Here is a 57,082-nt window from a genome sequence, read left to right on the forward strand (position 1 = left end):
TAATGCAGAGGTACATGGCCAGTGAAACTGAAAAGCTTCGTCAGTTCGTCGTGAAAAACTGGATGGAACTGGATAAAGACGGAAGCAACGGTCTCTCTAAAGACGAGTTAAGCGACTTTGCTGTCAGCCATCCAGAAGGAGCTGAAGCTCTTTCAAAGTTGATCGGGGAAATGTCCACATTCGAACCGATTCAGTTCTCCCACGAATACGACTCACAGTCCGGGGTGACTGTTTACGACCTGCTCAACGAGACATATGCGTATACGCATCCAGCCACTTAAGGTGAGTCCGAAACAGGCGCAGACTAGAGCGATCTGCGCCTGGAGTGATACCGTATGCGATGCATAGCCAGCTTTCTTTTTCTCTGTTCAATAATGATGGAAACGGCAGCAGCCACCGTGACCAGATAAATAAGTACAAACACAACGCCTGCCACCAGGCAAAAATCTTCTAAAGCCATAACCACCTCCATTTACAACGCGAACAAGCGAACGAGTAGATCTCCTAATAAGAACTACGTTCAACCAGGTAATTTGGTTCAATTTCTAGAGGTAAATTTATGAGCTAATCGAGAAGCAAAAGGCCAATTGATTGAAATATCAAGTTGATTTCGGTGCCACTTGTTTGCCACCACGCAGGTGAAAGCTGGCGATTCTGAAATAAGCCAACCCCATCAACCCCAGGTAGGCAGGGGCATCCATATACCAACGCCCATTGCGATAGTGTTTTTTCCAGAAGCGATACAGTCCACGATGCGATGACAAAATCATTTTGGCTTTTACTTGCTTGATTGACTGACCGTAATGGTGCACCACTTTTGCACTCGGTGTGAACCAGATCTGCCAACCCTTTTGCTTGATGCGATAACACCAATCAACTTCTTCAAAGAGCATCCAGAAGCCCTCATCAAGCGTGCCGACATCATCGATGACCTCACGCTTGAGCATCAGGCAGGCGCCCTCGGGCTGGTCCACTTCGCGCTCGTCATCATGATTCCAATCAAGCATTTTGTATTCGCGAAATCGCGGTTGATCTGGAAATATTTTGCTCAATCCCATCAATTCATAGACCATGCCGTTGAAGGTGGGAAAGGCGCGACACGATCTCTGAATCGAGCCATCAGTATTTATCAGTTGAGGCGCAACAATGCCGGCTTTCGGATGACTGTCGAGAAAGTCCATAAGACACTTGAGTGCACCAGGCTTCACCTCCGTATCCGGATTAAGAAGCAAAATCTTTTCACCCTTACAGATATTGATTGCCTGATTGTTCGCTTTAGCAAATCCCAGGTTGTCTGAATTAGCGATGAGATGAACCCATGGAAAATCGCTGGACACCATCTGCGCCGAGCCATCCTTGGAGTCATTATCAACGAGGAAAACTTCGGTTTCGCCGGCTAGCAAATTGGAAGGATCGTCGAGTTCAGCCTTGACCGTCGTCAAAGAAGTGCGCAAGAGTTCTCGCGTGTTCCAGCTGACGATGACGATAGATAGTTTCATTGCTGCATTGCTGCGTTTTCGGAGTCCAAATCAAACATTTTAGGACAATCAGCAACCTGATGGACTGTGCTGTGAACAAGTACACATAGTTTGTCTTGCGAAAAGTGATACCAAATGAAAAGTATTAATCACATAGCTTCGCAGCAATTTATTAGAGCGCTCACATGTTTCAAATAGTGTCACCAAGCGAAATTAAAAGTCAAAAGGACCCGATAAGCACGGCAATCGGCACCGAATAATGCGACCAAACGAAAACAACGCATCGATTAGTTGATAATCACCATACGCCATAAGCTTTTCGTTTAGTCGCACTAAAAGAAATTGCACCATCAAATCGATATTCATAACGATTCGCCATCCAAGTTTCATTTAGTAGCATTAAACAAAACGTAAAACCAGATTTTTCAAATTCGATTCTATGAAAACTGCTAAAAAATTCGCAGTTGGAGTGGTGACGGTAACAGCTGAGTGACGGCCGACTGCTTAGAAAGCTCGCCCGGTGCTTAATTACAAACTCTAAGGAATTACCAGACCGACACCAGATGAAACGCTACTTGCGTTTAGTACACCTACATGCAAGACTCGTCCTTATGAAGAATAGAAGTTTTTGGTTCAGACAAGTCGAGGAAAGGTGGCAACGAGGCAATGCCATCTGGTTTTCCGGACTACCAGGAACCGGAAAGAGCCTGATTGCACAGAACCTGCCCCAGGTCGAATATTTCGACTGCACACTTCCGAGTGTTCGACGAGAACTTGAACACCCCCTGGAATTTTTCGCACGCATAGGCGAGGGGCGTATCGTGCTCGACGAAATTACACGGCTCGTCAATCCTCTGGCAATAATTTCGCTAGCCCGCCAGGTGTATCCACAAATCAGGCTCCTCGCAACCAGCTCATCTTCACTGGCGCTCGCCGCAGTCGGCAAAGATTTGACTGAGGAACGCATTGAAGAACTCTGGCTTACACCCATGGTCAGCAATGATCTTGCGGACTTCCTTCAACACGATCTTCAACAACGTTTTCTTCGTGGAGGACTGCCTCCGTTCTTCCTTGCCGAAGGTTTCCCTGAACATGAGTTTCAGCAATGGATGGACGATTTCTGGTTCAACTCAGTGCAAAACCAATTTCGCCTGGAAAAGAAAACTTCACTGCAAAAATTCGCAGAGATGCTCATGATCAATAGCGGCGACATTTTCGAGGCGACAAGATACGCAGAACCATGCGGTGTCAGCCGCACAACGATAACAAACTATCTGGCAGTGTTGGAGAAAACATACTTCGCCAATTTGCTGCGTCCCTTCAACTCGAGACGATCAACGGAGATCATCGCAGCACCAAAGGTCTATGGCTTCGACACAGGTTTTATCGCATTCCATCGCGGCTGGAATCAACTGCGCCGATCAGATCTTGGACCAATGTGGAAACACTTTGTGCTCAACGAATTGCATGCCAGCCTCCAAACCAGACAGTTCTACTATTGGCGCGATAAACGCAATCACGAAGTTGACTTTATTTTTGCTCGACGAATTCACACGCCTACTGCCATTGACTGCTCATGGTCCTCTTCTGAATATGATCCCACCGGTCTGCAGGCATTTCGCCGCCAGTATCCGAGCGGCGAAAACCTGATCGTCTGTCACGATGTGACGCAACCCTTTACTCGCACTTACAAAAAACTGACCGCGAAATTTGTCCCGCTCAATCAGGTTGTGGATGAATTAGTCTCGTAATGTGTGAAAACAACTGAGTAACTTACTGAGTAACTTACTGATCAAATTTGACTAAGTTTTGGCACGTCTCTTCGCTGCCACAGTACAATCACTCCACACAAACGGAGCCGGTTGTGCTGAAAGCTCTTAAACGAATCACTGACGTCGCAATCTCTACCACTGCCCTGGTAGGTCTCGCGCCCGTTCTGGCAGCGGTAGCTATCGCCATTAAGAGCGATTCAAAGGGTCCGATCATCTTCAAGCAAAAGCGCGTTGGACTGAACGGTGAATTGTTTGAAATTTATAAGTTTCGCACGATGTTTTACGGCACACCTGACGTGCCGACAGACCAGATGCTGAAAATGCCCAGCCCGATAACCAAAGTCGGTGCGTTCTTGCGCAAAACGAGCCTGGATGAACTTCCTCAATTGGTTAACGTCCTTAAAGGCGAGATGAGTTTGGTTGGGCCGCGCCCGGCTCTGTATAATCAGACCGAGCTAACGGCGATGCGGCAAGAGTCAGGCGTTCTCAAGTTTCCGCCCGGAATTACGGGATGGGCACAAGTCAACGGTCGCGACGAACTGCCCGATGATGTCAAAGTCGAGGCAGACAAGTGGTACTGCGACCACTGGAACTACTGGCTCGATTGGCAGATTATTTTTTCCACGTTTGGTGCTGTCGTCAGCAAGCGTGGTGCGTTCTAGGTTCTGACGACTAGAGATACAGGCGGAAAAATGAAGGGACTAATCTTAAGCGGCGGCAAAGGCACTCGCATGCGTCCGATCACGCATACAGCAGCAAAGCAATTGCTGCCGGTAGCGAACAAACCGATTCTATTCTATGGAATCGAAGCGTTGATATCCGCAGGCATACGAGAAATTGCCATCATCATCAGCCCTGAAACCGGCAATGATGTACGCGAATCAGTCGGCAACGGCGATCGCTGGGGCATCAAAATCGAATATGTGCTGCAAGACGAACCGCTCGGGCTCGCTCACGCAGTAAAGACTGCCAGACCATTTCTGAAAGACGATCCGTTTGTTATGTATCTGGGTGACAACCTGATCAAAGATGGCGTAGGTCCTCTGGTTAAGCGCTTTGAAGAGGGAAAAGCCGACGCATTTATCTTGCTCAAAGAAGTCGAAAATCCAAGTTCATTCGGCGTAGCCCAGCTCAACGAAGACGGCAGAATTCTTTGCCTTGAAGAAAAGCCTGCCAAGCCAAAATCCAATCTGGCCCTGGTCGGAGTCTATCTGTTCAACAAGAATATCCACACCGCAATCGACCAGATCAAACCAAGCAAGCGGGGCGAGCTGGAAATCACCGACGCCATTCAACAGCTCATCTCTACCGGACACCACGTTGACAGCCACATTCTCAGGAGCTGGTGGCTGGACACAGGGAAGAAAGACGACATGCTGGAAGCCAACCGCGTTGTGCTCGACGAGATGACAGACGTCTCCATGCTGGGCACCACTGATAGTGCTTCACGAATCTCAGGCAGAGTACACGTCGGAAAAGGCAGTCAGCTGAAAAATTGCATCGTGCGCGGCCCGGCCATGATCGGTGAAGACTGCTTCCTGGAAGACAGCTACGTTGGACCGTTCACCTCAATCGGCGATGGTGCAAGGGTTTCACATGCTGAAATCGAACACTGCATTTTGCGCGAGCACTGCCAGATCGTCGACTTCCATGGACGTATAGAAGATTCTTTGATCGGTGTCAACGTCGAACTTAAACGAAGCAACAGCAAACCAATTGCATTTAGATTAATGATCGGTGATGACAGCAAAGTTGAAGTTGTCTGAGCGCCAGCCATTCAGTCCTGACAACTTCATTAGACAAGATTCACTGCAGATCGGCTGCACATTATTTCTCTCACGTTGACCACGGCGGGGTTGTCACTGGACAATTGCTCCTGACGATTGGAAACCTTTGCGGTTGTCAAGTTTTCAGGATTACCGAGGAGAACTAAATGCAATTACTCATCACCGGCGGACTGGGCTTCATTGGAAGCAATCTGGTGCGCTACTTGTTGAATAATCATCCGGACTACACGATCATCAATCTAGATGCCGTTACCTACGCGGGACATCCAGAGAACTTATCAGACGTATCCGACAACCCACGTTATAAGTTCGTCAAAGGAGAGATCCAGGACGCAACCCTCGTCAACGATATCGTCTCAGGCAAACGTTTCGGAAAGATTGACGGCATTATCAACCTGGCTGCGGAAAGTCACGTAGATCGGTCGATTTCAGACCCCGCTGTGTTCGTCGAAACCAACGTAATGGGCACACAGGTGCTTTTGGAAGCAGCTTTCAAACACGGCAAGTTGCCGACCGGCGGATTCCGCATCAAATATGTACAAGTATCGACCGACGAAGTTTATGGATCGCTTGGGCCAACCGGACTGTTTACCGAAGAGACTCCGCTTCAGCCAAACAGCCCATACTCAGCCAGCAAGACTGCAGCTGATTTGCTCTGCAGAGCTTACTTCCACACTTTCAATTTCCCAGCCGTAATCACACGCTGCTCAAACAACTATGGACCATATCAGCATCCAGAAAAATTGATTCCTCTCTTCATCACGAACTGCTTTGCCAACAAGCAAGTGCCGGTTTATGGAGACGGACTGAATGTGCGCGATTGGTTGCATGTAGAAGACCACTGCGCGGCAATCGATCTGGCATTCCACAAAGGAGTTCCAGGCGAGGTGTACAACATCGGTGGAAACAACGAACGCACCAACATGCAGATCACTCAATTGATCTTGAAGGAATGCGGAAAGGGTCCTGAACTCATCAAGTACGTTGAAGACCGACTTGGACATGACCGCAGATATGCTATCGATTCAAGCAAAATTCAAAGAGAACTGGGCTGGACGCCTAAGCACACCTTTGAAACAGGTATCTACCAGACAATTAACTGGTACAAGACAAACACAGCCTGGTTGAACGCCGTGACGAAACCGGAGTTCGCTCCGCCTGTCGTGCCAGCCCCAACCCCAACGGTTGCGGTTTAGTTCGCCAGCAAGCTGCTGTAATGGAATCTGGAGGTCCGCATCACTAGATGCGGACCTTTGCTTTTGAAGTACCTAGAAACTGCGGGCCTGACTTGCTATCATGGCGTCTGGCTGTGAAGAATCGGTAATGGAGGCGTGGCGCTGCCACGGATCTGAATGGAAACGATGAAACTTTTGGTCACCGGCGCTGGTGGCATGTTAGGTCAAGCATTATCTGCGTGTCTTCAGTCACGCGGACACAACGTCATCAGTGTGCCGAAAGAGAAGCTCGACGTCACCAACTATAATCAATGCCTCGAAACCATCGAAGATCTCGCGCCTGATCTGATCATTCACTGCGGCGCTTACACAAAAGTAGATCAAGCAGAATCAGAGCCCAATCTCGCCTATCACATCAACGGATACGGCACAGAGAACTTAGCAGTTGCCTGCAATATTTTCGAAACACCAATGCTCTACTTCAGCTCAGATTACGTATTCGACGGCGAGCAAAATCAGCCTTACACTCCCTGGGATGCTACCCGCCCGCTCTCCATCTATGGAAAGAGCAAACTGGCTGGAGAAAAAGCCGTACAGCGTCACCTTCAGCGCTTCTACATCGTGCGCACCAGCTGGCTCTACGGTCCAAACGGCAAAAACTTCGTCGACACGATTTCTTCCATGGCAAATGACCGCAAAACCCTGCGCGTCGTCTCTGACCAGATTGGCTCTCCAACATGCACTTTGAGTCTTTCTGAAACAGTTGCCGATCTGATCACGACAGGCAGATGGGGCGTCTACCACGGCACCGATGATGGCGTGACGAGCTGGTACGAATTTGCCAAAGAAATTTTGCGCGATCGCGATAACGAAGTAATTCCGATAGCGACAAGCGAAATGCCGCGCCCTGCAACACGCCCGAAATATTCAGTGCTCGACAAAACCACCCTGATCAATACAATCGGTCGGGAGTTGCCGCCCTGGCAAGAATCGCTGAAAACTTACCTGCAGCTGCATTCCGGACAAAAAGCGGCAGCGACTAGCGGCTAGTCGACCGGAATGAAAACCTTTTGAAAGGTCGTAGCGTTAGAGTAACTACACCTTCGCAAAGCGGCACAAGTCTGGACTTAAGCGGGTCTTGGCTGGTATTCTTTAGTCTTGTCATATGCTCGATTAGCACAACTTTTCTGAAAAGGCGCTTAACTTCTCATGCTCAAACCGTTGACTAAAGACGCTATTGGTGGCGACTACTGCAGTGCACTCTCAGTGCAGGATTACTCGAAGAAGGTCACTATCGAAGGTGTCCAGCTGATCAACCTCAACATGTTCGTTGATGATGGCGGGGCTTTAGCCGAAATTGTTCGTCTCGACGAACAAGGAAATCTGCTGATTTTGCCCGAATTCAAAGTACGTCAAAGCACCTACTCACAAATGCTTCCGGGCACAATCAAAGCTTTCCACCTGCACTACAACCAGGAAGATGTGTGGTTTATCATTCCGCAAGATCGTCTTCTGATCGGCTTGTTTGACGCGAGAAAAGACTCACCGACTTACAACAAGACTATGCGTTTTGTTCTGGGAGCCGGTCGAGCGCAGGCTCTCTACATTCCCAGAGGGGTAGCCCACGGTCTGGCGAATGTCGGAACCCAGCCTGCGAACATGATTTACTTCGTCAACCAATGCTTTGACGCCACTAACCCTGACGAGCATCGCTTGCCATGGGATATCCTCGGCGAAGATTTCTGGGAAGTCAAAAAAGGCTAAATTCTGTCTCACAAGACAAACCGCATCGTTCAACTTGGAATCCCTTTAGATCCCCTGCGAAGTAAACGCCATGCGAATTTGTCTTATCTCACGCGAATACCCGCCTGAGACCGGCTGGGGAGGCATCGGAGCCTACACTTATCAACATGCGAACGCACTGGCTGCGCTCGGGCACGACGTTGAAGTAATTGCACTGGCTCGAAAAGAAGATGTCGTCGAACCACCAATCGCAAACGGCGCGGAAGATCCATCCCGCCATGTGATTCCTTTGCACAGAGCAGTCTGGGGTCGACTGCTGGATGAACTGGCAACGATCTGGATTTCGCTTCCCTACAGTCATTACCTGTTCAAATCGACAATTGCACTGTGGAATAAATTCATCGAGCTCCATGCCAAAGAGCCATTTGATGTCGTGGAAGCGCCCGAGCATCTGGCAGAAGGTCTGGCAATCGCAATGACGAAGTCGTGTCCGCTTGTAGTGCGACTGCACACACCACACTTCAAATTTGTCGCGGAACGCTACCACAACCTGGTTCCTTCCTTCGATCACAATCTCTTCGGCATGCTGGAAAGACTGACTATCCTCAATGCAGATGCGGTTTCATCGCCAAGCAAGGAATTAGCTCAATATGTCTCTTTCAACTGCGGCTACGATGCTGAATCTATTCACATCGTCAGAAACGGCGTCGACCTGAACAAATTTACGCCAGAAGGCAAGCGCTCACTCACCCCAACAGATCGAGTGACAGTAATGTTTGCCGGAAGACTCGAGGAAAGAAAAGGAATTCACCAGTTAATCGATGCCATTCCGCAGGTGCTCGAGCAAACCAGGAATGTGCGATTTATCATCGTCGGTCGTGACATGAAAGTGGGAAAACGCTCCGTCGCGCGAACCGTTAAAAGCAGACTGGCAGCAAGCGGAGCCCAAGATTACGTTCAATTCGTGGACCATGTGCAGCTTTCAGAAATGCCGTCATTTTATCGCTCGGCTGATATATGCGTGGTTCCATCGCTCTATGAAAATGCACCATATACAGTGCTGGAAGCAATGGCTTGCGGCAAACCAGTGATCGCTACCAATTCAGGCGGAACGCCTGAATACATCGACGAAGGCGCAACTGGTTACATCGTGCCGCCGGGCCGTTCCACCGAACTTGCGGCAGCAATTGTCAAATTGGCCATCTCTCCTGAACGTCGCACCACTTTTGGAGAAGCCGCTCGCAGGAAAGCTGAGGCGACGCTGGAGTGCCGCACTGTAGCGCAGCAGCAGATTCAAGTTTATGAGGAAGCGATTGTTGAATATCGCCAGTCAAAGCAATACGCACAATACCGCAAGTCGCCTGAAGAAGCATTTGCAGATGTTCGCGATCTGATCTATTCATACCATCAAAATCTTTATCAGCTCATCTACGTACACTCACTTTCCTTCCGAATCAAACACTGGTTGAATCTGGTGCTGAAGAGACCGAAACTATGCGCCGCCAAGGCACTACTTTCACCTCTCAACATGGCTCACGGATTGTTCGGCAACAAGTCATCTATGCTTGAAACCTGGACACAAAAGCTAGATGGCGATATCAGATCGAAGGAAGCCGAGCGAGAGGAACTATTCAAATCATTTATTGGCTATAGCGTGCAAACTTCAGCCCGGAGACGACCCGATAACTGAATCATCTTAGCCACTCAGCCGCAAGCCGACTAACCGAAAACCGCGCCCACTAAATGCTACGCGGGCGGTGTCAAAGCAACGACCCACTATTAATGCTATTAAGTTCAAATCCCGGGCATAAATAGAATTAGGCTGCTAATAGAGTTGAGCGAATGCAAAAGCGTCGCATACTACTGCTTCTTCTAACGATTCCTGTGATTCAGCCCATGCCTGTTTCAGCGCAGAGCACTATGGAATTTGGCGCTGTTCATGCCGGAGCTATTGGATTGGGCGCAGGATTGGCAGCCAGTCGAAGTCACGGTCAGGTTGTGCGCCGCTCCTATGAAGCAATGATTGAAGCAGAAAAGGCGACAATTGCGCAGACAAAAGCCATCGAACAATACATGACACTTGGATGTCAGCTCGAATCGAAAAAACGCTGGAGCGACGCAGAGAAGTCCTTCGCCTATGTACTTAAAGTGGTAGCGCTGAGAGATGGTCCCGGCAGTATAAAGGGACTTCCAGCGCTGCAACATCTAGTCAACGTTTCGAAACAACAGGGGAAAATCACAGAAGCTATCGACTTTCAAAAAACTGTGGTTGCATTTGCAAAATCACCGAAGGTTCCGGATCAACAACTGCTCTTACGCTCGCAGATTGATCTTACGGATCTGTTTCTTATAAAAAACGACTATACAAATGCTGAGACGGTGCTGAGAGAAACAATTACCGACAATAAGTCGTACCAGGCGCTGCCGGCAGCGAAGAGACGTAAAACCATTCAGACTTACGCCAATGTTCTGCGCAAATTAAACAGAGATTCTGATGCCGATGCGCTCGAAGCCGAAAATGCTCAACTGCTTTCCGGCTCAGAGAGCCCAACAGCAGTCGCTAAAGAGGCAAGACCGGATGCAACTCCCTCGATCGTAACCGAGGCGCCTGCAACCGCCGGACAAATACCAGCCACGGCGTCAGCACCTGCAGCACTACCGACAACACCGACGACAACAGCATCGTCAATAAGGGCAACCGATCCAACTACAGCACCATCGTCAATAACAGCAGCAACGTCAGCAACGCCAACGGCAGAATCAAAATCAACAGCGACTGCAACGGCAACAACGGCTGCTAATTCGCCGGCGATAACGACTACGTCAAAATCAACTGAGCCGGCAACGGGACACAGGTAATATGGATCTCGAGCGTACTCAAATTGAAGACTCGCGACTCCAGAGTTTTCAATTACGAGCAAAGCAACTAGCCGAAGAACTGCCGACACAATATCAACTGTTCGAAAAAGTCGGCGAAGGCGGCATGGGCTTCATCTTCAAGGCCGGGAATCGGTACACCGGCGCGCAGTATGCGATCAAAGTTCTACGCTCGGAATTTGATTCAGACCAAAGAGCACTCGAAAGGTTCATGTTTGAGGCGAAAGCAGCAAGTTCACTCAAACATCCAAACATCTGTTGTGTTCATGACTTTGGTCTGACTGACAACGGAATCCCCTATCTAGTCATGGACTGGATTGAAGGCATCAGCCTGGGACGCAAAGTTACTCGAGATAAACAATTTTCGGTTCCCGAAGCGCTGGAGATCTTCAAACAAGTTGCGGCTGCGCTCATTCATTCGCATCAAAACAAAGTCGTGCACCGAGACATGAAACCAGAAAACATCATGCTCAGCCGGGACGCGCAAGGTAAAACCACAGTGCATCTGCTGGACTTTGGCATTGCAAAAATGTTGAGTGATGAAGATATGGTGATTTCAGGCGGACTGACACGATCAGGCACCGTGGTTGGAACGCCATTGTATATGAGCCCAGAACAAGCTCGAGGACTGAAAGTAGATCGCCGCTCCGACATTTATTCTCTTGGCTGCGTAATGTATTTCACTCTCACAGGCGCACCACCTTTCGTCGGCAAAACAGTAATCGACACAATCGAGATGCATCTAAACTCTCCGCCTCCTGAGATAGATAGCGCCCTGAAAGTGCCTGCGGACCTGAAGAAAGTAATCTTGAAAGCGCTGGAAAAGAGCCCGGCAGATCGATATCAGTCTGTCGAAGAATTAGCGAATGATCTTGGAAAAGTGACTCGCGGAGTGAGTATCGACAAAAAAATGTTGGCGAGCGAACGCAAGTCGATGCAGAAAAAGATCGCCGTCGTTCTCTCCTTCATTCTCGGATTCATTGTCATGTACGCTGTTTCAATTGGTTTGCAAAACCTTTTGGACAGCCCTACCTCGAAAACGCCGGCCAAAAAAACTCACAATAATCAAAAGCAACCGATTCCCAAGTAGAAATATCAAAGCCTGTAAAAGCGCGCATTTCTACGGACACCGGGCATCGACTCGATTCATAGCAACGGATTTCCACCTGGTCCAGTCGGTCCCCCAGGTGCACCGATGGCAGTCAAATGAACGGGCTCCAGAAGACTCGACTTCGGCTGCAGATCTGCGAATTTCGAATCGTGCGCTGCTGCAGTCGCGAAATAGTGATTGGCTTCATCTTTCTTGCCGCTAATAAACAAAGTTATGGCCAGGTTGAAATAAGCTTCAGTCAATGATTGCTCAGATTCGATGGCTCTCTGAAAAGACTCGACGGCAGCTTCAGTAGCTCGATGCATCAAATAATAAACCCCGAGGTTGTACCACCCCCTGGACATCTCAGGCTTTCGAGTCACGGCGGCATTTAAATAGCTAACAATCCGTGGACGTATTGTAGTGATTTCATCACTCAGTCGAATTTCCATGATTGCCGAATTGTAGGCGGCTTCGGCAAGCCCACCCAACGCATCAGCAGCGGCAAAGTCTTGAGCCGCCTCGCCTAATTGATTCAACAGAGCATGTGCACAGCCGCGATTGTAATAGGCTAGCGCTGTCGGGTTCGTTTGAATGCTGGAATCAAACAGCTTCAAACTGGTGTTGTAGTCTTTCTCCAGATAGGACTTATTCGCCAGGTTATAGAGAACAGCTTCAGGATTATTGCTTTCGGTATCGCCAGCAATACCAGCCAGTCCAGCATACAAGAACACAGGAAGGGCTCGACTCAACGACGGTCCGAAACCGCTCACGCCCTTATCCCATCTGAATATCTCACATTGAGGGATGTGCGATTCTAATTGTTCTCGGACTTTCGGAGGGAATGGCAGATTATGCTTATGCTCGGTCCAGGCTGCAAGAAATTCTTCGCTGCACTCTTTTGCAATTTCTACAATTTGACGACTGGAGAGTTCGGCTTTGCTAGCCAATTTAGCGAAGTTTTCGAATGTAATGGACGTAATCAATTTTGCTCCACCCAAACTCAACCCCAGTTCATTGCTTGGATGAAAAGCCATTGTAGGAACCAGATCATAGGCGGGTGAAAGCGCCGGATTGACCCCATCTCTGTAAATCAAAGACCAATTTTTCAAATGCATATCGGCATTTCCGGTGCCTATCATGAAAACGAGTCTGCGTATGAATTCGGTCACGCCGCTCATGCCTTCGGTGCCTCTCAGCACACGGGCGATGTCGTGATAAGCAACGCCTTTATATTTATCGGCGGGATACCGTCCAAACACCTGGGCAAAGTCTTCCATATGAATTCTTTTCAGCCCATCACGATCAAACCGTTTCACCGACAGCGTCTTGCCGCCCATCCTTTTGATATCAGAAGGCAAATTCGCAACTTCCGAAGTACTAACGAGCGAAACTTCGGCAGTATTAATGCCCAGCAATTTAGAAAGCTTCATCGTTGCATATTCAGCTTCAGGAAGCCCTTCATATGCCAGTTCGGGCACTTTTAAAATGTGGTCGCCATCTTCGCCGTAAGGTCTTAGAGTCAGACGTCCATTGTGTTGCAGGTGCGCTGAAAACTTCATCTGAACACCAGCCAAAGAGAATTTAAGCGGTTCGATGTCGAGTTCTTTCGCAGCTGCGTCTTTTATTGAGTCGGCGGACGCCGCAATCTGACCATCTGGAATTGCTTTTACGGCGCCTGGAAGATCGGCTCCAAGTGCAGCCAGAAGAAAGAACTCACGCTCTTCATTGATGTTCAGCCCTTTCGCGACGTATGTGCGCAATTGCCCCTCTGGCAGCAAATTGGAGAAAAAAGGATGGAGCTTAGTTCGGTATATTTTCGAAGACTCAATGACGCCTCCTGTTTTTGATTGAAAGTTGAGACTCAACACTGGGCGATTTCTATCTTCAACGTAATCCAATTCAAAAGATAAACGGCTACCGTCGTACTGATCCGCGGTCAGTGTTCCGATTCTCTGCTCGCCAAGCCATATCGATAGTCTATTGCCGTATATTTCAGAAGCCTTGCGCTTACTCACCATCGTTGTCGTCCTCATCACCTAAGGGAACAAAAGCTGGTTCTGAGTCGTTTTCGGTAGAGTCGTGCAACAGAAGTCTAACTTCGGGTAAAAGTTGTATCGGCGCCAGAATTATCTCAAGTCCATAAAATCTGGAAAGCTCAATGAGGGTGCTTGCCTTCAGGTCGTACTGACCTTGCTCCAGTCGAGATAGATACCCCTGGGGAAACCCTAGCTGCTTTGAGACGCTCGCGCGTGTTAGACCGAGTTTTTCTCGGGCGTCGACAAGTTGCCTGATGAGCGGTTTGTAGATATGGTCCTTCATGATTGTAATTTACTACACTTTACTAGAAAAAAGTGTAGTAAATTACAACACTGCTCCTTAAAGAGAAAGACCAAAATTGTAGCAAACTACACTTTTTGCGCAAAGATTGTAGTCCAATACACTATTCAAAAAAATGAACCTAACCAGGTTCACCTGTCCGCGCAGCCAGAGCGACAGCATCAGCGACAACCTTATGCACTTCGCGATCCAAAATGCTCGGAACCAGGTTATCCATTTTGGTTTGACCAGCGATTGCCTGAGCTGCGGCAATTTTCATAGCGTCTGTGAATCTCGTCGCCCCTGACATTAGAGCGCCTTTGAACAGACCCGGGAAAGATAGCGCGTTATTTATGGTTCTGCCGTCGGCCGCAAATTTCGCACCACAGGCGATGGCGAGGTCAGGATCTATTTCGGGATCTGGATTTGAAAGCGCGAGGATTACTTGTCCTTCCTTGACCATCTCTGGCTTGATCAATCCTGGAACTCCGGTCGTGGCGACAACTACTTCTGATTCCTTCATAACAGTTTGCAGGTCAACCGGATATCCGCCGCGGGAGGCCAACCTGTCCATAGCAGCTTGTTTCAAGTCTGTTCCGAAAATTTTCTTGGCGCCAAAGCTTTGCAACAACTGGGCAATGCCAGCGCCGGCAGCACCAAGACCGATGATTCCAATGTTGCAGGAGGCGAGATCGATGCCCATTCTCTGAGTAATCGTCAGCAGCGCCCCAAGCACAACAATCGCCGTCGCATGCTGATCGTCGTGGAGAACAGGGATAGATAAAGCGTTTTGCAAACGCTCTTCGATATCGAAACATTCCGGAGCAGCGATATCCTCAAGATGGATAGCACCAAATGTGGGGGCAATGGCTTTTACTGATTCAATAATGTAATCGCTGTCCGTTGACTCAATCAAAATCGGTACCGCACTGATACCAACAAGCTCAGAGAACAATACGGATTTACCTTCCATCACAGGCATACCGGCGACGGGCCCAATGTTGCCCAGACCAAGAATAGCGGTACCGTTTGTGACTACCGCAACAGTATTTGAAATGCTTGTGTACTCTTTGCTGTAATTCTTATCTTTTGCTATCAACTTGCAAATTTGCGCGACACCTGGAGTATAAATCCGGCGCAGTTCCGCTAATGAATTCAATTCAATACGACTGCGCATCTCGATTTTGCCGCCTTGATGCACCAACTGAACGGGGTCGATAACCATCTCGACCTCGACGCCTTCAAGACCAGAAACCGCGTCTTGAACACGCTGCAGATGTTTCTCATCATCAAGCTGCAGACTGATATCGCGAATGATGAAATCAGGACCCTGTCCGTGAATATGGATTTCACCAATATTCGCTTCCTGATCACCAAGCAGGGTAGCGACTTTACCGAGAAATCCGGGCTTGTCCGTTACTCTCAGTCTGAGAATTCGCAATATTTTGGGTTGGGTTTTGCTGGTAGATGTTGTTGGTGCCATGGTTGCTAACTACTATTGGGGGCACTCAGTGTAACCCACTTAATAAGCATTCGGACCTGATGTAACCGAAAGAGAAACGCTGCTTTACGCAATCAAATTTCGGGGTCGAATCTATCCAGAAGACCAGCTCAGGGAGACGGTGTTAGAGCGGACCCTATCAGCTTCGCTGCATGAGTTTAGGCTATTTCACCTGGGTGATGATAACATGCGTGTCTAACTCGCTAGCGCCAGTATACCCAGCATCAACTAAGGAGAAGACGGATGTCCTCAATTGCGTCTTTTTACTTGATGGAGAGCAGCAATTTTCACGAGTACGCAAAATTGGCTGGTCTTCAACAAACTGAGAATCTGCCAAATCTAGCGGACGATGATAAGCAAGTCGCAGTATATGCCGGAGGCTTCAACGCTGCGGAGATTGAGCGCGATCCTCGATTCAAGAACGCCAGGAATGCCTTTGATTTCTTGCGAAGTCACTCAAGCCAGCCTTTTCAATTTCAGTGGTCTGGTTATGTTCTGTATGACTTGTTGGAGTTGCTCAAAGATGACAAGCAAATCGACCTGATTTCTAAAGGCTTCGCAAAAACCCCAAGTGACACGCCCAGCTATCTTCTTGACGCTAGTGTCAAAGAACTTTATTTGACATCGATTGATCCAGTGCATTTTTCAGAGAAGCAGCTGGAAACTGACTATCAAAATAGAAGCGAGCGCCTAAAAGAAAAGTATTTCAAGGAGATGGCAAGCAAACTGCCGCCGCATGAATTGAAAAAATTCATGGACTTGCAAAACGATTATGTTGAGGAACCATTTCCCGAGAGAGGCATAGCGCTGATGGACGGCATAACAATCCTGCACGGTTGCCTCAATCTGGTAAATGATATTGACGTGGTCATAATGCAAATCGGCTAAGGCACAGCCATATACTTGTTACAACTTGCCTGATGTTACGGATGCAATTTGTCAGAAAACGCCACCCAGTTAACGATTTGCCAGGCCCCCTGTTTATTGCGTTTCAACACATCCATGCCGAGTTCATCATTTTTATCAATCAGTTTTCCATTTTCATACGTGGAAAGATGCCACGTAATACGCACCGCTGCAAGGTCTCCGCTGCGCCAGATGTGGAGCACGTCATATGTGTATTTGAAACTTTTGCTTCTATCAGCGAAAAGCTTTTTAAAACCTGCCTCAATTTGATCGTACGTTTTGTGGTTAGCGTCGGGCAGGGCGGCTTCGCACACCGGCGCAAATATCGACATAGTGCCGACCATGTCCTTTTGGTTGAACGACTTTGTCCAATCGGCGTAAAGTTTGTCAAATAATTTGGCGTCACTCGTTAATGATTTAGCGTCGTTCGTCGACGATTTGGCTTCTCTTGTCGTTGAATCTGCTGCGGCCGGCAACGCCAATACGACAGCTACAGATGTGCAAAGCAGAATCGATCCAGCGATACGAACTTTTAGCGACATGATAAGCCCCCACGCAAACGGACCAGATCATAACAAAAAACAACCCGCGAGCACTTGATCAAGCTCGCGGGCTGTTGTCTAGCTCTCACCTGCTGCCGAGCAAGATGAGACTTAGAATCGAAAAGAAATAGTTTAGAGAATTGGAACAGCGGACAAAACGTTCGATTAGATACGGAAGAACGGAGTTTCAACAACTTTGTCGGCAAAGAAGACCTGAATCTGATATTGACCTGGTCCCACTTTTACACTCGGAGCAACAACAGAACCATCTTCATTAGTCTTTCTCGAGAAGACAACGCCGCGCTCTGCTTCGTTGATTCTCATTTCGACATCGGCCAGTGCGTTCTCTTGCATGTCTTTAGCTTGCAACAGGATACGCAGCTGATCAGTGTCTACGTGCCATCCCAGGTTGATTTGAATATTCGCGTCATCGACGGTCTTCTGGAAAGTTCCTAATCCAACCAGTTGTGCGCCAACTCCACGCAGCGCACCAGCAGGCACCATCTGCTGCCACGCCATTGCAGCCAGCATATCTTGCCAGGTGTTGATCGCCGCTTCCTTTGTGCTGCCGACCATATCCCTGAGCTTCACTACAGCTTCCTTAACGACATCGACCTGCTCACCGAGCAACTTATCGGTGACACGCTTGATTATCGCCTCATCGGTCTTTGACAACGTTCTGAATTGAGACGCTGCCCACATCGCACCATCAAATTTCGAATTCTCGCCCGGCAACGGCAGGTCGTTAAAATTCTCAGCGCAGAATTTCTCGAATGACTCGGCGCACTGCTTCTCATCACTGATTGCAAGGACCTTATCCAACTTTTCATTCAGGGTGTTCATTTCCATCTCCTAGATACGCGCCTCGTCTCTGTCCAATTTCTCTTTAAACGCCTTAAGCGTTCGAACTATTTTCTTGTCGATCGTATCTATACTCTTGGGGTCCATTTTTAGACATGAAATCAAATCTTCTCGTTTATATCCTTCGACATACTTCAAAACGAAGCAGGTGCGATGGATTTGCTCAGGTAGCTCAGCCAGAATCTGATCTATAAGATCGTTAATCATCGCTTTCGCGGCCGGGTCATTCCCTTCAGAGTTACCGGACATCGTATATTCCATGCCGAAAACGTCGTCGGCTGTACGCCCGTCCTCAGCATCAAACATTGAATCAAGGGAAGTCGTGCGCCACTGATTCGATGTCGACGATTCCTCGCTAAAGGTTTTGCCCAAACCGTACTGCTTTCGGGTCATCGATTCGCCGTCATAATTGGCATCATGGGCAGCCACACCAATTTCTACGGTTTGTTCAGTCGATTTCTTCTCGTCACGCTTCTTCAGCTGAACCTTATGATAGCGCTCCAGATTCTGCGCGATTGCTTTGTTACAGGCGCCGAGGCAATAGGGAGCCAGCTTCGCTTCCGGATGAGACGGGTCGAAATGCTTGGTGACCAGAACAAGGGCGTTCTGGAGAATGTCTTCCACGTCTTCGTCAGTCGCAAGACGCGCCCGCGAGCGGATGTAACGCATCATCCGCTGAGGGGTAAAGTCCATTTGACCCCGCAAAAAGCTTCGACTTTCCTTGTCGTTCATATCGCCGCTGGCCGTGCCGTCGGCCTGATCTCCGTGCTGTCCAGAAAGAACTATATCTGATTCTTGCGTGAATCTTGCGAATCCGAGACCCATTGGCTTCCCGGACCCCGTATCTATACCCGCCAGAGCTTTTTCAGACACGTTCCCTAAAAGTCTGCATAGATGTTACCAAATTAATGCTTATCTTTCGCCGATACCGTCCTGCTGGCGACAGCTTCACGAATTAGTCACATCGCGAAAAAGTGGTTGCTGTAGAATAAATCGGCTCGCAAAGCGCCTCCTCGCGCTTTTCCTTTCAATTTGCTTGCAAAAAGTACATTAAAGGGCTACCTGGCAGTCGTTTCGAAGCCTCGGATATACTGAACCCGCTCATGAATCGACATTTACTAGCCGCGCTCGGCATCCTGACAATCAGCAATTCTCCGGCATTCAGCAAAGATGCCGATAAGTTTTTGCAGGATGGTACTGATAAATATGTAATCGGGGCCGGAATGCCAGCCTCGCCTGCACCAGTGGCGCCAAGCAGCAGCCAGACCTCGCCCGGGTTCAGCGCGTCACCATCATCTTCCGGTGCGGCACCGTCATCTTCCGGATCGTCATCAACAATGCCGTCGCTGCGCGGACCGGTATCGCCATCAGCACAAGACGTACAGAATCTCCTTGGTAGTCCCAACGGAACGACAATGGCGCCCATAACTGTACCCGGGCAGGTGAAAGGTACGGTGCAATATTCGGCCGGGCAAACTCCCCAACTGCAGCCAGGTCAAAGCGAAGGCGTCACTCTTTCACAAGCTCTGGACGAAACGCTGACTAAAAGTCCTCGTGCCGCCGCCATTCGAGCGCAACTGCCCATTTCAAAGGCCGGCATCGCCCAGGCGGCAATGGCTCCCAATCCGGGCTTCTTTATGGATAGAGGACTAATAGCAGAAAACGTTCGCCGTGTTGGTGAAACTACCGTATACGATCCCCCCTGGAAGCTAGCTTTTCGAGTACTGTCAGCGAAGCGATACTACGATCAAAACAAAATCGATTTATTGACGACTTTATGGGCGCTGAGGGCCACTGCTCGCCGCGCTTTTACAGACGCTGTTGTGGCGCAGGAAACCGCCAAGACACTCAATGATTTGTACGAGCTGACAGAGAGACTGTTGAACGTATCGACGAAGCGGTTTCAAGCGGGCGATGTTCCGGAATTGGACGTGCTGAGAGCCCGGCTGGCTACGTCACAGGCACAAATTGAATTGGGCGTGGGCAACCAAAGGCTGGTGCGCAGCGGGCAAAACTTGAATGTGGTTATGGGTCGCGTAGCGGAGTCACCAATTACGGTGCCTCGCTTGCCTGACTTCACAGGCCCGAAACCCTCAGCATTTCAGCTAAAAGCGGTGAAACCCGGCATTTTGCCAGACTTCAGCAAGCCGGAACATCCGCTCCAGTATTACGTAAGTTTGGCATTGCAGAATCGCCTCGAGCTGAAGAGCTTAAATCAGCAATTGAAGGTAAACAGCGCCAACATGAAAAATGCTGTTGCGAACATAATGCCGAATCCGCAGGTCACCTACGGTCAATCAGTGTCAGGTAACCCGCCGGCAGGTCCGAAATTGAGAGCCAACTTCTTCACACTGAACCTTGAAGCCCCCATATCCAACATGAACCAGGGAGACCTGGCCAAATACAAAGCAATTGGAAAGCAGCTTGGATACGAGATTGGCTCACAGAAAAATATCATTCAAAGCGACGTAGTTGTCGCCTATAACAATGTTTTGACAGCACGCGAGCGAATTCGTGTCTATCAAGAACACGTTCTAGCTGACTCCAACGAAGTCGCTCGTCTGTCGCGAAGAAGCTACGAAGTTGGTCAATCGGATATCAACTCAACACTTCTGGCGCAACAAGCCAACATTCAGATTCGCAACTTGTATCTTGATGCGGTCATGCAATATCAACAGGCTTACACAGATCTTGAACAAGCCTGCGGCACACCGCTCGACATGTAGAGACCCAGGCAGACTCCATAGCCGACTGCTCACGACTGGCTGACTTCCGCAACAACTTACTTCAAAGGGTAGAAGTGCAGCGTGCCGTTGCTCCAGAGCTGAGGGTTGAACGGCGGTAGCGCCACGCTGTTGTTCTGGTTGATGAACTCGAGCTGGCGAGCATGCAAGGTCGAACGCGTGAACGTAATTGGAATCGCAATTGCCGGTGCAATGGTACCGGATATGATATCAGTAGCAATCATCGCGGCTATGTATCTGTCTGAAATGCCGCCTTCAGTGCCAGGCAACGTAGACTTAGGCACATGCGGCTTGTTGGAAGTGAACAAAGCCAGGTGGCTGTGGAACATAGCCGGGCTAAACGACGCCATCGCCACTTCCGCAGTGTAAGAACCATCAGACGGCTCTAACTTTACAGAGCTAGCTGGAATTTTAAATGGATACGCACGAGGCGAAGTTATAGATTCCAGTTCGGCGAAGTTGACCGACCGCCGGGTACCGTCGGCGAGCACCATATCCAGTGCGTTCGAGCCTGCACCAGCAATGTGCCCAGACAGCGCAGTACCATTAGTCAAGGTGACAACTTCAGAAGCCCGGTTAGAACCTAAATTGCTCAGCCACTCACCTTTCGTGAAGTATGCGATGCCGGTCATCGCACTGGTCGCACCGGAGGTAACCAACTTGGGATTGACAACAACTCCTGTCAACACTGCATGGCGGTCAAACAACCAGTCAGGAACAGCGTTGACGGTGATTGTATTGCCCGAGATAGAGATAGTGCCCTTGGGAAGTGCCACACCACCTATGTTGCGTGCCTCGCAGTCACCTTCAAAAGCGGTTATATTGCCACCATTCGCCGTGAACGCAAGCGTACTTGCCAGTGCGCCCGGAACGGCACTTAAAAGTGCCATCGACAAAGCAACTAGAGAAGATCGCCTGAACACTGACATATGGAACACCTATCGGAAGCGCCCCTATTATCTGATTAGCAACCGGATGGATCAATTCAATGGGCTTAAGAATGCAGCCATTAAACCCTTCTAATTCTGCAACGGAACTCCTACGTCACGCTCCAGATCAGCCCAGGAATTTTGGTATGAAACTATGGTGTCGAAAAAACTAGACAACGCCTGCTGAGATTGCTGTTGCGCCACAATAGCCGTTCCCAAATCGACGGCGCCAGCTCTATAAGACTCCAATGACGAACGAGCAAGAGCTTCGGCGGTGGGAATCAGCTTCTCTTTAAGAAGCGTCAAATTGGCGCGACTGGTTTTCACGGCATTGTAGTCAGCAACGATTCCAGCTGCGGTTTGAGACTTCAGCAGTTCAACTTGCAAATCTGACTGCCTGATCGTATCAGCGGCTTGCCGAATCTCGCCTTGATGTTGATAAAAAACAGGAGCTTCCGTCGACATGGTAAAAAACGCACCTTCGCCGAAATAGTTAGAAGCGCTGGAAAGCCCAGCTGGCTGGTTCTTAGCGAAAGCGGCGAAAGTAAAACCAGAGCCCAGAAAAACATCAGGAATTCGTTCAGCTCTCGACAGAGTTAAGGACTTTCGACTCAAAGTGGCGCGCTCTTGAGCAACCTTCAAATCGGGCTTCGCCGTCATAGCCAGCTGGATCAGATCACCAACAGGAGGAAGTGCAAGCTGCGGCGCCGGTACATTCCTGGTCGCTCTGGTGGTCGATTCGAACAATCCTGTGTCGTCGACATCGAAGATCTCAACACGTTCAGGCTTCACCCCCAGCAAGAGAGAGAGATTCGTAGATGCCTGCTGCAAACGCCCCTGCACCTGATTCAGCAGAGGATCGAATTGATCGACATTCAGGGCAGCCTGTAAAACATCAGTGTCCTCAGGTGCGTCTCCCGCTCTCGATTTAGCGATCTCCAGAAGCTCAGATGCAGCCTTTCTCTGCCTCTGAATCAACAAATCGTAAGCCTCTGCTGCGGCCAGTTCACAGTATGCACGACGGACACGGTTATGCACGTCGAAACGTAATGCTGCCATCTGAGCTTCAGAGATTTTGGCGGTCTGCCTGGCAACTGCAAGTTTCTTCGAGCGCTTCCCAGCGGTCTGAATTTGCTCAGTAAGGAACGCCTGCTGCGTCTGCCCGGTGAAAAGATATTCGAAAGAATCTCCAAATCCGGTCTGCACCTGAAGTTGTGGATTTGGTACAGCACCAGCGATTTTTACACCAGCTCGAGCAATTGCCGAATTATATTTGGCAACGGCGATGTCCTTGTTGTGCTGGTCTGCGATATTAAAACAAGCGGCAAGGTTATAAGTTTTGCTCACTGGAATGCGTTTGACCATCGTCGGATCATCGGCAGCACCAGAAGAAACTGCACCGGATCCTGCACCTGCTACGGCACTTGCACCCGCACCTGTACTGGTACTGGCACTTGTACTGGCACTTGTACTGGCACTTGTACTGGCACTTATGCTTGCACTTACATTCGCATTCGCAGACTCGGATGCAACCGATGGGAACACAGGAAGCACAAGAAAGGTGCAAACGAGCAGTGGCAGACGAACCCAGGCGAGATTTCGCCGCCATTCTTCGATTCGACTATGAAAGCTCGTCATAGTTTCAATGGGACTCCCACTGCCTTCTCGAGATCAGCCCAGGCATTTTGATAAGCAACAACGCTATTGAAATATGCAGCCCGCACTTGCTGATATTGATGCTGGGCGAGAATGGTCGTTCCGAAATCCGCAGTGCCGCTTTTGAATGCCTGCTGCGACAACTTCGCCACGCGGAAAGATTCAGGAAGCAAATCAGCCTGGAACTTCTCGATGCTTCGGCGAGCGAACAGCAAGTTCTCATATGATGCCACTATATCGTTGGCGATCTGAGCTCTCTGCGCATCGTTCTGCTTTAGTTGATGCTCCCAATTTATTTTCGCTTGTTCGATCTGCCCTTGATACTGATAGTAGAGAGGTGTCTCTTCAGAGAGCGTCAGAAGAAAAGCAGGCTGCTGCGGCACGCGATCGAGCGGATCACCGGAGAACCTGGACCCTGACGGATCGAAGTCTTGCAATTGCTGACGGTTATAGGCGGAGAAGAGAAAATTGGCCCCGATCTGCGGATCTGGAATGCGCTGTGTTTTCGCCAACGTCAGGGCTTTCCGATTACTGTACGCTTGCTGAATTGCCGCCCTCAAATCATTGCGAGAGAACCAGGCAGAAGGGAGCAGCTTTTCCAATTCGGGCAAGCCGCGCTCCGGTGCAGGCACAATTTTGTCCTTCGCCGCCGAAAGAGCGAAGATATCATTATCTGCAATATCGAGAACTTCTTCGGTGCGCGGCGTTTCGCCCATCAACAGTTTCAGTTGGGCAGAATCTTGAACCAGCCTGCTTTTAGCAGCGTTGGCTTGTAATTCGAACTGCATAACTATGAGCTGCGCCTGCAATACTTTTGCCGAGTGCGGATCATTTCCATTGTCGGCGACCTTCACCAGATCATTTGCAATCTTTCTCTGAAAACGAACCAGTCGTTCGAATGATGTAGACGCCGCAAGATTGGCATAAGCACGGCGAACACGATTATGAATATCAAATCGGGTCGCCTCCAACTGCAATGCGGTTTGGAAATAATTAGCTGATGCGACATTAGCCTTTTTCGTGCGACGCCCGGCGACTTGAATCTCCTCGGTTAGTCCGACTTGTTGGTTATTGCCCGCAACGATGTAATCCCAGGACGGTCCCCATCCATAGGTCATGTTGTATATCGGATTGGGAATCGCCTTTGCAATGACGATAGATGCCTGCGCTACTGAAAGCTTTGAGGCCGCAATCTGAATTTCTTTGTTGTTCGCATCAGCGCGATCAAAACATTCCTGCAAAGTAAGTTTATGATGCGCACCGTAGCTGACACCACTATCGGGCGACTGGCGGGGCGCGGGTTCAGCCGTCAAAGTGCGCGGATATGCACCCTCAGCAGGAAAATCCTCTGAAGCACGGGCGGAGCCATGACAGCAAACGAGCACGAAAGTAAGGGAAATTGCCAGCCGGCTGAGAAGAATCTTCGGTGTCATAGCTTCAACGAAACACCCATCGCCCTTTCCAGATCGGCCCATGCTGTTTGATAATTCAATACAGCATCGAAATACGCCGAAAGGATCTGCTGGTATTGCTGCTTAGCTATGATCGCTCCAGACAAATCAGACTTCCCATCTTCATAGTTACGGCGAGCCAGCCGAGCCACTTTTGCTGCCGCAGGCAATAAATCTCTCTGGTATTTTTTGATTGTTGCTCGCGTCACTGAGACCGCTTCATAGGCAGAAACCACATCTGCTGCAACTTGATATTGAAGCTGCTCAACCTGCTCCTGGTCTTGCAAATACACTTCCTTAGCCTGAGATGTTTCCCCCTGATGCTGATAGAAGATAGGAACTTCAAAAGAGGCATTGATGTAACACCCCGGAGAATTCGGCACCCTGCCAGGGAAAAGGTTATACGGCTGGGTCTTTCTAAAAGTAGTGAACTGATATCCCATATCTAAATACAAATCCGGAATGCGCTGAGAACGAGCCAGTGAGAGCCCGCGGCGATCGGCAAATTTCTGCTGAATAGTCGCCTTCAGATCAAGCCGAGATTCCTGCGCGGCGGGCAGTAGCTCATCCAGAGACGGCAACGGCTGCTCCGGAGACGGCACCAGTTCGGTTTGCCTGGTCGAAAGCTTGAACAGTCCATTATCATCAACATCTATTACTTCAACTGCAGCAGGCACCTCTCCAATAATCAAAGACAAAGCAGCTGAGGCAACCTGCAATCGTGCTTGCGCCTGGAATCGTTGCGTATCGAACTGCAGAACACCAAGCTGTGCCTGAAACAAATCTGACTGAGTAACCTTTCCCTCAGCCAGACGCTTCTCGGTTGTCCTTAGAAGTTCAACAGCCACTTTGCGTTCAGACTCTATTAATTCAGCGAAAGCTTCAGCGGCAGCCAGTTCCGCATAGGCTCGGCGCACCCGATTGTGAATATCGAACATGGTTGCAGCGTATTGCAATTCTGAAACATGATAACTGGCACGAGCAAATTCAATCGACTTGGTGCGCGTTCCTGCTGTTCTGATTTGATGCTGCAAACCAATCTGCTGCGGATTACCGGCGATTATGACTTGAAATGCGGGTCCCCATCCATACTGGAAATTGAATCGGGGGTTCGGCAGCGCACCCGCGATTTTGATTGCGGAGCGAGCCAGGTCGACATTTGTCTTGGCTGCAATTGCCTCTTTATTGAAAGACACAGCTCTGTCAAAAGAAGCGCTCAGAGACAGGGTTCTAGATGGGGTGGCAGGCACATCCTGGGCAGATGCAGGAATGGATAGTAAAAAAATCAAAGAAGAATTGATCGCCGTAAGCCACAGACAGCTATGGCATTTGCTCATTGTCTTTCACCCAAGAATCAGTGCCTTCGAGCTCGCTTTCCGGGATCTTATGCGGAGTCACCGCTGGCATGGTTGCAGCACCAGATTCGGTGACACCGCTTTTTTGGTCAACGGGTCTACGCAGGGCTGCAGGCGCTGAAATGGCGCTCGCGTACCCCTGTCGCAGAGACGGATCGAGATTGTCATCACTCTTTCCGAAAAACATAGGCACCCCGGCATTATCCATGACATGCCAGAGGAAGCGAAAAGGCGCAGCTGCGGCAGATTTTGCAGAAGATGTCGGTGGCGATGCTGCACTGGAATCTGTTTTACCAGGATGTGCTATCGGCGCAGCCGGTGAAACCGGAATAGCCCCTGCTTGAGATGGCTGCGGAGTTATCTGGAAGAAAGACTGGACACTGCCTGTGCCATGCTCGTCAGTCTTGGATGCAGAGCCTGACAGACCTCGCAGTTGCAAGTTAGCATCTGAATTCGCAGGAGTTGCATTCGCGTCAGTATTTGCAGCAGACGAGCCAGCATCTGGATTGACTGCGCCGCCGCTCAGCGTCTCCTGCAACTCTCGCATCTGAGTGGCGCCATTCAAAACCTGGTCAGATGTTCCCGATTTTTTCTGATCAAAAAATATTGTGCCGGGCGTCGAGGGAATGACGATTGTCGGTTTAACAACACTTTTGTGCAGGGATGTAGGGGCATCAATGGGCTGCACAGGCTGAAACTGCTGGAGCTTGCGTCTGGGCCCAGTGGTCGAAGAAAAAATTCCGCCCGTGCCCGCTTCGCATTTTTCAGCACAAAGCAAAACGGTAATGGCTAACAGAATGACATGTTTCACTCGCACTGGTCGAACACCCACATAATCCAAGCATCGAGCAAGACCATGCTCTAGCATAATCTCTATAATATCCATTTGCCGAAAAAGCCGCCGAGGCTCGCATTAATTGCGTCTGATCTGGTTCTACTCAGGCGATTTATCAGGATCTGGTGTGGTCGTTGGTGTCGGTGTTGGTGCAGGTGTCGTCACTGGCTGAGGCGCAACCGCGGGCGTTTGCGATGGAGCGGAATAAGGCGTATAGGGCTTCGACGGCGTATCGACAGATTGCCTTGCTTCGACGGCATCGTTAGTTTTAGACGGTGCAGTTTCTACCGGTTCAGAGACAGGTCCGCGTTCGTGTGGCACGTCAAAGGTCTGACTGTCTTCAATCGGCACAGGTGAAAGATCCGTGGTCTCCAGATCTGCAGTGTTCATCGCATTGCGCTTGTTGTGCCTGGTATGCGAATGGGCAACAGTTGTCATCAACGATTGCGGACGCGGTGGCGGTGGCAAATATGGTGCATCCTCACTGGACATTGAAATTTTGTCCAGGTTGATATCGTCGAATGCTACCAGCGTAATGGATGTCGTGAGATTGCCGATCGATGCATTCATGATTTGACCGATGTCGCCAAGATCCTTTTGCAGCATCTTCGCATCGGCAATGCTGCCGTTTTGAGCGATGATTCTTGACTTGGTGTAAACAGGCGAACGGTCGTCTTTACCCAGATTGCAGACATATCCGAGCTTACGAAGAGCTTGTGCTACCTTCCAACCAAACTGCGGGTCAGTGGTGGCATTCTGAACACAGATAGAGAGATTTTTTCTGCTGACCGGCACCTCTATATCGGGGTTGGCCAAACGGGCAGCAACGTTCTTTGCCTCATAGCCTGTAACCCAGTCACCGTTGGGCGAGAACTCACCTGGTAACATAACGAATCTGATGTTCTCTTTGGGAACGCCATGGGCAAAATTCAGTGCCTCAATCAGTTGCATCTGAGTCATATCAGTATCGATATTCTTCTGCGCAATTCCGAGCAAAGCTGGAACGTGCACCCACGAGCGGGGATCGAGCATCTTCCGACTGACGGCATGCAAGAACATCTGTTGTCTCTGTACGCGCCCAATATCACCGAGTTCATCATGACGGAATCGGACGAAGCCCATCGCCTGATTTCCAGTGAGTGTATGAACGCCAGGCTCCAGGTCAATCTTGAGCTTCGCAGTCCAGTCCATGTACGCCATTTTTTTTGGCACTTCTACGGTGATACCACCCAGCTCATTCACCAGATGGGTGAGAGCCTGAATATTCATCACCACATAGTGATCGATAGGAACGCCGAGAAGCTGCGTGACAGCCGTTTTTGCATACTCCGGTCCGCCGATTGCGTTGGCAGAATTGATCTTCTGCACACCATACTTGCCGATGGCGGCTTCAGTATCTCTCGGAATATGCAGAACGGAAACCTTGTTGTTGGGCGGGTTCAAGAAAACCAGCATCATCGTGTCAGACCGACCGTTCAACGCCACTTTGTCTGCGTGCAAATGCCGGCCGGAGCCGTCGTAGACCACGTCGGTGCCCATAAACAAAATCGTCTCAGGTTGCGTGATGGTGGCAATCGAAACCCCCGGCACCTGAATTTTGGGCATGTTCGAGAAGTTGATATGCCGCCCGTTTGTATTGATCGGACCTGACGGCGATAAAACCAGCCACGCAATGATGGCAAGCAGTCCGACAATCACCACCCAGCCTACTTTTCTCAAATCAATTCTCTATCGCTGTGACTAATGAACTCTAGCTGCATGCCTTATTCCGCTCTGGTGATCTCCGCAAGCAGCCGCTGTAAGAGAACATCGTCCCTGAAACTGCGAATTCCCTAATAGAGTGTAACCGGTGACTGGCGTCAGCCGCCACTGTATCGAGTCCGCAAAACCAGCTGATTATCCTGTGAAGTGCCATCCCAGGTCAATTTTAAGGTTAATGAGTGTATTTTTTGTTTTCCCCCAAAAACGTTTGATTGAACGCAAACCGCCATAGAATCAAGCTTTACGGCTCTCACAACCGAGACACGAGATGCTTGTCAACCGCGAGTCTAAGAGGACCTTAAGTCGAGCCTGAGGGAAGGACCAAGCATTAGCGCGATGTCACCGAGAATCAGGAATAATCGGCGCCGCTCGTTTTTCTACAGGAGCAAAGTCTTGAGAACGATTTGTGTCGGCCGGCTGTGAATCTGCGGGAGGTCGATTGTTTGTTGCGTCGCCGCCCGGCATGTTTGTAACCGGCATCGTTGTTCCGCCAATTGAAGCAGGCTGACTGGTAGGCTGGGCGAGTTCTATCTGCGGATGACGTGTCATCACTATCCAACCGACAAAGCTAGGCACAACGACCGCTGCAAACACGATAAAAGCGATAAGAAGGTAATTCTTAGGTGCGGGTCTTTCATCCTCATAGTCTTCATCGTCGTCTTCGTCATAGTCATCGTCGTACTCGTCGTCGTCATGACTAACATCATCACGAGCAGCTTCCTTTTCAAAATCAGGTGAAGGCTTCGCCGCAGATTTGAGTACGGTATCGGCAGCGGTGGCAGAATCGCTATCGAACTTAGAGGTAACCGTTCCTGGATCAAGCGGAGGCGCAGATTGTTGAATAGACAGACGTGGAGCCGGATCAGGAGCTAGAGTCGGATTCGGATCAGGAGTCCGCGTCGGACTCGGAGCCGGAGCCGGAGTCAGAGCCGGAGCCGGAGTCAGAGCTGGAGCCGGAGCCCGCGTCGGATTCGGAGTCGGAGCCTGAGGCGGAGTCGGAGCCTGAGGCGGCGTCGGAGCCAGCGCCGGAGCCAGGGTCGGAGTAGGGGTAGGGGTAGCTTTGATCTGCCATGCCTGTTGCACAGTTTTCTTGCCAGTGTATTTTTTCCTGTACTCCTTAGCCCTCTGGTCAACTTCAGAGGCGACACGAGGCTGATTCATGTACTTGCGCAAAAGAATCGCATAGCTCTCCATCATGCTTCCAATCAGAGGAAAACCAGCCGGCAACCACTGCTCCCCAAGCGAGATTGCTTCTTCGTAGGTCCGCGCCGCTTCGTCAAAGCGCTCCAACTGCTCCTGACTCTTCGCGATCTTAAATGAAATGGCAATCGTATCGGCATGATGAATACTGAGCATGCGACTGCGCAGACCATGCAATCGACTGTATGTGCTCAAGGACTGAGCAAACTTCTCGCGGGCAAAATAGATGTCACCCAATCGCAGCAAGCAGGCATCTATATCTGGATGCGCCTCCGCATAGGTGCGAAGCAACATTGCCAACGACCGCTCGTACATTGGCTCGGCTTCTGCAATTCGCCCCTTCCGAAACATACGCTCAGCAAGCACAAGTGACTCAGCCACCTGCCGCAATTCTCTTTCTGTATCTCCCGAAGGCATATCCCCTATCCTAGACGATTGGCAACGCTGCACATTACCCACTTAACGTTTATGATGCGGTCCCGTCTTCTTCAAATCAACCATCAGGTGCGTACTCCGCATCAAAGCTGCGATCTGATTGTCGGCAGTGCTGACGGTGGTTTCGACAACCGTCATGCGCCCTTTGCGAATTACTTTCGCTTCAGCCCGCAATGGACCAACTGGATCGTTGGTGAGCAAGTTCACACTCAACTGTACTGAGTAGGGAAATTTCTTATCGGTGTCATGAGCGTCTTGCATTGGGCCGCCATGGATAGCAGCAGATGCCACCTCATCAGCGAGCGTAACGATGGCACCGGCATGGAAAACTCGAGTTGGCTGCATGACCATCTCAGTCAGGGGCAACTCACCGAGAGCATAACCATCACGAACTTCTATCATCTCGCCGCCCAGGGCGCTGAGCATATTCCACTTGTATTTAGTCGTCACACCGGGTCTCCCATATGGCTACAGAATCAACAGCGCACATAATAGCGGCATTGAAAAATATTTTTTGCACTTTCGGAATCAAATGTCGGGTCTCGTCGTCTATCGAAACAGGCGAGTTTGCCGAAGAGCACTGACCGACGTTATTAAGGCAGGACACAATGAATTTGAAGCCTCTTTTGCCAGCGGCAGCGCTGCTGGTGTTGATTATGCCTGGCAAAGCAATGAGCCACGACCACCACGATTTCGATGATGCGAACAACGGCGCAGTAGCGCAAGCAGGCTCACTTACTCCTTTCAGCAGTGTCGATGGTCGGCAGTACCTGAATGGCTCCGTCGATCAGTCCATTAACGGATTCGATCCACAGAGCTCATATCTCGGCGCCAATCAGTATGGGAATTACGGAGGTTCGGGCAACTATCCTTATGCATCCGGCACTTTCGCCAACAACAATGGCAATGGCCAGTTCGGTCGAGCCCACGTTCACAAACACAGCGGTTGCAACAGCCAGCGCAGCCAGATGGAAAACGCCATGCGCAATAACGGTACTTACGGCAATGCTTATGCCAACCCGGCGTATAGCAATGCAATGAGCAACATCAACAATCCGGCCATTAATCCTTTTGCGAACCCAGCCAATAGTCAGTATCCGATGAACAATCCCTATGCGCTGAACAATCCATACGCGGCAAACCCATACGCCATGCCCGGTTCACCATACGGAAACCCCAACGCCTCAGCATACAATGGCGTCCCCTACGCCAATCCTTACGCCTACCCGAACGGGAACGGCTACAACAACATCAATAATGGCTTTATCAACAACGCTACCAGTGCGAACAATTTGAGTCGACTCGGCAGCGTTCTAAGTGGCAGTGGACTCGGCAGCCTGGGCTCTTATGTCCAGAACGGCAGCTTGAACGGTGGGAGTTTAAGCAGTCTGCGTGGCTTATTGGGAATCTGATTGAGTTGGGCAGATTCATTCAAGCGGGGCGCTCTCGGGCGCCCTCCACTTTTTTGAGCGCAAAGAAAAAGACATTTCGGAACAGTGGCATTAAATATGCGTCCATATTGCCATTGCCGTAATAGGATTGATATGTTCCTCTGTGACGTCGAGAAACGATGAAAGAAATCGGGTCGATCGAAATATTTTTTGTGGAAGATAACGAGGTAATTCGGTATTGCCTTCGCAACTTCCTGAAGAAAATTCCCGATTTCACCCTGGTCGGTGAAGCGCCTGATGGCGAAAGCGCGCTTGAAGCGATTAAGCGGCTGAAGCCGTCCATAGCACTGGTCGACATCGGGCTGCCGGGGCTAAGCGGTATCGAAGTGACCAAGGCAATTAAGAAGTTCGATCCTGAGTTACGTGTGCTGATTCTCACCGCCAGCGATAACCAGAACGATATTTTCGACTCTCTGGATGCAGGAGCCGATGGTTACGTACTCAAAGGCGAATTCTCAGTCAACCTGGAAATGGCGATTCGCAGTGTCAAAGTCGGCTCCGTGTGGCTCGACCCGGGCATCGCCCGACAAGTTTTGCAAATGACCCAGCGGCAATTGACGCCCACAGTGGAACGGGCTCTGCAACCCATTGCCCACCTCTCAAAACAAGAAGAAGACGTTCTGCATGGTGTGGCCACTAGCAACTGTAAAGACGGCGTCTGCCTCGTTGATCCAACTTTTTTACGGAAGCTGAAGCGCTTCTCGCAGACGGGAAATCACCCAGCCGTCGAACCACCGCGCAAATCGACACTTTCTTCCAGCGAAGGATAGCAGAAGGAGTTTGGTTTGCGTTTAGATAAATGGCTAAAGGTATCACGCTTGATCAAGCGTCGGACTGTTGCACAGATGGCGTGCGACCAGGGTCGCGTCTTTGTGGATGACCGCCCCGCAAAATCTGCAAACGAGGTCAAGGTTGGCAGCAAAATTCACCTGGAGCTCGGTTCACGCGCTCTCACGGTGCAGGTTGCAGCTGTCCCTCCGGGCGCAGTGCCGGCCCAGGACGCGTCGACTCTCTACGAGATTTTAGAGGAAATTCGGCGCCCTCCGGAAGTTTTAGATTGGCTTCCAGACGAAGAATAGCGCCTTCCGGGACCGGGTTAATGAACCTGTTCTTGACCAGCCACTCGCGCCTTTTCCACATTGCGATGCGCTATCGCAGTTGACGCCACATCTGGTGCGACAAGATCAGCCAGCTTATTCACCAGCTTGACCGAGCCATGTCCGGTCAGATGAACAGTATCGATAAAATCATTGTCCGTGAAAGATTTCGTGTCGAAAAGATCGACAACCTGAGCGTGATACTTCGCTGCGTGCCTGGCAATATCGGCTTTATACAACTGATAGAAATTCGGCATCATAGCGCTCAGATTATCCTGACGCAAAGGCATATTGACCAGAATTACCTTCACCCCCCGCTCTTCTGCGAACCGCAAGAAATAGTCGAGGAAGTAGAGTTGAGCGTTGTAGATTTTTGGACGAAACGGTTGATAGCAGAATCTGTAGCACTGCAAATTATCGTTTTTCTCGATGAAAGCAGGATCCTCCGGTGCCACAGGAAGATTCTCTGCGTAGTCGAAAGCACTCGATTTGATACCGATTGCCATTGGAGGAATTATTTTCTTTGACTGAACGTTGGTTTCGACAATTGGCACCACGACACTTCGATAGTTCCGCTCAAACGTAGTCGCCAACTCATATTTACAGTTATAGATGGAGGAGATTTTGTTGCACAGATCCGTGAACCAAAAACTGATCCGGTCTATTGTCGACAAACGCGCATGCGGAGCCAATTCGCCAAGCTCACTGGTGTGGCTCATAAGCTCGAATTGCTCCGTTGTGTACGGCGCCTGCAAAAGATTGTCGAGAAGGTCTCGTGGCGCAATAGTGTAGATGATTGTGGATGGTGTCTTGTCACGAAGCAGTCCATTAGCCACAACTGCCACATCTGACGCATGCATGCCGGCCAGATTAAAGGCAAAAGTCTTTATCGGCACGCCAGTGCGCGCTTGCACGCCATCTTCCAACTGCCGAGAACGATTATGCTTGGTGGCGTTAATCGGGCTTTTCAGGTAGGTAGCATCACCTTCGTTGACGATGCGCGTCAGAAGCGACGAACCGAACATGACCACATCAGGAGTGTAAGGCAGTTCCTTATAGCCCTTTACTTGCCACCAGGTCCAACGATGGTTAGCGGCGTTAAAACGGTCGAAGTTGCCGCTGTCGAGCACGGCCCTGAAACCGATATCTGCGCACGCGAACAAAGACAGCGCGACAATTGCGCTGCTCCTGAACCAATTTGCAGACTGCTTTCTTAAGGTAATCAAAGTCCTCTATCCCCGCTGCACACGGTACCACAGCTACTTGGAAATTACCTTTGTAAACCCATCAGCCGGTTTACAAGAAGTGGTCTACTGAGGCTTTCGCGCGGCTCAGCGGGAGATAAAACCTCTTTAAAACAAGCGCAATCATAAACAGGACTGGGTTCGACAAATTGGAAACTGCGAATTTTGGTATGCTCAGAATGGAGTCTCGCCATCTCATTACTAGAAAAGTGAGGCATCATGTCAGAAACTGTGGATGACACTCAAAAAGTCAAACCCAAAACGTCACGTTCATCACGCTGGTCGACCAGTGGCGAAGCGCTTCAACACATCGCAAAAGCATTTTCCAATACGAAATTGAAAGTGCGCACTGCAGACAAGGTAACACTCGGTTTATTGCTGGCATCAACCGTAATGGCTGTTGTAGTCGTGTTGTTTCCGCAGTTTGCCTACACTACGGCGCTTCTATGCGACATATTTTTTGCGCTCACGATTATATTCTTCATCACGCAAAGACTGGGCATAGTCACAACTTTCAACGATAAACAAACCGTCTTCGCAACCGAACTGATGTTTGGCTTTCTCATTGCAGGCATTTTCATCGTCATTAATCTGACAGTGTTCGTCATGCAGAATTTCAGATAGCGTTGAATAGCGCGGATTAAATACCGATCTGGTCGCCAGTGCTCATGATCAGTGTGTTGCGCGATCTGACTCCGTTGACTATCACTTTCAGTGGTTGATTGTAGCCCCACGTGCCGTTGTTGAAACCCGTTGGCACACGAAAGACAATCTGAGTAGGCGTAACCGAATCGACTGGCGCACGCAGTTGACCCATGTAGACCGCAACGTTTGCCGGGTTAGTACCGAAGTTTTCTCCCGTTATCGTAACCGGAGCGTTCAGCCAGGCCCAGGTAGCGCTTAAGCTTTTCAGATAGGGCACGCCATTGATAGTGATCGGCAATTTCCCTGCATCCAGACCAGCACCACTGACGGTGACTGAGCCCGGTCCGTTCCCTGCTGTTTCTGGAACTTTGACGACGATTTGTGTCGAAGTTGCAGATACGACCTGTGCTTGTTTGCCGTTGATAGAAACCTGGTTGTCGGCGGGGTCAGCACATAAATTTGTTCCGTTGATGGCAAGCGTACTGCCCGCGCCGACGGCTTCAGGTGACACGCTTGTTATGAGCGGTTTGGGTGTTGTCAGCCTCCATCCAAAAGTCGCGCCCTTCGGTCCCTGAGCTGTGATCAAGATTTGATTCCCGCCCCAGCCAAGATCTCCAGTAACGTTCGTTGTGAATGATTTCTCTTTGCCGAAAGCTTGCTCTGTGACATACGGCAAGCTCGAAGATGAGATCCTTAGAGTCTTGAATGACGGTGCAGTGGCATCGCCGTTGTAATAAGTCAGATACAACTGAAGCTTCTCCTGCCCCTTCTGCAAATCGATGGATTGAGATGTATTAATCCCCGCGGCAGATGTCGCAACAAGATTTGGTGATGATTCGGCAATGGTGATCTCTTCTGCATAGCTGGGTGCAGCACTGAGCAGTGCAACGCACGAAATCAGCAAACTTTTACGCATGACATGTCTCCTCGTTGGAATCACGCGCATTGTATCGCACTCCAGTAACGCTCGAGCATGATTGAAAATTCGCGTCTCGATATGTTGTTGGGATGTCCCAAATTGTGACTACTCGCCGTCTGTGTAAGTGAGCCTGTGTGCGCGCCTATTCCGGATCCATATATTCACGCAGACGGCGGCTTCTGTTGGGATGACGCAATTTCCGCAATGCCTTAGCTTCAATCTGCCGAATACGTTCTCTGGTCACACCAAACAACTGACCCACTTCTTCGAGAGTGCGTTGGCGGCCATCATCAAGACCGAATCTAAGCCGGAGAACATCCCGCTCACGCGGCGACAAACCTTCCATCACCTGAATGATGTCATCGCGAAGCAACTCTGCGGTGACTGAACTGGCGGGCGTACTGGTATCTTTGTCTTCGATAAAGTCGCCAAGTTTGCTGTCTTCTTCTTTACCGACAGGCGTTTCAAGCGAAACCGGTTCTTGCGCAACCTTAACTATGTCGCGCAACTTGCTGACTGTAATTTCCATGGCTGTAGCCAGTTCTTCCTCAGTTGGCTTGCGACCCTTCTCTTGCGCCAACTGACGGGTTATCTTCTTCAGTCTATTGATTGTCTCAACCATGTGCACAGGAATACGGATTGTTCGCGCCTGGTCAGCAATCGATCTGGTTATCGCCTGACGAATCCACCAGGTGGCATAAGTGCTGAATTTGTAGCCCCGCTCATGGTCGAATTTTTCAGCGCCACGAATCAGTCCGAGATTTCCTTCCTGAATCAAGTCGAGGAACAACATGCCGCGTCCAACATATTTTTTGGCAATAGACACTACTAACCGAAGGTTTGCCTGCACGAGTTTACGCTTGGCGATGGCACCATCGGCGCCACCAAGCTCGATGCGACGCGCCAATTCGATTTCTTGAGCAGCCGTCAACAATGGAATACGACCGATCTCTCGCAGGTACATACGCACAGGATCGTCTGAAGCTAAGCCTCTGGAAGCGGCTTCGGCAAACTGCTCTGGGTCGGAGTCATCGATTTTATCGTCGTCGAAACCACCCATAAAAACTGGATCATCATTGGTTTCCTCGCCGTCAGAGCTGCGACTGGCGCGGGTCGGCAACTCATCTTCGTCGTCGCCCTCATGAACGAGCATCTCTTCAAGCCCGGTCCGCTCACGCTCTTTGCCTGCTTCTTCAAGCTTGTCGAGCTTAGTGATGAAGGTATCTTCTTTGTCTTTACTCTTGGTCACGAAGCAGGTCTCCAGTGAGGAAAATCAGATTTTACTACGCTGCCATTGCAGCTTCGATATTTCGTTTGAACTCGTCCAGCTCTTCCAATGTCTCCAGTGTTGTCGTAGTGCGATTGAGCATATTCAATTTGCTAATTCTACTCTGCAATGCCAAAAGATCAGTGTCATTGTCGGCAGCGTTAAGCAGGGCTTTTAAATTGGCCAGAATCCTGTTCACCTTCTCCGATAGGAGCCGTTTCTTACATTGAAACAACAGCACATCGATCGGCATCTTCATTTTTCGAATTTCGTCGACACGTTCAATTACTTCGACAAAGGCAGCCGATGCCTCAATCTCCGGAGCAAGCCTATCCATCAGCTTGAACTGTAAGTCTTCGACAGTGTTGAAATCGGTGCCGACGCCCTCGATACACTCCTTGATAAATTGATTAACAGGAGTGAGGAAATATTCATTTTCCAGAGCCGCGGCTGTTCTGTCATAGTCTTCACGCGATGTGAAATAGAGCGCGAGCAGTTGCTGCTCTGCCTCGACGTGACCGACTTTGACCGGCCCGCGCTGGCTCGAACGCGGGCGAGACGGGGCATTGCCGGGATTGACGCCGATGCGATTATCTTTGCGGTATTGCGAAACGTCTGACAACAGCTCTTCTTCGCGAACCCCAACTTTCATCGACAGTTGGCGAATGTACTCTCCGCGCTCAACGCTATTCTTTATTTGAGCGAGAATAGGTATAACCTTGCGGGCCGCATCGATTTTACCGACGTGGCTGCCGATATCGCATTCGTCGAGAGCCTGATCTAACTGATAGTCGACCAGAAGCGGCGCGTTCTCGATTGCCTCAGCAAAGGCCTCAGGTCCACCTTCCGAGCGCAAACACTCATCTGGATCTTTAGCACCAGGAATTCTCAAAACACGCAATTCGAGCCCCACTCCATCGGCAACCTGCTGCAGCATATGTGCGCCTCTCTCGATGGCTGAAGCACCGGCGGCGTCGGCATCGAAAGCGAGATAAACGCGTTTTGATTCCGTATAACGCACAAGAGAACGTGCCTGAGCCTCAGACAGAGCGGTTCCGCAGGTGGCTACCGTGTTGGTAAAACCAAATTGATGGGGAGTGATTGCATCGAAGTATCCTTCCACAACGATGACAGCATCCCTGGCCTTGATTGACTCCTTAGCCAGGTTGAAAGCATAGAGCTGACGGTTCTTTACGTAAATCAGGCTTTCCGGAGAATTAACATATTTGGCGTCATCATTGCCCAGGGTTCTGCCACCAAATGCGATGACTTGCCCGCGATCGTCGCAAATCGGAATCATCAAACGATTGCGAAAGAGATCGTAGAAACTGTTTGTCTCGTGTTTGCGCCGAACGAGACCGGCTTCCTCGAGCGTCGCCGGAGCGACTTTGGTTGTACTGGTCAAATAGTTGAGCAAACCATCCCAGGTGGGTCCAGCGTAGCCTATTTTGAAGCGCTCGATGATGTCTTCAGGAATGCCGCGTTTGCTCAGGTAGTCGCGAGCGACCGCCCCCTGAGCCGGATCATGCAAAAGCCGTATGAAGTACTGACTGGCTTGCTGATAGAGCATCAGCATGTGTGTGCGCTTGTCGTATTCCTCTCGCTGTTCGGCTGTTTCGACAAGTTGAACGCCATATTTGTGAGCCAATTCCCTGACCGCTGAAGGGAAATCCATCCCTTTAATTTTCATGAGAAAGGCGTAAACGTCGCCCTTTGCATGGCAGCCGAAGCAATGGAAAAATCCCTTATCAGGCACGACCGAAAATGAAGCAGAACGCTCCTCATGGAAAGGACAGCGTCCCATGTAACTGGTGCCGCTCCGCTTCATCGTCACATGTTCAGAGACGACTTCGAGAATGTTGGCGCGACTCCGCACTTCGGCTATATCGTCGTGTGAAATAGTACTCAAGCACGCACTCCCCAACGAATCGCCAGGTCACTCTCTCACGCGAGCAGAGTTCGCTTACGACGGCAGCCCTGGAGGGGTGGTTCGCCCGACACCCCTGAGTTTTTATAGCACGATGCCAGCCGCCAACATTCCGGCTGAGAGGTTAATTTCCTAGATCTAAATATGCGTTTTCCGCTAATATGTCCATCGCTATTATCACCGCATGTCGAGGAGCAGGTTTATGAAAACCCTGATCAAAAATGGACGCATCATCACGGCTGTAGATGACTATTTCGGCGACATTTTGATTGAAGATGGCGTCATATCCGTAATCGGCAAGCAATTAGACATGGAAGCGGATCAGGTGATCGACGCAAAAGACCGCCTGGTCATTCCTGGCGGCATCGATGCACACACTCACATGGACATGCCTTTCGGCGGAACCACATCCGCAGACGATTTCCGGACCGGAACCCTGGCTGCTGCGCACGGCGGAACGACCACCATTATTGACTTCGCCATCCAGAACAAAGGCCAGTCTATTATCGAGGCGCTTGATACCTGGCATGAGAAAGCCCAGGGTAAAACTGCTATTGACTACGGTTTCCATATGATCGTGACAGATTTGCCTCACGAACGTTTAAAGGAAATCAAGCGCCTGATCAACGACGAGGGCGTCACCAGCTTCAAGATGTTTATGGCTTATCCAGGTGTCTTGCTCGTCGACGACGCGACCATCTTCCGCGGCATGAGCTACGCAGGTGAGCATGGCGGCTTGGTTTGCATGCATGCGGAAAATGGCGTAGTAATCGACGAAATCGTGCAGCGAGCGCTGGCAAAAGGTCACACAGCCCCCAAGTACCATGCTTTGACTAGACCGACTCTGGCGGAAGCGGAGGGCGTAAATCGCGCCATTGCTCTGGCTGAAATGGCTGAGTCGCCAGTCTACATCGTCCACTTGAGCTGCTTCGATGCCCTCAAGAAGGTGAAAGAAGCTCGCGATGAGGGCATTCCGGCATTCGCTGAAACTTGCCCGCAGTATCTGTTCCTTGACTATTCAGACTACGAGCGCGAAGGCTTTGAAGGCGCGAAATACGTTATGACACCAGCATTGCGTGAGAAGTGGAACCAGGACGAGCTCTGGAAAGGCATTCGCATGAATGATTTGCAGGTCATCTCGACAGACCACTGCCCCTTCTGCATGAAAGAGCAGAAAGAACTGGGCAAAGACAACTTCGCTAAAATCCCCAATGGAGCGCCTGGAGTCGAAACCCGGATGAGTCTGCTCTATAACGGCGGGGTTGCCGCCGGTCGCATCTCTTTAAATCGTTTTGTTGAGATAACTTCAACTGCGCCGGCAAAAATCTTTGGACTCTTCCCACGTAAGGGTACGATTGCGGTTGGCTCGGATGCCGACATCGTAATTTTCAATCCAAACAAGAAGATGACAATAAGCGCCAAGACACATCACATGAATGTAGATTACAATCCGTATGAAGGCAGAATCGTTCAGGGGGTAACCGAGACTGTTCTCTCGCGTGGCAAGGTGGTAATCGAAAACGAGAGATATGTAGGAAAAGCGGGTGACGGCAAGTTTTTGAAGCGATCGACAGTTCAGCTTCGTCATCGGGAAGTCCCGGCGGTAGTGCACTAAAGTTTGCAAATTGTTCACACAGTGCGCATTAAGATCAATCAGTGGGTAATTAGGAACAGGCGACAGCAGGGATCAAGGGGGCACCGAAATGGGCTTTACAAAAGAATTCAACAAAATGGTGACTGAGGAACGTAATGAAAAAACCATGGACCTGGACGTCCTCGACACCGTTGATCTCGTAGAGCGAATTCAAAACGAAGATTTTGAAATTGCCAAAGGTGTACAGCAAGTCATTCCTGATATTGCTAAGGCTGTCGATATCATCACCGAGAAATTAAAAGACGGCGGCAGATTGATCTACTTCGGAGCCGGAACAAGCGGACGGCTGGGCGTTCTCGATGCAACTGAGTGCCCGCCCACTTTCGGTGTGGAATCGTCAGTCGTGCAGGCTTACATCGCCGGCGGCAAAGACGCTATGTTCCGTTCTTTTGAAGACGCTGAAGACTCGAAAGAGATGGGCATCCAGGACGTGGTCAGTGCCCAGGTAAACGCACGAGATGTCGTCATCGGTATCACAGCGAGCGGCAGAACTCCTTACGTAATCGGAGCTCTGCAGAAATCAAAAGAGCTCGGCGCTGCAACAGTTGGAATCGTAAACAACTTCAACTGCGCTCTCACTCAAGATTGTGACGTCTTAATCGCTGCAGTAGTCGGACCGGAAGCCTTGACTGGCTCTACCCGCATGAAAGCAGGTACTGCACAAAAAATGGTGCTGAACCTGATCACTACTTGCACGATGGTTCGCCTGGGTAAAGTCTACGAGAACCTGATGATTGACTTGCGCCCAACCAACGAAAAGTTGAGAGAGCGTGCGGTATCAATCATCTCGATCCTGGGCGATGTGCCGCGCCATCTGGCGGAAGGAGCGCTCGTTGCATCGCACGACCGCGCCAAAACAGCTATCCTCATGGTCAAGAGAAAACTGGGACGAGCTCAAGCAGAGCAACTGATCACAAAGTGCGATGGTTCATTGCGCAAAGCTCTGGTAGCCGATCTCAACGGCAACTAAGCCAAGGAGCGCACGCGTCCTCGCGCATGGAGCGCACGCGTCCCCGCGTGCATGGACCGCACGCGTCCCGCGTGCACAACCCATCACTCTGTGATGCTATAGCCTATCGCCAGCTTCGCCAGTGTGCGCCTTGATCCCATGTTCGGCCTGATAAGCCCTTATTTTGGGGAGTGCCTGTCGAGCTGCGATTTCGCCTGACTTAATAGCTGCGGCCATCTCATCGCGATTGAACGAACTCATCTTCATATAAGCGACCTTAGGCTCAATGATGATGTCCGCCTTGTCAACTGCTTTGTTTTCAATTTCCGAAAGAAGAATGCTGGTGATGCGATCACCGTAATCCATCATGGTGTCGTACTCTTTCTGGTCCACCTTCTCGAGATAAGCCTGCAAACGCACCGCCACCACAGCCGGTGCGCCTTCAGCTTCGGCAATTTCAGTTGGAAGATTGGCTCGCACACCGCCATCAACCAGTGTCTGCTCGCCGACTTTGACCGGTCTAAAAAATCCAGGCGCTGAATTGCTGGCACGAATAGCATCTGCAATGCTGCCTTTACTCAACCAGACCGCTCGCGTGGTCGTCAGATCAACAGCCGCACACGAGAATGGTATCGGCATCTGCTCTATGTTTGTCAATCCAGGCGGAAGGTGCTTAGCAACAAACTTAGAGAGCGATCTGCCGCTGTACAATCCAATTTGAGGATGAATGAGGACAGCGCGCGCCAGAAAGTAAGGACCAAAATAGGTAGCCGATTGCAGTTTTCGATTACTCGGGAAATATGCCTTTTTGAGCTCGCCTGACAGCGCCAGGCGCTCAATTTCGGCAACAGGCACGCCAGCTGCATACAGCCCACCAATCATCGCACCGATGCTGTTTCCCGCGACAAAGTCCGGCTTTATCCCTTCTGCATCCAGAACTTTGAGCACGCCTATGTGAGCGGCGCCTCGCGCACCACCTCCGGCAAGCGTCAACGCGAATCCACTTCTATGCTTGATGGGATTGAGCGACGCCCCCGAAGCATTCTCTTGAGTGGCAGAAGTAGCAGAAGACGGCGCAACGGTATCCTCAGGCGTCTGCTTAACAGCCTTACCATTCGGTATAGCCTTGCTGTCTGGCACAGCGAGATTGGCATCTGCTGCGTAAACTTGCGGTGCCTGAGACGTTAATACCCCCGCCTGAACCGTTAACATTCCCGCCATGGCTACGGCGCGACTGATCCAAAGATTTTTCACCTTCCACCTCTCGCTTATGTGCTGCAGAGGAGACGGCCGTAATACGGAATAGTTGCAAAACCGAGCGGCGATTTCTCGAATAATTTCGAACGGGTCAGGATTAAGACGCTTTCCTCACCTCCTGTTCAACTTGTGCCGCGTCTGAGTATCCCAGCTGAATCAACTCGTTATCGTGCGGATCGTCACCGTAAGTACCTGCCCCTGTCCAGGGAAGACGAGCACCCCGCGGACCTATGCCTGGCGCTCCCCACTCGATGCGTGATGTGCCTTGTTTGATCTGAGCAGCACCAGCTTCCTGCTGCAATACATAGCTCGGAAAACCCACCTCATGACCCATAACTCCAAACAACCAATTACCGTAGTCTTCGTATTCGGGGCGCCCGAGTTGGTCTTTTACAATCAGCTCCTGATTCTGGTCAGTTATAGTGCGAGTCGCTGGCGACTTCACATCCCAGACGCCACCATAATTCACTTTCTCATAGAAAAGCTTACCGTTATCGCTCCAGCTGCCCAGCGTGTCGAAAGAATAGACACGGTTCTTGTCGCACTGGTCCAGCATTTCCTTGAGCTGAATGTCGCGAGGAGTTTTCTGAATTGCTTTGGGAGCATCTTCCAGTTCTCGCGTATCAGCTAATCCTGAAACATCGCCAACCTGAGTTCCATCCTGGTCTACCCAATAGAGCAACTCGTCACGTCCAATCTCTTGATGATACTGTTGCACTTGTCCATCAGGTCCAGTCTTCTTTATGTAGTGACTTGCGACACCATCTGCCATTGTCGCTTCAACAAGCGTGCCGTCGGGATAACGAATTACTTTATCGACAAATTTCATATCACCGGTCTGACTCGTCAATTTTGATTGAATTTCGACGCCATCTTTGCTGCGAAAAGTCCTGAAACTGCCGTCTCCATTGCTTGTTACGACAGCACCATCTACTCGCACGCGGCGGCAACAATCAGCCTCGCCAGGACAATCTTCATTTCGAACCATGACATTGCCAGTTCGATTCGCCGTTATCGTGAACCGCCCTGGAATCGCCTCACCATTGGGGCCAACGGCGTGATACACAGGAACAACGGTTAACGGTGATTGAGAATCAGCGCCATCGTTCTTTGTCTCCCTTTTTATAGTGTCGGTCGAGAGGGTATAGGTAATTTTCTGATCGTCGGTATATCTCTGTAGCTTGTTGTCGATGACGTAGAGTTCGCGCACAGTCCCATTCGCGTCATGCGTAGTAATCCACTCCTCGTTGCCTGCGGCTTTGCGCATGGTCTGACCATTCGATGGCGGGTAGGTAGTGGTCTCGACACCATTGGCGGTGAGCACAACCACATTCTTCGTGTAGAGATCTGTCATCTGAACAGAATTAGCGCTTGAATCAAAATTTAGAAGGACACCTTCTCGCTGCATTTTATTATTCGAACTCTTCCAAACCCCCTGGGGATTACCGGGCTCGGAATTGATGAATTCTTCGTTCTCGAAACTACGATAGCGGACAGGCTGGTTCTGCTCATTGAATTCAATTTCAGAACCGGCCCCGTTCGCAGCTGACCAGTGCAATACCCGATTGCCATTTTCCTTCAGCTCTTCAAATGAGCTGGAAGATGCATCATCAATCGTAAGAGCTGGCAGATCAACACTTGGCTTTAGTGATTTTTCGGCAAGTTTACGAGTGCTTCCATTCTTCCGGCGCTCCCTCTCCACCTCCAGTTGCGCAACGTCTGAGGTCGACTTGTCAGCTTCACTCCGGATGTTTTTTTCAAGCTTCTGATGACTGTGGTACATAGGTCGTCTCCGCTGTTAATGACGACAAACGTAATACCTACTTGTAATGGAGTTGTTAAACAGAATTCGCGGATTTCTGAAAACTATCCAGAACAGGAATAGCTGCAAGGGCGCTAGATTACAGACAAAAACCAGATGCTGCAAGAAATTTGCAATAACTTTGCAGTACTTTGGCTTTACAGCCCTGACGAGCGTGAAACAAATGGTCCACAGACCTGAACAACACCATCGACAAGAACATACGCATACGAAACATGAAGGAACACATCACCACGTGTTGGATGAAGTGCACCGTCTAATGAAATCGGAACACACCTTGAACCACGCCAAGACGAACGAACAGCACAAGGGTGCGCAGCCGCATCACAGCACAGACAAAGCCGACCACATTGTATTTTCTCCCCTTTACGCTGAGAAAAACCATCCTGTTCCCAAACATGTAATCGACTTCGACCATCCAGCGCTGCATTTGAAAGCCATTGACGGCAGGAAACAAGACAGAATCGACGCTACTAAATCAGTTGAAGAGCACATACGCGCAGGCACGTTTAAAAAGGAAAGCGATGCAGGCAAACCAGTTGATTCTTTAAGACCTGAAGATAAGAACAAACCAGCCGAGTCTGCCAAACCTCCAAAAATAACTGTCCTTTATGAGAACAAAAACCCGGAAGCACACACACCACAACCCAATTACATAGTCAAAAAAGACGGCTCCATATCTGTCTTACGCAATCCCGAAGGACCGCCACATGACACCGATGTAGTGATTCAGGTGGACCGAGACGCAAAGCAAACAGGTGCACCTGATAAAGTACAGCAGAAATCAATAGACGATCTTGTTGCCTACCAGGGCGCTCGCATCATCGAAAAATTCGGCGCCGAACTAAAAGAAATTGCAACACCGCATGGCAAGCTCAAGCAAGTTGAAATCAATGACGCTCAAAACTTAGTAAGCGACAAAGTAGAACAAAAATTTGGTGATAAATTACCACCAGATGTGAGCAAATTCGCACCGCCCCCGATGCCCATTGATGTCAAACACACATCCGACATGATGAATCGCGTTCAAGGCAGCGGCGGTCATGTGACGGTACCACGCGAGTCTGCTCCTGGCAGACACCCGGGCGACGCTACTCCGGCAGGAGTGGACCAGATGATTCCAGCTCGCTCTGTGCCGCAGTCACCTAAGGAAACAGATTCAGTGGCTGCTGCAAAAGATGCGGCCGCAGCGCTTTTCGATCCGGAGCGAAAACACCCTTACCAGACCATCAAAGAGAATTCCGACCACAGTTATAGAATCGGAAGATACGGTCTAAATCAAGGCTTTACGCTGCTGGGACTGGCAGAGCTGATGGGCGTCGACCTGGGCGATCCGCCAGACATGGCAAAGCTTCAGGCTTACTTACAGCAACATCCTCAAGCGCTGGAAAAGTCTATCCAAGCATATGCCGCGAGAATCCAGCATGACGCGGATAACGCACATCTGTCGCCACACGATCCGTTGCGCGAATCAATTAAGCAGCTTCAGCACTTAGCTAAATCACTGGATAATCCGCAGTTCCAAAACGATTTCGTCAAGTTCCTGAACGACATGAACGGTTCAGGACAGCCGATTACACACGAGCGACTAGCCAGATTCATGCCGAAAGAGCTACAAGAGCTAATTGCAGAGAGTGGTATCACACACGAATCAAAACTCCTCGGCGAGAATCCACATCATCTCAGCGATAGAGGCGCGGGAACAATTGCTCTGGCAGTTCTATTGGGTCGCACCCCGAATACGTCCGACATTGAAAACGCTCAGTATGCAGACTACACCCGCGCCGGTTCGAACATGTACAAGTTAGCAGAGAGCCGCATGCAGAGCCTGGGAGACATTACGGTTAGTGATGCCCAGGGCAAAATTATTGCTGCTGCCGATCACAGTGTCGGCCGAGCTATGTGGCAGAAATACCTGGCAGGCGGAAGACTCGGTTGCGCCGCGTCAGTGTCAGCAGTGCTCAACGAAGCTGGATTTAGCTATGCCAGTGCAGTCGGCGTGTCGGCGTTGCAAGATCAGCTCCTTGCGCACGGCTGGACGATCTCCGGCAGCCCACGACCGGGAGACGTTGTTTGCGGTTATCGCAAGCCAAAAGGAAGCGGTCCCGGAGGATCAGCCCACACGGGCATCGTGGGACCAGACGGCACCTGGGACAACCACTCCAGCACCAAAATCTGGTCTCACGATCCGCTCTCGGCTTGGAACCGTCATGCGTATCCGGCAGGCGTAGTTTTCCTGCATCCTCCGGGCGCCTGACAGTCGGGCTGACAGCGCCACCACAACCGGTGCAGCTTTAACTTCGACAAGTTCAGTTGCAAGATTGCGCTGTAGTGGCAAAACGAGCTGCGACTCTCGATTAATTTGACGAGATGGTTTTCGTCTCATTGCGTGTTACGGTTTTCGGGAGATCGGGAGGTGTCAATATCGCTGCGCTTTATCGGTTGTCCAATATTCAAGTCTAATTTGGCTCTTGTGCCTTCGACAGCCAGATATAAGTCACGAGGGGGTGGTGCCTGCGAAACGCCAACACTTCTTATTTCAAAATCTTCAGAGCCTATTATCTGACCAGCTTTGATTGCTCGTTTTGCAAAGACAACAGATCTTTGAGGACCTTTAGGCAGTGGAATTGGAGTTTCAAAACGACGTTTAGTCTCCGCAGTGTATAGGGAGCCAACATTGACAGGCGTAGACGGCCCTGCCAACCAAGAAAACAGGAATGGTATTTTAGCCAGCTCTAAGCGGTCGTAAAACTTCGGAGGCAGACCTGATCCAACGAAGGCCCCGACTTCACCATCGAAGGAATATATTGTCGACAGGTGGTAGTACCCTTCACCCGGCTCGTACGCCTCTTGCCAGTGCTCTTCACTATCGCTTACCCAGACAAGCTCCGATAAATCAATAATTCGCCAACTGGGTTCAGTGACAGCAAACCAGTTATCGTCTCTCATGCGCGCAGTTTGGATGACCACCTCAACTGAGCTGCAAATCAGTTCCTTCGCTGCACGACGGGACAAACTCGGATCGGTCTCACGAAGACGAGCCTCGAGCTGCAGCAAGCCCTTAGCAGGCGAATCCGCAGAAATCGTAAGTATGCTTCCCAAAGAAGCATTGTTCATCACCTGCAGAAGCGTTGCAGGAGCGAGACTCGAGCAATTTCCAATGATACCGTCGAAGTTTGTCGCATCACGCCCAATGCATGCGCATAACCCCTGGACTAACTCAGATCTTCCCGCATCCTCGTCAGCACAGACAAGGATATTGAACTTGCCGCGCATACACGCTTGCAATATGAGAGACATTGCTTGGGTCAACGCCCCTCTCATCCAGAGATCATTGTGAATCGGCTCTTCTTTCATTCCAGCGCTTCACCTCATCGATCCAGTTAACGTGATCTCTTTCGTTAACCTACCCAAATCCGGCAGCAATGTCTGTGCCAGGTTTGGAAATCGCTCATGGATGATTTAAGCTGGAAACCCAAAGGCGAGCTAGTTCTTTCAATGTGTTGGCTGGTCGACGCTATGCATATCGCAAACCGGGAGTATTCATGTCCTGTTTGAACCAGCGAAGGAATTTGCGGCCAAAACTTCTATGCTTACGATGCGAGAGAACGATGCTCTTCGTCTGCTGCGCCCGATGACAAACATAAGGATTAGAATCTTCAGTGAGCTTTTCCAACAGTTCAATCGGCGTATTAATATCATCTGCCAGACCCAGTCTGACATTTACGTCCTCATCGAAAGCAAGTCTGAAACTTATCGTAGCCGGAGTTGAAGGGTTAGTACCCACAGCAACTCGAACATCGGCATTAGGGTCAGATGATAAAAGCTCCAAAATCTTCTTAGACGCTCGTGGATTCTCGGCGACTCTCAATCGAATCCGATCAACATCGCTATGTGCCATTGCTTCCAGCAGCTCGGGAGAACAGCTCTGGCTGCCGGCTTTTATGTAATTTCCAAGTACATCTCCGTATAATTTTGCTCCCAACATCTCTTGAAACCTCCGTCAGTCTATTTAGCTAGAGCTGGCTTTCAAAGCCAGTTGAAGGAAAATAGCCATCAAGAAATACCATCAAAACATCGAGGATCTCTCTGGCAGGCAACATTTATTTCGGCAGCCTCAGAAGCACTGAGGCTGCCCTTTTTCATAATTTTCCAGCATGGCGTGCCGGTGATTCTACGTTTTAGGACTATTCAATTTTATCATCGTCAAAACTGGCGCAAACCCTCCTTTGAAGCAGAATCTGGGCTGATCACAACGAAGGAAAATTGAACCTTCCAATAAACTTTTATAGCAAAAAATTCTGTCAATCACAACAGATTTATATTTCCTTTGCAATCGCCAAATCGGTTACAGAAGCGCCCTCTGCGCCATATAATCTGCACCCAGCAATCGCTCCTTGAAAAGCTGCGCTTGCGCGCCAACTGTTGCCGGCGAGACGTTCGTAAAAAAGACGATGTACTGGTTCGTCACTCTGCCATCAAAGTAGTATTCATCCAGACTGATCAACTTGAGCCCGCACTCAGCCCCGGCGTCCAGCACTCGTTGCTTCTCCGCTGCGAATTGAAAACTTACCAGCACGTGGGTTCCCCCGCTCATGGGGGCGATCTGAATCTGCTTCTCGAACGCCATCGACAAACTGTAAATCAGAGCCTGCCTGCGTTTTCTGTAGCTCTTTTGCAACTTTGCGACCAGGTTGTCGATCTCTCCTGCGGCGAGCAAATCTTTAAGGGCCGACAGTTCGATGCTAATCGGTGGTCTATTAATCATTGCTCTCAGGCGCCTCAACGCCGGTACCAATCGTTGCGGAACAACGAGAAAGCAGGCGTTCGAAAGGGGAAAGAGCAGTTTCCAGAACGAATACAGGTAGATAATTTGCTCGGCTGCCTTTTGCTGCATGCAGGGCACCGCCGGTCTTCCATGACAGAAGTCTGTGTCCCAGCCGTCTTCTACAATCAAGCAATCGTTTCTTTTCGCCCATTGGATAATCGAATCTTGCCGCTCTTCGCTCATCACGATACCGGTCGGGTCCTGGCTTACAGGTGTCACGTACAACACTTTTGGGCTGGTAGCCAGAGCGTCGAGGTTCTCAACCATCATGCCACCATAATCAATACCGTTGGCGATCACGCGGGCGCCGGCGGCGGCGAAAATCTTCGACACACCGATGTATCCCGGCTCTTCTATGACGGCTGTGTCATTTGGTTTGATCAACAATCTGGCGATCGTGTCAAGCGCTTGATCTGTATTGGTATAGACCGAGATTTGTTCCGGCGAGCAGTTCAGCCCCCTGGTTGCTCTCAAGAACCTACAGACTTGCTGTCGCAGGTCTAGTGCGCCGAGATCGTCGATCTCATCCGTGCGTCCGAGCTGCTTGCAGTTTTTGATTATCAGTTCTCGCCATCGCTTCACAGGCAGCAGGGCTTGAGGTACAGCTGCTTTGGTAACGTCTTCCACAGGCAGGGGTTGCTGTGCACTGCCGAGAATTTCGTTTGCGCTCAAATCATCTACCAACATCAGTTCGTGCATCTGCGCAGATTGGGTGGAATAGTCCAGTGGCGGCGGTGCGTTCACAATCAAGCCTTTTCCCTTGATCGCCTCAATCAGCCCTTTGCCAATTAGCTGACCATAAGCTCGCACTACCGTTCCCCTGGCTAAAAGCAAAGTGCGAGCGAACTCCCGACTGGAAGGTAACATCTGCCCAGGCTCCAGTCTTCCGCTCTCAATGCTCAATTCAAGGTGACGAGCAAGTTGCTCAAACAACGGTGTGGATGAACTGTGATCGAGTCTGATGGCTAGATTAACACGCATATACTGATTGTACCAGTGGACCAGTTTTCTTGACGCTTTATGGCTCCTGCAAACTGGCTGTAGCTTTTGCAAGCCGCGAGAGCAATGGAGATTCGACTAGACCAGTAGTCCAGTTTGGCGACCCAGTTGTAAATAGACGCTAGGCACAGGAGCCAAGATCAGCACGAAGTGTTGATCTTGGTCTAATGTATGACATCTATGATTGCTTCACGAATGTCGCTTAGGAGAGGTTGTAATTGCAATAACTTCCTCTGTCAGTGCAGCTAAAACCAACAAGAAACTTCCTAATCACCAAAGGCAGACGTAATAAAAGCCGAATCAAGGCGTGTGTAAGCGCATATCGTCGTCAGTGGTTAGAAGCATCAATCCAAAGCACAGCTACCCCGTCTCTGGCAGGGAGTGTTTTGGAGCGGCAGAGTGGTCTGAAGTTCTGCATGCAATCAGGGATCTGCTTACGAGCAAAATCTCCTGCAAACAGTTGACTCACTGCCCCTACGGGGGTGTACTTCGCTAAGGCGAGGAAAGGAAACTACCAATGCGTTTTTATCATTTGCCACAATGCCCACGTTGTGATTCGGGCAAGATACCCCGCGTTGTCGTCGACTTCAGCAACGCTGATTGCACCGACGAGCGCTTTTGCGGTTCGTGCAGCACGAAGCTGACCGGTATTACGCCGTTCTCAATCGATGATGAGCGTACGATTCAGGCAGTGAAAGGGCTGATCAGCAAGAAGCACGGCGACGGTGGCGAAACGGTAGGCGAGTTCGAGATCGTTGAATGGGCCTACTTCAGGACCGATCCTTGCCAACCCGACTACTATGTTGTGCTCCAGGCGCGCGACGCACCGGGCTACACTGTGGAGATTCAAGCAATTAAGAAGAAGAACTCCGTTGTGACTTTCAGGCCGGTGTACCCGGACGATGAGCATAAGGTGCTGCGGCGTGCCACCATGCCGCATGTGCTGGTGCAGGCGATCGATGCTATGAACGGTCTGGGCTTTCGTGGCTGTCAGCGCAGCCATGACAGGCACGAGAATTGGGTCTATCTTGATCTGCCACCGCAAGAGTCCGACCGCCTCTACTGGCGAATCAAGATGTCCTGGCCGCAACCTCGCATCAGATCTCTTTGATAGGCAACATTTATTTCGGCAGCCTCAGAACCACTGAGGCTGCCCCTTTTCATTTATGTTTCCCTTAAAATTGCGAAATCGATTACAGAGACGGACTTTTGGTCCATGCAGATGCACGAAATGCAACCTTTTTCCGAACTTTAGCCCGCATACTCCTAATCAGCAAAGCCGAAAGCGTTAACATCAACGAGGCAAAGCAATGGAGAGTGTATGACGACGGCGAAGAAGTTTCTGGCAAGTTTGGTTATCGTCTTAGGTAATGGTGGCATTTTCGTTACTTGCATGAATGGCGCCTCAGCAACGCCAGCTAATGATGCTTATTTAAAGGCCCATGCACTCAATGCTCAATCGAAATTCGCCGAAGCCCTGCCGCTTCTCGATCAAGCGATCGAGCTGGATCCGAAACTCACCGACGCCTATATAAGCAGATCATTTTCCTACGGCAAATTGGGACAAATACAGAAAGCACTGAAAGACGTTCAAAAGGCGCTGGATATCGACTCAAACAACGAAGTCGCATACAACAACCGCGGATTTCTTTTCTTGCGGCTCGGACAATACGACAAAGCAATCTCAGATTTCAGTAAAGCTGTGGCGCTCAATCCAGATGATGAGGCAGCATGGGCAAATCGGGCGGAAGCTTACTGGCGTGCCGGAGATGCCGATGACGCCTTGACAGATTGCTCTAAAGCGATTGGATTCGGACTTGGGGATGCCGACCCGTACATCACCCGCGGTGACATTTTAGCCAGTCAGGGCGAATCTCTTCGCGCAATCAGTGACTACGACACCGCTATCGGCTATCATCCGACCACCGCAAATTCGTTTCACGAGCCGGGCGAAGTTTACTTCAAACGAGCCCAGCAGCGCCATTTGCTTGAAACGAAAGATATTAACGAAGCCAAAAATAGTGGATATCCCGTGGAAATGGCTGAAACGATAAGCGCAATCAAAAACAAATTGAAAAAATCCAACACAACTGCTGACCTTTCCACGTCGCTTCAAAGTGCCGTGAATCGAAAACAAATCGACTCATGTTCGGTCATTGACGAAAATACAGTGGAAATACAGCTGAAAAATCCGTGTTCGGCTCGACTGGTGAGCAAACTGATTGGCTGGAATTCACCATATTTGGTATCACCAGACGTGCACCAGAGGAACTGGGAAATACAGGTCCCCAGAGACAGAATGGGAAAGATTGAAGGCTCCAGAATTGCCACTACTTATCCCCAAATTGGGGCTTGGACAGTGCGGGCGTCCGTCGATGGCAGACCGACAGGCGAGCTTCCCGAGACTGTTGCTGGTGCCTCTCCTGCTTACAACCTTGCCGTTTATGACTCTGGAATCACAACCGTCCGTCTGGTACTGGAAAACAGATGAGTCGGACTTCACCTGAGAGCCGGGTCTAGTCACAAAAGGCTACGCAGAATGGTTAGGTATTGTCTTTGAGTAGCGTTGTCACCTGTGAACAAATCTTGTAGTCCGACGAGTTCGGCTACGCCGGTACTCAAACGCCCTGATACCGAGCTGGCTAAGCTTTTATGTTTATCATATCGTCGCTCGTAAGTTGTAAGTGAATCTTTTCCTTTGGTAGTGTCAAAACAACTTCTCTTTTCTTCTCTTTTTAAGTAGCAACAACCTTTTACGAAACATACATCTAGCCACCTGCACAAGACTGAGTCTTGAGCTTTAAACCAGGATTTTTCCAAACGCTTCACACATCTGCACTATCTGTGGTGAGACAATCATCACGTTGTCGAATTCCCAGGTGCAGATGCTCTGAACGAAGGACTTGTCATGAAAATAGTCAAAGCTACCGCGCTCTACGAAGAGTGGGTCAAAAGCTTTATTACCATCGTTGTAGCCGATCTCGAAGCGAAGCATCAGATGATGGCTGACGATGAGTTTGCTTTTCTGCGCGCCACGTTCTACCGTTGGGCGCAGCTTTTCCCGGAACTATGTCCCGATTTGCAAAACGCACCGGTCGTCAACTCGATTGGTGATTTGCACGTCGAGCAATACAGCACCTGGCGTGACAGCGAGGCGCGATTGATACTGGGCATCGCCGATTTCGACGAAGCTTACCAGCTGCCTTACACATTCGATCTGGTTCGGCTCGCCACCAGCGCCTGCAAGGCCATCGAAGTGGGCGACCTCGGTATAACCAAGACGAAAGCCTGCCAGGCGATCTTGCAGGGCTACATCGCTAGCATTGCCTGTGGTGGCAAGCCAATTGTCCTGGAAGAAGACAACCCGGAACTGCGCGCCATGGCGATAGCCAGACTGGCAGTACCGTCGCACTTCTGGCGCAAGCTCGACAGCCAGTGCCGGTCGGTAAAGACGCTCACGGAGCGAGCCCAAATGGCGGTTGAGAGCATTCTGCCGAAGCCGACACCGAAGTATCAATGCTTCCAGCGCCGTGCCGGTGTGGGAAGCCTCGGACGCCAGCGCTTTGTCATCACCGCCAATCACAACGGTGCGCGCATCGCTCGTGAGGCCAAGGCACTGCTTCCGTCAGCCTGTTCGTGGGCATACGGCGAGAAGAAGCCATCGTCGCACCTGCAGGAGATTCTCGACGCATCGGTGCGTTCGCCGGATCCCTACCTGAAGACAAAAGGCAAATGGGTGATTCGCAGGCTCTCACCCTCATGTTCGAAGATGGAGCTGAGTGCTCTGCCCAAAGTGCGTGACGAAGCGGCGCTGCTCTGGGCAATGGGTTTCGAGGCTGCGAACGTTCATTTGGGAACGGCTGGCGTCGCCGCGAAAATCAAGAAAGACTTCGCAAAGCGCTCGGCTGACTGGCTGCGGCGTGCAGTTGACGTCATGAGTGATGCGGTGCGGCAAGATTACAAAGACTGGAGACGGTCGCGTAATTTGACTGGCGCTTGAGGCATCAGTTTCGATCGTGGAAGGTGCCGGTTGCTGTTGCAACCGGCATCTGACCATGATTTCAAAAAAAAGCTCACTGTATACGCATGCATATAGTATAAAATGGCAGGCACGAGGCTCGGCACGAGGCGCTTCACGAAACATCCATACCGCGCTGGTATGAATACATCATCCAGAACAGTGGAGTACAGCTCATGAAACAAGCCTCTCTTCTGCCAGTGCTGACAATGTGCCTATTGTTCAGCGCGGCTCTAATTCCGCCCGCCGCTCACGCCGAGAAAGTTTTGGAAGGGCAGGTCTGCTCAGCCCGGGTGCACGCGTTAACTACCGACATCGACTGGTATAAATCGCTCAACAAAGCCGAAGACGAAGCCCAGAAGCAAGGCAAATTGATTTTCTGGCTGCATATACTTGGCAAAATTGACGGCGCCACGTGAAGTGCGGGAAACAGCTTGAGAGCCGTGTCGCTCTCTACGGACCCGGCTTTCTTGATGCTCAAAGATCAGTTCATTTGCGGCTTTCATGATATTTCCCATGAAAAATATGCCGGCGCATCCGGCAAACACAAGCCCGATGAACAAGCGGTTGACACCACAAATGGTGCGGGACCGCACAACATTCAGATGTTCGTTCTGGCTCCAGACGGCACAGTGCTTACGTGTCTTCCCAGTTACTGGAATGCTTCCGATCTGGCCCAGGAACTCGTCCTGGCACAACAACTCTACCGAGTTTGGATAGACCCCAACATTTCGCTGGCTGAAAAGAAAGCCACATTCAGTCAGATGCAAGTGGCGCACTTACAGCAGCACTCTAAAGCAGAGAGCAACCGCAGCCGCATGCAAGGTTTCGACATACAGTTCGAGGCCCAGAAGCGGCTTGGTGTCACCGATGTTTTCTACAACCCCGGCGCAGTGGACCCATCCGGTAAAAACATTCCGCCTCGAAACGTCAAAACAACTGACGTAATAATGCATGAGCGCATGGCCATGCGCCCATTTGTTCCTTACGAGCAGTTCGATACGGCTGCTTACTCGAGCTACGGAAAAAACCTGTACGACAAACATGAACAGTTTAGAGACCCAAACACAGGTCAAATCGCGCAGGGCGCTGATCTTAAGTCAGAACCCTTTATCGGCAATGACCCACGCGCCCATCCAGTCGAGACGAAAATCAAAAAACAAGGTCCCAGAGTACTCTCCGGACTGTTGCGTTACGGCTTACGTGCTGCAATGTATGCAAGATAACTACTCTAAGCCTCGTAACGGACTCTAGCGCCAGCGTGACGTACTGTAGCGCCAGCCTGACGTGACTGTAGCGTCAAAGTAACGGACTGTGCGCAAAGTAACGGACTGTACGCCAAGGTTCGCACATGCGCGCTAGCGGAATGTTTCGCGCGAGCTAGTCAAACTCGCTTTCTGTGGAAATCTCAAAAGGCTTCAAAGCCAGATTCCAAATAAGTAAACGATTGTCTCTCAACATTCCTGATGATGGGCTGAAAGACTGCACTGCTAATCGATACACGATTCTTGACAATCGGCGGCTGATAGGAATTATCTAGCGAGCCTCTGTCATCCGCCCCAGCTAGTTCTGTAAGCTCAGGGTACAACCGTACACATGCCTCTCCGAAGGACACCAATCCAAAACCTCAAGCTCAGAAGCCTTTCCTTTGAACCACTCACTGCTACAAGCAGACCAGGAAACCATATCCTGAACTCGCAACCACCAGGAATAGCCCTGACCAGACTTTCGCGAGTTCGCACAACCTGAAGGGAACCCAAAATGCGCAGGCATGGCTTGACCGTAATATTCGGTCTCGTTGTTGTCGCCTTCTTCGCGCTCGTGGCCGCACAGTACTATGCCTGGACAAGCTTCGAAGCTTACTGCCAGGTGAGAGCCGCGGAACTTTGCCTCGTAGTCGGTCTGTTCGCAGTCTTCTACGTCGTCGCCGGACTCTGTCGGCTGATCGACTACTGCCGATGGAAGCTGCATCAGTTTCGCCAGTCGCGACTGAAGCGCGCAGACCGTTCATCTCGAGCTGCTCAGAAATAAGCAGGTCGAGGGTACATTTTTCATCCACTGTCAAGGAAATCGAATGCAAAATCTTCAACAACTGATCGCCGCAGGTTTCAATCGCGGGCACGATGACACGCCCGGAATGGACCGCACGGTCAGCGCTCTCGAATGGGCTTTCGCCAACATTGGCAACAGCGGCACCGCCTGCTGCTACGCCGACGACGCGGCTGGATACCTGGAAGCCAGGCTGATCGCAGCCTATGCTATCCAGAGCCTGGCGCATCACCGGGCTGGCGACATGCAAAAAGCTTTTCAGCAGTATCAGAAAGCTCGCGCTGTGTACGACCTGGCGACTGACAAATCGTCGGGCGGAGCCCTCTCGAAACAGGTTGATGCCGTGCTCTCCGATCTCGGACGCATGTTCGAACAGAAGCGCGCAGCAGCCTGACAGAACAACGCAGACAATAGAACCGCCCAGTTGATGTGCACCAAACCGGTGCGCATCACTGGACGCTTTTCAAAAAAAGACAGGGGTCTCATCATATTGCAGCACCTTGACTATTTCTTTGTTTTCGTTTTATTATAGAGTATAG

At 50.3% G+C, this 57,082-nt stretch carries 50 protein-coding genes (1 of these 50 cut by a window edge); 26 read left to right on the top strand and 24 right to left on the bottom strand.

Annotated features, from left to right (window positions below; translation table 11 throughout):
• Positions 1 to 281: the 3' portion of a hypothetical protein gene (locus EKK48_23765; protein RTL37705.1), read on the top strand. It extends 1,909 nt beyond the left edge of the window; the window shows 281 of its 2,190 coding nt (coding positions 1,910-2,190); its start codon lies beyond the left edge, outside the window; it ends in the stop codon at positions 279 to 281.
• Between the two features lie 318 nt (positions 282 to 599).
• On the opposite strand, the gene EKK48_23770 is transcribed toward EKK48_23765, so the two are convergent.
• Positions 600 to 1,499 carry a glycosyltransferase family 2 protein gene (locus EKK48_23770; protein RTL37706.1) on the bottom strand — a complete coding sequence of 300 codons (900 nt, stop codon included), beginning with the start codon at positions 1,497 to 1,499 and terminating at the stop codon, positions 600 to 602.
• Positions 1,500 to 2,041: 542 nt separating this feature from the next.
• Between EKK48_23770 and EKK48_23775 the strand changes: the two genes are divergently transcribed.
• The 9 genes from EKK48_23775 (at position 2,042) to EKK48_23815 (ending at position 11,922) form a co-directional block, all read left to right on the top strand.
• Positions 2,042 to 3,229 carry an ATP-binding protein gene (locus EKK48_23775; GenBank protein ID RTL37707.1) on the top strand — a complete coding sequence of 396 codons (1,188 nt, stop codon included), beginning with the start codon at positions 2,042 to 2,044 and terminating at the stop codon, positions 3,227 to 3,229.
• 113 nt (positions 3,230 to 3,342) lie between these two features.
• Entirely contained in the window at positions 3,343 to 3,912 is a 570-nt protein-coding gene (locus EKK48_23780) for a sugar transferase (GenBank protein RTL37708.1), read from the top strand.
• A 30-nt stretch (positions 3,913 to 3,942) separates the two neighbouring features.
• Positions 3,943 to 5,016, top strand: coding sequence for a glucose-1-phosphate thymidylyltransferase (locus EKK48_23785; GenBank protein ID RTL37709.1), 1,074 nt, complete (start codon positions 3,943 to 3,945; stop codon positions 5,014 to 5,016).
• A 167-nt stretch (positions 5,017 to 5,183) separates the two neighbouring features.
• Positions 5,184 to 6,233 carry a dTDP-glucose 4,6-dehydratase gene (rfbB, locus tag EKK48_23790; GenBank protein RTL37710.1) on the top strand — a complete coding sequence of 350 codons (1,050 nt, stop codon included), beginning with the start codon at positions 5,184 to 5,186 and terminating at the stop codon, positions 6,231 to 6,233.
• A 165-nt stretch (positions 6,234 to 6,398) separates the two neighbouring features.
• Positions 6,399 to 7,262: a dTDP-4-dehydrorhamnose reductase gene (gene rfbD, locus EKK48_23795; protein RTL37760.1), complete on the top strand. Its 864-nt coding sequence runs from the start codon at positions 6,399 to 6,401 to the stop codon at positions 7,260 to 7,262.
• Positions 7,263 to 7,421: 159 nt separating this feature from the next.
• Positions 7,422 to 7,976: a hypothetical protein gene (locus EKK48_23800; GenBank protein ID RTL37711.1), complete on the top strand. Its 555-nt coding sequence runs from the start codon at positions 7,422 to 7,424 to the stop codon at positions 7,974 to 7,976.
• Between the two features lie 70 nt (positions 7,977 to 8,046).
• Positions 8,047 to 9,645 carry a glycosyltransferase family 1 protein gene (locus EKK48_23805; protein ID RTL37712.1) on the top strand — a complete coding sequence of 533 codons (1,599 nt, stop codon included), beginning with the start codon at positions 8,047 to 8,049 and terminating at the stop codon, positions 9,643 to 9,645.
• A gap of 152 nt (positions 9,646 to 9,797) precedes the next feature.
• On the top strand, positions 9,798 to 10,814 hold the full coding sequence (locus EKK48_23810) for a hypothetical protein (GenBank protein RTL37713.1): 1,017 nt from the start codon (positions 9,798 to 9,800) through the stop codon (positions 10,812 to 10,814).
• Between the two features lies 1 nt (position 10,815).
• On the top strand, positions 10,816 to 11,922 hold the full coding sequence (locus EKK48_23815; protein ID RTL37714.1) for a serine/threonine protein kinase: 1,107 nt from the start codon (positions 10,816 to 10,818) through the stop codon (positions 11,920 to 11,922).
• A 56-nt stretch (positions 11,923 to 11,978) separates the two neighbouring features.
• Here the strand turns inward: EKK48_23815 and EKK48_23820 are convergent, their stop codons facing one another.
• The 3 genes from EKK48_23820 to EKK48_23830 form a co-directional block, all read right to left on the bottom strand.
• Complete coding sequence (locus EKK48_23820; protein RTL37715.1) at positions 11,979 to 13,958, bottom strand: hypothetical protein; 1,980 nt, start codon at positions 13,956 to 13,958, stop codon at positions 11,979 to 11,981.
• Complete coding sequence (locus tag EKK48_23825) at positions 13,933 to 14,244, bottom strand: XRE family transcriptional regulator (GenBank protein RTL37716.1); 312 nt, start codon at positions 14,242 to 14,244, stop codon at positions 13,933 to 13,935. Before EKK48_23825 ends, EKK48_23820 begins: the two co-directional genes overlap by 26 nt.
• A 139-nt stretch (positions 14,245 to 14,383) precedes the next feature.
• A complete protein-coding gene (locus tag EKK48_23830) occupies positions 14,384 to 15,724 on the bottom strand; it encodes an NAD-dependent malic enzyme (protein ID RTL37717.1) in 1,341 nt (446 codons plus the stop codon).
• Positions 15,725 to 15,985: 261 nt separating this feature from the next.
• Here EKK48_23830 and EKK48_23835 point away from each other — a divergent pair, with 261 nt between their 5' ends.
• Complete coding sequence (locus tag EKK48_23835; protein RTL37718.1) at positions 15,986 to 16,630, top strand: hypothetical protein; 645 nt, start codon at positions 15,986 to 15,988, stop codon at positions 16,628 to 16,630.
• Positions 16,631 to 16,665: 35 nt separating this feature from the next.
• Here EKK48_23835 and EKK48_23840 read toward each other — a convergent pair whose 3' ends face one another.
• The 3 genes from EKK48_23840 to EKK48_23850 form a co-directional block, all read right to left on the bottom strand.
• On the bottom strand, positions 16,666 to 17,190 hold the full coding sequence (locus EKK48_23840; GenBank protein ID RTL37719.1) for an SgcJ/EcaC family oxidoreductase: 525 nt from the start codon (positions 17,188 to 17,190) through the stop codon (positions 16,666 to 16,668).
• Between the two features lie 165 nt (positions 17,191 to 17,355).
• Positions 17,356 to 18,033, bottom strand: coding sequence for a hypothetical protein (locus EKK48_23845; GenBank protein ID RTL37720.1), 678 nt, complete (start codon positions 18,031 to 18,033; stop codon positions 17,356 to 17,358).
• A gap of 9 nt (positions 18,034 to 18,042) precedes the next feature.
• Positions 18,043 to 18,876 (bottom strand): hypothetical protein, encoded by an 834-nt coding sequence (locus tag EKK48_23850; protein RTL37721.1) that lies wholly within the window; start codon positions 18,874 to 18,876, stop codon positions 18,043 to 18,045.
• A gap of 278 nt (positions 18,877 to 19,154) precedes the next feature.
• Here EKK48_23850 and EKK48_23855 point away from each other — a divergent pair, with 278 nt between their 5' ends.
• Complete coding sequence (locus EKK48_23855) at positions 19,155 to 20,777, top strand: TolC family protein (protein ID RTL37722.1); 1,623 nt, start codon at positions 19,155 to 19,157, stop codon at positions 20,775 to 20,777.
• 56 nt (positions 20,778 to 20,833) lie between these two features.
• On the opposite strand, the gene EKK48_23860 is transcribed toward EKK48_23855, so the two are convergent.
• The 8 genes from EKK48_23860 to EKK48_23895 all read right to left on the bottom strand — a co-directional run bounded on the left by EKK48_23860 (position 20,834) and on the right by EKK48_23895 (position 30,867).
• Positions 20,834 to 21,724 carry a hypothetical protein gene (locus tag EKK48_23860; protein RTL37723.1) on the bottom strand — a complete coding sequence of 297 codons (891 nt, stop codon included), beginning with the start codon at positions 21,722 to 21,724 and terminating at the stop codon, positions 20,834 to 20,836.
• 90 nt (positions 21,725 to 21,814) lie between these two features.
• Positions 21,815 to 23,362, bottom strand: a complete 1,548-nt coding sequence (locus EKK48_23865) for a TolC family protein (GenBank protein RTL37724.1) — start codon at positions 23,360 to 23,362, stop codon at positions 21,815 to 21,817.
• Positions 23,359 to 24,855 (bottom strand): TolC family protein, encoded by a 1,497-nt coding sequence (locus tag EKK48_23870; GenBank protein RTL37725.1) that lies wholly within the window; start codon positions 24,853 to 24,855, stop codon positions 23,359 to 23,361. The genes EKK48_23865 and EKK48_23870 overlap by 4 nt, the downstream gene beginning before the upstream one ends.
• Entirely contained in the window at positions 24,810 to 26,168 is a 1,359-nt protein-coding gene (locus EKK48_23875) for a TolC family protein (protein RTL37726.1), read from the bottom strand. Before EKK48_23875 ends, EKK48_23870 begins: the two co-directional genes overlap by 46 nt.
• Positions 26,152 to 27,003 carry a hypothetical protein gene (locus EKK48_23880; protein ID RTL37727.1) on the bottom strand — a complete coding sequence of 284 codons (852 nt, stop codon included), beginning with the start codon at positions 27,001 to 27,003 and terminating at the stop codon, positions 26,152 to 26,154. The genes EKK48_23875 and EKK48_23880 overlap by 17 nt, the downstream gene beginning before the upstream one ends.
• A 117-nt stretch (positions 27,004 to 27,120) precedes the next feature.
• Positions 27,121 to 28,740 carry a LytR family transcriptional regulator gene (locus tag EKK48_23885; protein RTL37728.1) on the bottom strand — a complete coding sequence of 540 codons (1,620 nt, stop codon included), beginning with the start codon at positions 28,738 to 28,740 and terminating at the stop codon, positions 27,121 to 27,123.
• Between the two features lie 381 nt (positions 28,741 to 29,121).
• Entirely contained in the window at positions 29,122 to 30,399 is a 1,278-nt protein-coding gene (locus EKK48_23890) for a tetratricopeptide repeat protein (GenBank protein ID RTL37729.1), read from the bottom strand.
• Positions 30,400 to 30,441: 42 nt separating this feature from the next.
• Positions 30,442 to 30,867, bottom strand: a complete 426-nt coding sequence (locus EKK48_23895) for a PaaI family thioesterase (GenBank protein RTL37730.1) — start codon at positions 30,865 to 30,867, stop codon at positions 30,442 to 30,444.
• Between the two features lie 158 nt (positions 30,868 to 31,025).
• Between EKK48_23895 and EKK48_23900 the strand changes: the two genes are divergently transcribed.
• The 3 genes from EKK48_23900 (at position 31,026) to EKK48_23910 (ending at position 32,947) form a co-directional block, all read left to right on the top strand.
• Positions 31,026 to 31,829: a hypothetical protein gene (locus EKK48_23900; GenBank protein ID RTL37731.1), complete on the top strand. Its 804-nt coding sequence runs from the start codon at positions 31,026 to 31,028 to the stop codon at positions 31,827 to 31,829.
• A 158-nt stretch (positions 31,830 to 31,987) separates the two neighbouring features.
• Complete coding sequence (locus tag EKK48_23905) at positions 31,988 to 32,638, top strand: response regulator transcription factor (protein RTL37732.1); 651 nt, start codon at positions 31,988 to 31,990, stop codon at positions 32,636 to 32,638.
• Between the two features lie 15 nt (positions 32,639 to 32,653).
• Positions 32,654 to 32,947, top strand: a complete 294-nt coding sequence (locus EKK48_23910) for an RNA-binding S4 domain-containing protein (GenBank protein ID RTL37733.1) — start codon at positions 32,654 to 32,656, stop codon at positions 32,945 to 32,947.
• Between the two features lie 17 nt (positions 32,948 to 32,964).
• On the opposite strand, the gene EKK48_23915 is transcribed toward EKK48_23910, so the two are convergent.
• Positions 32,965 to 34,191: a hypothetical protein gene (locus tag EKK48_23915; protein RTL37734.1), complete on the bottom strand. Its 1,227-nt coding sequence runs from the start codon at positions 34,189 to 34,191 to the stop codon at positions 32,965 to 32,967.
• A gap of 237 nt (positions 34,192 to 34,428) precedes the next feature.
• Between EKK48_23915 and EKK48_23920 the strand changes: the two genes are divergently transcribed.
• Complete coding sequence (locus tag EKK48_23920; protein RTL37735.1) at positions 34,429 to 34,833, top strand: hypothetical protein; 405 nt, start codon at positions 34,429 to 34,431, stop codon at positions 34,831 to 34,833.
• Positions 34,834 to 34,849: 16 nt separating this feature from the next.
• Here the strand turns inward: EKK48_23920 and EKK48_23925 are convergent, their stop codons facing one another.
• The 3 genes from EKK48_23925 to EKK48_23935 all read right to left on the bottom strand — a co-directional run bounded on the left by EKK48_23925 (position 34,850) and on the right by EKK48_23935 (position 38,964).
• The gene (locus EKK48_23925) at positions 34,850 to 35,800 is read right to left on the bottom strand and encodes a hypothetical protein (GenBank protein RTL37736.1); all 951 of its coding nucleotides are present in this window, start codon (positions 35,798 to 35,800) and stop codon (positions 34,850 to 34,852) included.
• Positions 35,801 to 35,915: 115 nt separating this feature from the next.
• Entirely contained in the window at positions 35,916 to 36,926 is a 1,011-nt protein-coding gene (rpoD, locus tag EKK48_23930) for an RNA polymerase sigma factor RpoD (protein ID RTL37761.1), read from the bottom strand.
• Between the two features lie 130 nt (positions 36,927 to 37,056).
• Entirely contained in the window at positions 37,057 to 38,964 is a 1,908-nt protein-coding gene (locus EKK48_23935; GenBank protein ID RTL37737.1) for a DNA primase, read from the bottom strand.
• A 205-nt stretch (positions 38,965 to 39,169) separates the two neighbouring features.
• Here EKK48_23935 and hydA point away from each other — a divergent pair, with 205 nt between their 5' ends.
• Positions 39,170 to 40,582, top strand: a complete 1,413-nt coding sequence (hydA, locus tag EKK48_23940) for a dihydropyrimidinase (protein ID RTL37738.1) — start codon at positions 39,170 to 39,172, stop codon at positions 40,580 to 40,582.
• Between the two features lie 88 nt (positions 40,583 to 40,670).
• Entirely contained in the window at positions 40,671 to 41,591 is a 921-nt protein-coding gene (gene murQ / locus EKK48_23945; GenBank protein ID RTL37739.1) for an N-acetylmuramic acid 6-phosphate etherase, read from the top strand.
• Positions 41,592 to 41,687: 96 nt separating this feature from the next.
• Here the strand turns inward: murQ and EKK48_23950 are convergent, their stop codons facing one another.
• Entirely contained in the window at positions 41,688 to 42,824 is a 1,137-nt protein-coding gene (locus EKK48_23950) for a hypothetical protein (GenBank protein RTL37740.1), read from the bottom strand.
• A 100-nt stretch (positions 42,825 to 42,924) separates the two neighbouring features.
• A complete protein-coding gene (locus tag EKK48_23955) occupies positions 42,925 to 44,610 on the bottom strand; it encodes a hypothetical protein (GenBank protein ID RTL37741.1) in 1,686 nt (561 codons plus the stop codon).
• Positions 44,611 to 44,908: 298 nt separating this feature from the next.
• Here EKK48_23955 and EKK48_23960 point away from each other — a divergent pair, with 298 nt between their 5' ends.
• A complete protein-coding gene (locus tag EKK48_23960) occupies positions 44,909 to 46,906 on the top strand; it encodes a hypothetical protein (GenBank protein ID RTL37742.1) in 1,998 nt (665 codons plus the stop codon).
• Positions 46,907 to 47,031: 125 nt separating this feature from the next.
• Here the strand turns inward: EKK48_23960 and EKK48_23965 are convergent, their stop codons facing one another.
• The 3 genes from EKK48_23965 to EKK48_23975 all read right to left on the bottom strand — a co-directional run bounded on the left by EKK48_23965 (position 47,032) and on the right by EKK48_23975 (position 50,458).
• Positions 47,032 to 48,006 carry a hypothetical protein gene (locus EKK48_23965; protein ID RTL37743.1) on the bottom strand — a complete coding sequence of 325 codons (975 nt, stop codon included), beginning with the start codon at positions 48,004 to 48,006 and terminating at the stop codon, positions 47,032 to 47,034.
• Positions 48,007 to 48,166: 160 nt separating this feature from the next.
• Positions 48,167 to 48,637 (bottom strand): hypothetical protein, encoded by a 471-nt coding sequence (locus EKK48_23970; GenBank protein ID RTL37744.1) that lies wholly within the window; start codon positions 48,635 to 48,637, stop codon positions 48,167 to 48,169.
• A 360-nt stretch (positions 48,638 to 48,997) separates the two neighbouring features.
• Positions 48,998 to 50,458, bottom strand: a complete 1,461-nt coding sequence (locus tag EKK48_23975; GenBank protein ID RTL37745.1) for a PLP-dependent aminotransferase family protein — start codon at positions 50,456 to 50,458, stop codon at positions 48,998 to 49,000.
• Positions 50,459 to 50,993: 535 nt separating this feature from the next.
• Here EKK48_23975 and EKK48_23980 point away from each other — a divergent pair.
• From EKK48_23980 to EKK48_24010, 7 genes are all read left to right on the top strand, one after another.
• Positions 50,994 to 51,587 (top strand): hypothetical protein, encoded by a 594-nt coding sequence (locus tag EKK48_23980; protein ID RTL37746.1) that lies wholly within the window; start codon positions 50,994 to 50,996, stop codon positions 51,585 to 51,587.
• 210 nt (positions 51,588 to 51,797) lie between these two features.
• Positions 51,798 to 52,967 (top strand): tetratricopeptide repeat protein, encoded by a 1,170-nt coding sequence (locus EKK48_23985; GenBank protein ID RTL37747.1) that lies wholly within the window; start codon positions 51,798 to 51,800, stop codon positions 52,965 to 52,967.
• Positions 52,968 to 53,384: 417 nt separating this feature from the next.
• Positions 53,385 to 54,476, top strand: coding sequence for a DUF2252 domain-containing protein (locus EKK48_23990; GenBank protein RTL37748.1), 1,092 nt, complete (start codon positions 53,385 to 53,387; stop codon positions 54,474 to 54,476).
• 194 nt (positions 54,477 to 54,670) lie between these two features.
• Entirely contained in the window at positions 54,671 to 54,913 is a 243-nt protein-coding gene (locus tag EKK48_23995; protein ID RTL37749.1) for a hypothetical protein, read from the top strand.
• Between the two features lie 24 nt (positions 54,914 to 54,937).
• The gene (locus EKK48_24000; GenBank protein RTL37750.1) at positions 54,938 to 55,720 is read left to right on the top strand and encodes a hypothetical protein; all 783 of its coding nucleotides are present in this window, start codon (positions 54,938 to 54,940) and stop codon (positions 55,718 to 55,720) included.
• A 535-nt stretch (positions 55,721 to 56,255) separates the two neighbouring features.
• The gene (locus EKK48_24005) at positions 56,256 to 56,525 is read left to right on the top strand and encodes a hypothetical protein (protein ID RTL37751.1); all 270 of its coding nucleotides are present in this window, start codon (positions 56,256 to 56,258) and stop codon (positions 56,523 to 56,525) included.
• A 43-nt stretch (positions 56,526 to 56,568) separates the two neighbouring features.
• A complete protein-coding gene (locus tag EKK48_24010) occupies positions 56,569 to 56,937 on the top strand; it encodes a hypothetical protein (protein RTL37752.1) in 369 nt (122 codons plus the stop codon).
• Positions 56,938 to 57,082 lie beyond the last annotated feature (145 nt).

Source organism: Candidatus Melainabacteria bacterium, from assembly GCA_003963305.1.
In the GTDB taxonomy this organism is placed as follows: Bacteria; Cyanobacteriota; Vampirovibrionia; order Obscuribacterales; family Obscuribacteraceae; genus PALSA-1081.

Excerpts from the sequence above, each read along its gene's own strand:
- EKK48_23770 (RTL37706.1), bottom strand. The coding sequence starts at position 1,499 with ATGAAACTATCTATCGTCATCGTCAGCTGGAACACGCGAGAACTCTTG.
- EKK48_23775 (RTL37707.1), top strand. The coding sequence starts at position 2,042 with ATGAAACGCTACTTGCGTTTAGTACACCTACATGCAAGACTCGTCCTT.
- EKK48_23785 (RTL37709.1), top strand. The coding sequence starts at position 3,943 with ATGAAGGGACTAATCTTAAGCGGCGGCAAAGGCACTCGCATGCGTCCG.
- rfbB (RTL37710.1), top strand. The coding sequence starts at position 5,184 with ATGCAATTACTCATCACCGGCGGACTGGGCTTCATTGGAAGCAATCTG.
- rfbD (RTL37760.1), top strand. The coding sequence starts at position 6,399 with ATGAAACTTTTGGTCACCGGCGCTGGTGGCATGTTAGGTCAAGCATTA.
- EKK48_23800 (RTL37711.1), top strand. The coding sequence starts at position 7,422 with ATGCTCAAACCGTTGACTAAAGACGCTATTGGTGGCGACTACTGCAGT.
- EKK48_23805 (RTL37712.1), top strand. The coding sequence starts at position 8,047 with ATGCGAATTTGTCTTATCTCACGCGAATACCCGCCTGAGACCGGCTGG.
- EKK48_23810 (RTL37713.1), top strand. The coding sequence starts at position 9,798 with ATGCAAAAGCGTCGCATACTACTGCTTCTTCTAACGATTCCTGTGATT.
- EKK48_23815 (RTL37714.1), top strand. The coding sequence starts at position 10,816 with ATGGATCTCGAGCGTACTCAAATTGAAGACTCGCGACTCCAGAGTTTT.
- EKK48_23820 (RTL37715.1), bottom strand. The coding sequence starts at position 13,958 with ATGAGGACGACAACGATGGTGAGTAAGCGCAAGGCTTCTGAAATATAC.
- EKK48_23825 (RTL37716.1), bottom strand. The coding sequence starts at position 14,244 with ATGAAGGACCATATCTACAAACCGCTCATCAGGCAACTTGTCGACGCC.
- EKK48_23830 (RTL37717.1), bottom strand. The coding sequence starts at position 15,724 with ATGGCACCAACAACATCTACCAGCAAAACCCAACCCAAAATATTGCGA.
- EKK48_23835 (RTL37718.1), top strand. The coding sequence starts at position 15,986 with ATGTCCTCAATTGCGTCTTTTTACTTGATGGAGAGCAGCAATTTTCAC.
- EKK48_23840 (RTL37719.1), bottom strand. The coding sequence starts at position 17,190 with ATGTCGCTAAAAGTTCGTATCGCTGGATCGATTCTGCTTTGCACATCT.
- EKK48_23845 (RTL37720.1), bottom strand. The coding sequence starts at position 18,033 with ATGAACACCCTGAATGAAAAGTTGGATAAGGTCCTTGCAATCAGTGAT.
- EKK48_23850 (RTL37721.1), bottom strand. The coding sequence starts at position 18,876 with ATGGGTCTCGGATTCGCAAGATTCACGCAAGAATCAGATATAGTTCTT.
- EKK48_23855 (RTL37722.1), top strand. The coding sequence starts at position 19,155 with ATGAATCGACATTTACTAGCCGCGCTCGGCATCCTGACAATCAGCAAT.
- EKK48_23860 (RTL37723.1), bottom strand. The coding sequence starts at position 21,724 with ATGTCAGTGTTCAGGCGATCTTCTCTAGTTGCTTTGTCGATGGCACTT.
- EKK48_23865 (RTL37724.1), bottom strand. The coding sequence starts at position 23,362 with ATGACGAGCTTTCATAGTCGAATCGAAGAATGGCGGCGAAATCTCGCC.
- EKK48_23870 (RTL37725.1), bottom strand. The coding sequence starts at position 24,855 with ATGGGCCGATCTGGAAAGGGCGATGGGTGTTTCGTTGAAGCTATGACA.
- EKK48_23875 (RTL37726.1), bottom strand. The coding sequence starts at position 26,168 with ATGAGCAAATGCCATAGCTGTCTGTGGCTTACGGCGATCAATTCTTCT.
- EKK48_23890 (RTL37729.1), bottom strand. The coding sequence starts at position 30,399 with ATGCCTTCGGGAGATACAGAAAGAGAATTGCGGCAGGTGGCTGAGTCA.
- EKK48_23900 (RTL37731.1), top strand. The coding sequence starts at position 31,026 with ATGAATTTGAAGCCTCTTTTGCCAGCGGCAGCGCTGCTGGTGTTGATT.
- EKK48_23905 (RTL37732.1), top strand. The coding sequence starts at position 31,988 with ATGAAAGAAATCGGGTCGATCGAAATATTTTTTGTGGAAGATAACGAG.
- EKK48_23920 (RTL37735.1), top strand. The coding sequence starts at position 34,429 with ATGTCAGAAACTGTGGATGACACTCAAAAAGTCAAACCCAAAACGTCA.
- EKK48_23925 (RTL37736.1), bottom strand. The coding sequence starts at position 35,800 with ATGCGCGTGATTCCAACGAGGAGACATGTCATGCGTAAAAGTTTGCTG.
- rpoD (RTL37761.1), bottom strand. The coding sequence starts at position 36,926 with ATGCTCGTTCATGAGGGCGACGACGAAGATGAGTTGCCGACCCGCGCC.
- hydA (RTL37738.1), top strand. The coding sequence starts at position 39,170 with ATGAAAACCCTGATCAAAAATGGACGCATCATCACGGCTGTAGATGAC.
- murQ (RTL37739.1), top strand. The coding sequence starts at position 40,671 with ATGGGCTTTACAAAAGAATTCAACAAAATGGTGACTGAGGAACGTAAT.
- EKK48_23955 (RTL37741.1), bottom strand. The coding sequence starts at position 44,610 with ATGTACCACAGTCATCAGAAGCTTGAAAAAAACATCCGGAGTGAAGCT.
- EKK48_23960 (RTL37742.1), top strand. The coding sequence starts at position 44,909 with ATGAAATCGGAACACACCTTGAACCACGCCAAGACGAACGAACAGCAC.
- EKK48_23965 (RTL37743.1), bottom strand. The coding sequence starts at position 48,006 with ATGAAAGAAGAGCCGATTCACAATGATCTCTGGATGAGAGGGGCGTTG.
- EKK48_23970 (RTL37744.1), bottom strand. The coding sequence starts at position 48,637 with ATGTTGGGAGCAAAATTATACGGAGATGTACTTGGAAATTACATAAAA.
- EKK48_23975 (RTL37745.1), bottom strand. The coding sequence starts at position 50,458 with ATGCGTGTTAATCTAGCCATCAGACTCGATCACAGTTCATCCACACCG.
- EKK48_23980 (RTL37746.1), top strand. The coding sequence starts at position 50,994 with ATGCGTTTTTATCATTTGCCACAATGCCCACGTTGTGATTCGGGCAAG.
- EKK48_23985 (RTL37747.1), top strand. The coding sequence starts at position 51,798 with ATGACGACGGCGAAGAAGTTTCTGGCAAGTTTGGTTATCGTCTTAGGT.
- EKK48_23990 (RTL37748.1), top strand. The coding sequence starts at position 53,385 with ATGAAAATAGTCAAAGCTACCGCGCTCTACGAAGAGTGGGTCAAAAGC.
- EKK48_23995 (RTL37749.1), top strand. The coding sequence starts at position 54,671 with ATGAAACAAGCCTCTCTTCTGCCAGTGCTGACAATGTGCCTATTGTTC.
- EKK48_24005 (RTL37751.1), top strand. The coding sequence starts at position 56,256 with ATGCGCAGGCATGGCTTGACCGTAATATTCGGTCTCGTTGTTGTCGCC.
- EKK48_24010 (RTL37752.1), top strand. The coding sequence starts at position 56,569 with ATGCAAAATCTTCAACAACTGATCGCCGCAGGTTTCAATCGCGGGCAC.